Raw genomic sequence first — 54,548 nt, 5'->3', positions numbered from 1 at the left:
AAGGGCACCCCGGCTTCCCGGGCAGCGATCACATCCGCTGGGGTATCACCGACCATCAGAGCGGCACCGGCTTCAGTGCCGGTGGAGGCGAGGGCTCGGCGGACGGAATCGGGGTGCGGCTTCAGCAGCGCCGGCCGGGAGGTGCGACCGTGGATGTGCGGGCCCAGAAGGCCGTGGAGAGCGATACCGCCCCGGGACAGGTAGCGGGTCACCGCGCGTGACGAGTTGTTGGTGGCGATGGCCAACTGCCAGCCGCTGGAGGCAAGGCAGCGGATCAGCTCTGTGGCACCAGGTGATGGCGTGGCGCTGTCCGCGGCGATGACCTCCTCTGCAGTCTGGCGGGCCTCCAGCAGCTGCACCAGCGGACTGTCCGGCACGGCCTCGGCCAAGGCCTTGAGAAGAGCGAGAGGGTCTCCGGCTCCGAACACCTCCGCCGGGATCAGATCGGACGCACCATTCTCCTTCAGAATCCGCCGATGACCCTCGGCGACGTCTGAAGCGGGATGCCCGGCGAAGAGCGAGCACACCGGTCCGTCGAAGTCGAAGATGACGCACTCGACCGGCTGCAGAAGGAAGTACAAGTCGGCGGCCACAGCTCTCCATCCACCGGGAAGCATCGGCTCAAGATACAAGGCGGTTCAGACCGGCAGTCACCTACGCGCGGCATCGGCAAGGTGGCTCCACCGCCGAGCGTCGTCCACACTTACTGGATGCGCATGACCAGTCCCGTACTCGGCGGACCACAGGAACCGGACGCGCTGCTGCCACTGTTGGAGGACACCGAGGCGGTGCTCTTCGACTTCGACGGACCGATCTGCAGCCTGTTCGCGGGCTATTCGACGGCGCCCGTGGCGGCGGAGATCGCGGAGATGGTGGCCAAGGACTGGGGAGACGTCCACCCCGCTGTCGAGACCGCGAGAGACTCCCATGTCGCCCTCCGCGTGCTGCGCGCGCACATGTTCCCCGCGCCCGAACCGGACGAGCGTGAGCGGACGGTACTGGCGACCGCGGAAGGCATCGTCACCCGCCACGAGTACCACGCTCTGGACACGGCACAGCCCACTCCCGGGGCGGCGGAGCTGGTGTCCGAGCTCGTCAGGGCCGGCAAGCGCCTCGTCATCGTCAGCAACAACGCCGAAGGGCCGGTACGTGATTACCTCACGCGAACCCGCCTGGCCTCCTCCTTCGAGCGGGTCTTCGGGCGTGACCCGCATGAACTGCGCCATCTGAAGCCCCACCCGCACGGCGTCGAGCAAGCGCTGGAGCATCTTCGTCTGCCGGGCGAGATCTGCATCTTGCTGGGCGACCAGACCACTGACCTGCAAGCCGCGAAGTCCGCCGGAACACGCTTCCTTGGCTACAGCACACGCGCAGACCGGCTCCTCGCCATGGCCGAGAACGGCGCGGACGCGACCATGTCGTCGATGAAGAGCGCGCTGTCTGCGGCCCGGCGCTTGCCGCACGCCACGTGATCAGTGTTTCAAGGCAGCCCCACCCGCCGCACGATCTCCAGCACCGGCTCCAGCGACTCCAGGACCACCGTCGCGCCGGCGGCGCGCAGCCGGCCGGCGCGGTGGGCGCCGTGGGCGTAACCGAGGAAGCCGACGCCCGCGGCGCGAGCGGCGTGGAGGTCCGCGGGGCTGTCGCCGATCATCAGGGACGTGACCGGGTCGGCGTCGAGGGAGGCGAGCGCGCGCAGGACGCAGTCCGGGTCGGGCTTGAGGCGGCCGAGGTCAGTGGTGCGTCCGTGGATGTGGCGGACGAAGCACCCGTGCAGCCCGCGGCGTGTGAGGTATTCCTCCGCCGCCTTCGGCGAGTTGTTCGTGGCGATGGCCAGACCCACGCCGACCGCGCTCCAGGTGCGTATCAACGGGTCCGCGTAGGCGGTGGGCCACGCGCTCGCCGTGGCGTGAAGCTCCTCGAGAGTGAGCTTCTCCTCCAGCCGCTCGACCAGTTCGCTGCCGGGCTGCAGCCGGCTCACCGCGCGCAGGGCGGCGCGGGGGTCGGCGAAGGTCCGCTCCTCCTCCGTCAGCGGCACATGGCAGCCCCGTTCCTCCAGCCACTCGACCAGGCTCTCCGCGACCTCGTGGGCCCGGTGGCCGGCGTAGAGACGGCAGATGGGGCCGTCGAAATCGAAGAGGACGTGCTCGGCTCCGGCGATGAGGTCCTCGATGGTCTCGGCCACGCGCGCCGCCTCTTCCGTGTGCCGCATCAGAATTCACCAAGAGAGTGTCAGGTTCGTAGCGATGGTGTTCCAGAGTCCGTCGAACCACATCTGCGACTGCTCGACGAACGCGGCGTCGCGCGGTCCGTTCCCGGTGGCGAAGGGGAAGAGGAGCGACTGCGTGCCGAACGCGTCGAACATCTCCACGGTGGTCGAGTCGATCTCCTCCTCCCGCCGGGTGACGGTGTAGTACGCGAAGAGGGCCTCGGAGCCGTTCAGTACGTACAGCTTCACGGGCGGGGTGAGCGGCAGCGCGCGGAAGGTGACCTTGACGTCGATGCCGTGCGAGGCGTGCAGGGCGAGGAGGTTGTGGCGCAGGACCAGGCCCTGGGCATTGCGCTGCTCCAGCCATCGCTGATGGACCGGGTTGTCGTCCTCCGGGGCGGCGACGGGGGCCGGGAAGGCCAGGTCGATGCTGCGGTCGGGCAGCAGGAGGCGGGCCTCCACGCTGTCCGGCCTGATCCGCCCCTCATGGATCAGCCGTAGCGGTTCGCCCAGCGCCAGCATCAGGGTCTCGGCGGTGAGACCGACCGCGTCGATCCGGACGTCCGGGACGGAGAACGCCTCCACCATCCGCGGGGCGAGGGCCACCATCGCCGGCTGCGGCGGGGGAACCACGGCCCCGGACCCGCCGGCGAGATCGGCGACCCGGGCCGGCGCGCCCCTGGTCACATGGGTGAGCAGACCGTCGTCCTGAAGGATCCTCAGTGCCTGCCGCACGATGCCGCGCTCCACGCCGAACTCTTCGGCGAGCTGAGACTGCGTGGGCATGTGATCGCCGGCCCTGAGCGCACCGCTGCGGATGCGCCCGCGCAGAGTGTCAGCGATGTCATGATGCGTCGGTTTTCTACCGTTCATCGTGCAGCTCTCGTCGGTCACAGCTCGACGCTACAACTCACGCCCATTCACGTGGAGTTGTCGAACAGGACGGAACATGCCGAAAGGGCTCAGAAGATGTCCGGGCACCACGCCCGCCGCGGTGCCCGGAACACCGCGTCCGCCTGCGCCGCTGCGCCCGGGCGCTCCTCCGTGACACGACCCAGGGCCTGGAGCCGCAGGACCGATTCATCGCCCAGGTACAGAGTCCCCAGTTCCCGTACGTCCAGGGAGAGATCGGCCGGGAGGTCCGTCGGGGCGCACTCCGCGGCACCCTCGGCCGACACCTCCAGCCGGAACCGGCCACCGGCCAGGCCCGCCGGGTCGTGCAGATCCAGGACGAGAACGCCGGGAGTGGCGTACGTACGCGCCTCCAGGGCCCGTACGGCATCCAGCACCCGCACCCACAGGAAGTCCGCGTGCGTGACCGTCCTGACGGCGCGCGCGTCGGGGAAGAGGAGCGGGAGAAGGTCGTCGGGCGCGCGGCGGCCCGACTTCACCGTGGTGATCCAGTCGACCGAGCAGATGTAGTGCCACAGGGCGCGCTCGGCGGCGGGAGAGACGGCGATCAGTTTCTGGACGACCGCCGTGTTGTCGGGCTGTCCGGCGTCGGACCAGCTGATCTCGGCGGTGTAGACGACCAGGCCCTCCACCTCACCGGCCGCCGAGCGGTACAGCGCGTAGTACGGCTCCTTCCAGGGCTCGGACCCGGACTCCTCCAGCCCGGTGTTCATCCGCCACCAGCGCTCGTCGCGGTCGGTTGCCCCTGTCTGCCGGGCGCGGAAGCGGTCGTAGAGCCCGGGGCCGAGCGTACGCACCTCCTCGGCATCGGCCAGATCGATCCGGCCGCCGTCCTCGGGGCCCGACCAGCGCGGATCGAGACCGGTGCGCGCGACGTCGATGCTCCACTCGGTGTACCAGGCCGCGGGCCCGAAGCCGTACCGCCCGTAGATCGGGTACTCGGCGGCGATCAGCGTCGAGACGATCTCACCGCGCCCCTTCGCGGCCGCCAGGTCCGCGTTGATCATCCTGGTGAGCAGTCCGCGACGGCGGTGGGTCGGCGAGACGGTGACTGCGGAGACGGCGTTCGCCGGTACGACCGCACCGCCGGGGACCGTGAGCTCCTGCGCGAACGAACGGTACGTCGCGACACAGCGGCCGCGGTCGAAGGCGCCCTGCATGCGGGTCAGATCCGTATGCGCCAGCCGGCTCGCGACCTGCTCCTCGCTGACCAGCGGGTGCTGCAGAAAGCCGGTCTTGCAGGCACGCAGCCAGTCGGCGAAGTCGGATTCGGTGACGGTACGGACATCAGGACTCATGCCTGCACGCTATGCGCCGACGTCCCGCACGTCACAGACTTTTCCGGGCCGCGGGACCGGAGTGGAACGCCGCCCGGACCACCCCGACGAGCGGCGCTTTGAACGGGCAGCGCTTCAGATGAGCAGGTCGTCCACTTGCGCTTCCCCTTCGCGGTACCTGCGGGCGATCTCCGCGCTGCAGTCGTCGGCGGTCCGCTGCAGTTGCTGGCGCTGCCGCGAGACCTGCTGCTCGTAGCCGGCGAGCCGCCCCATCGCCTTGTGCAGTTCCTCGTCCGTACGGGCATCCAGGTCCGACAGCTCCACCTCGGCGAGCATCTCCGAGGCCAGCCGCCGGTACTGCTCGCCGCGCGGCGTGGACAACGTCACGTGCCGGGCCGAGCTGCCGCGCTGCGACGGCGGATCGGCGAGGATCTGCGAGAGTCGGTCGACGACCGCGGCGTCCGGGCTGGTCAGACCCACTGCGCCGATCGCCACCTGAGCCACGGGCATCGGGGGATCCGTCCGCCGGGACAACTCCGCGCGCAGGATGTCGATACGGCCCTGCAGCAGCCGCCGCACATAGCTGAGGTCCGCCTCGTCCCGCTGCGAGTCGCGGCGCAGCGCCCGCAGCTCCGGCAGCCGCAGGGCGGCGAGGTCGTGCGTACGGGGCTCGGGCAGAGTGCCCGCGGTGCGCTGCGCGGGCGGGCGCACGGCCCCTGCTCCGCTGCCTGTACCGGCCCCGGTGCGGGTGGTCATCGGTACGGGACCGGGCGGCTGCCCGATGCCAGGTGTGCTCATGCGTGAATCAGTCCCCTCGACCGGTGCATGGGGTCTTCCCGGGCCCGGAGGGCCGAGGGGACGCACCGCCTGCGTGCATCGTGCCATTACGAACGGTGCCGATGCAGGCGGTCTGCACCCGTTCAGCCCCCGATAGGTTGGTCTGTATGCGTGCAGTGGTGCAGAGGGTCGACGGCGCGAGCGTCGTGGTGGCCGGTGAGACCGTGGGCGAGATCGTCGGCGAAGGGCTGTGTGTGCTGGTGGGAGTCACCCACGGGGACACACCGGAGAAAGCGGCGCAGCTCGCCCGCAAGCTGTGGTCGGTAAGAATTCTCGACGGCGAGAAGTCCTGCTCGGACGTGAATGCGCCCTTGCTGGTGATTTCTCAGTTCACTCTCTATGGGGACGCCCGGAAGGGCCGCCGCCCCACCTGGAACGCGGCGGCGCCCGGCGAGATCGCCGAGCCGCTGGTCGACGAAGTGGTGGCGCAGCTGCGGGCGCTGGGGGCGCATGTGGAGACGGGCCGGTTCGGAGCGCAGATGCGGGTCTCGCTCACGAATCACGGCCCGTTCACGGTGCTGCTGGAGGTGTGAGGCCCGGAGATGACGAGCCCTGACTCACCGGACAGCTCTTAGGGCTCGACGACCGTCTCCTGGGCCGCGGCCGTGCCGCCCGCCAGCAGCGGCGCGTCCACCGGCACGTTCCGCTTCACCAGTGCGAGCGCGATCGGGCCCAGCTCGTGGTGGCGGGCCGAGGTGGTGATGAAGCCCAGCTGACGGCCGTCCTCCCCGTCCGCGGCCAGCCGGATCGGCGTCGCGTGCCCGGGCAGGTGCACCTCGCTGCCGTCCAGATGCAGAAACACCAGCCGGCGCGGCGGCTTCCCCAGGTTGTGGACGCGCGCCACGGTCTCCTGACCGCGGTAGCAGCCCTTCTGCAGATGCACGGCGGTGCCGATCAGCCCGATCTCGTGCGGAATCGTGCGGTGGTCGGTCTCGAAGCCGAGCCGCGGGCGGTGCGCCTCGACGCGCAGTGCCTCGTAGGCCAGGACCCCGATCGCGGGGCCGTTGGCCGCGGCGTACGACTCCAGGTCGGCGCGCGGCAGGAACAGGTCGCGGCCCTGCGGGGTCTCCCGTACGGCCACACCGTCCGGGACCTCGGCGATCGAGCCGGCGGGCAGATGCACGACCGCGAACTCGTCCGTACGGTCGGCGACTTCGACCTGGTAGAAGAACTTCATCGACTCCAGGTAGGCAAGGAGCGCCTCCTGGGTGCCGGGCTCGATGTGCGCCCACACCGTCTCGCCGTCGTCGACGAGATAGAGCGCGTGCTCGATGTGGCCGTGCGCGGACAGGATCAGCGCCTCGGTGGCCTGCCCGGCGGGCAGGTCGCTGACATGCTGGGTGAGCAGCAGATGCAGCCAGCTGAGCCGGTCACTGCCGGATACGGTGATGACGCCCCGGTGCGAGAGGTCGACGAGACCGGTGCCGTCGGCCAGCGCGCGCTGCTCGCGGAACAGATCGCCGTAGTGCGCGGCGACACCTTCGTCAGGTCCCTCGGCGGGGACGGCGCCGGGCAGGGACAGCAAAGGGCTGATCGTTGAATGTCGCTGCATACGCACAAGCCTACGACTGGTCAGCAGCGGCCTTGCGGGCGCACTTGCGGCACTGACCGAAGATCGCGAAGTGCTTCATGTCGGTCTCGAAACCGAACTTCTCGCGGAGCTCGGCGGTGAAGCCGGAGGCGACCTGGACGTCCGCCTCGATCACGTCCCCACAGTCCCGGCAGACCAGGTGCATGTGGTGGTGGCGGTCGGCCAGGTGATACGTGGGCGCGCCGTGGCCGAGGTGGGCGTGGGAGACGAGCCCCAGCTCCTCCAGCAGCTCCAGGGTCCGGTAGACCGTCGAGATGTTCACCCCGGACGCGGTCTTGCGCACCTCGACGAGGATGTCGTCGGGGGTCGCGTGCTCCAGGGTGTCGACGGCTTCGAGGACAAGCTGGCGCTGCGGAGTCAGGCGGTAGCCGCGCTGCCGCAGATCGCTCTTCCAGTCGGTGCTCACCACGCGTCCAGTGTAGGCAGCGCGATCCGGGCGGGCGGGGGGATCACGGATCGCCCCGCGGCCCCCGGGCGAGGCCGGGCCCAGCCCCGGCCGGGGCTCAGGCGTGGCCGGGGCTCAGGCGTGGCCGGGGCTCAGGCGTGGCCGGGGCTCAGGCGTGGCCGGGGCTCAGGCGTGGCCGGGGCTCAGGCGTGGCCGGGGCGTGGCGCGGGCCCGGGCGAAGGCCCGGGCCCGGAAAGAGCCGAAGGACTACCTGAAGAACGCGATGCCGTCGTCCGGCAGGTCACCGAGGTTCTTGGCCCAGGACTCGACCTGGTCCGGGGTGACGACCTTCTTCAGATGTGCCGACATGTACGGGCGCAGCGGCACCTCGGGGGTGGCCTTCTCGCCGACCCACATCAGGTCGCCCTTGACGTAGCCGTAGAGCCGCTTGCCACCGGTGTAGGGACCGGATGCGGCGGTCCGCGCGACCGCGTCCGTCACCAGGTCGATCTGCGGCTTCTGGTCGGCGAGATCGCCGTACCAGATCTCCACGATGCCCTGGTCGCGGACCATGACGACCTCGACCTTGCGGTCCTTGTCGATCCGCCAGTAGCCGGATTCGGACTCCAGCGGCTTGACCTTGCTGCCCTCGGAGTCCAGCACCCAGGTGTGAGACACGTACTCGATGAAGTCACGCCCGTCGTGGCTGAACGTCACGGACTGGCCGAAGTTGCACTTCTCGGCGCCGGGGAAGTCCGAGACGCCCGCGCCCTCCCAGGTGCCCAGAAGAAAGGCGAGGGGGACGAGGTCGGGGTTGAGGTCGGACGGGATCTCGATCATGAGTGGCTCAGGCGATCTGTGTCTGTGACGGCGACGGTGTCTGGGGCGGGGTTCAGCGCTGGCCCTGGTACAGCTTCTTCACGGTCAGACCGGCGAAGGCGAGGACGCCGACGCAGACCAGGACCAGCAGGGCGGAGAAGAATGCCTCAAGCACGGGGTGCTCCTCGGGGGCGCGGGTGGGCGGTAGGGCCGAGCCCCAGCCTAATGGGTGGGAGCCCGGCCCTCTCTGCGAGGTCAGCCCAGCAGCTGGTTCTGCAGGACGACGGTCTGGTGGAAGGGAACGGCCAGGGCCTCGCCCTTCCGCGAGTGGACGATCAGCGCGAGGGTGTCACCGGCGACGACGTAGGCCTGGCGGGTGTGCTCGGGGCCGGTCGGCTTCTCCTCCGTGTACAGGGACAACACGGACTGCCCGTCCGCCGCCGTTTCGGTCTCCCACTCCTCGTCGACCCCCACATCACCGGGTGCGGACTTCAGCGCGGCGTCCGGTGACAGCCCGCCCCCGATCTTGCGGTCCATGAAGCTCTCGGCCATGTCGGCGGAGCCGAACTGGAGGAGGTACACGCGGGACGTGGTCCCGTCGGGCATGGTCCAGCCGCGGGCCGCGATATGCCGTACGGCGTAGTCGTCCAGCGCCTGCCGGAGTTCGGCACGGTGGTCCTCGCCGTACTCGGACACGAACCGGGCACTGCTCACCCAGCCACCGCTCAGCTCCTTGTCGGCGGTGGCCCTGGCCGGCGCGGGCAGCAGTAGCCGCCGCAGGTCGGCGTGGTGGATCTCGTGCCGGTTGCCGAAGGTGAAGGGACGGGGGCTGCCCTCGGGGAGGGCGGGCAGCGCGAGGCGCGGGTACTCCCAGCGGCCGTCGCTCTCGGTGGCGAGGCCGGGCACCTCCGTGCGCTCCATGGACGTGATGCCGAACGCGGTGCCGGCGCCGAGCCCGCCGCAGACGAGCACGGCGGCGGTCCAGCGCGCGACGGCGCGCAGGACCCGCCGGTTCCGCGTCGGGCCGCTCGTCGCCACGGGCGTGTCGGCCGTGGCGGGACCCTCGACGGGGACGACGGGGCCGCCGTCGGGAGCGGGGGCCTCGGGGGCGGGGGCCTCGGGGGCGGTCGGGACGGCGGCGGGCCGTTCCGCGTCCGTGATCGGCTCCGCCGTGGCGGAACCGTGCGGCTCGGCCGGCGCCGTCGGGTCGGCGTGGTGATGGATCTGCTCGGTCATACGTACTCTCCCGGCGACGCGATGTGATCGAGCTGCTCCTGCACGATGTCGGCGACGGCATTCCTGTCGAGGGACGCCACGCCGGTCGCCTGAACGCTGACCAGCACCTCGGAGTCATAGGCGAAGCACTGCATCCCGCCGAGCATCTCGTCCTCGTCCCCGTCCTCGTCCCCGTCCCGGTCGCCCCTCGGCTCCGTGTTCATGAAGCAGGACGCGTTCTTGTGCCCGTTGATCTTCGGCCCCTTGGGCAGTTCCATCAGCTTGCCGAGCCCGCTCTGGAGCTCGTACGCGTCCCGGACCTTGGCTCTGTCCTTCATCCGGGTCAGCTCGATGATGATGACGATGTCGTCCTCGTAGACGCCGCCGCGCTCCGCGAACTCCGTGGCGTAGGACCGGATGGCGATGCCCTGGAGCCCCATCTTGTTCACGCGCTTGTCGTATTCACGGCGGTCCTTGCCGGACAGACCGCGGCCCCACTCCTTCATCACGGCCGTCGCCTGCCGGGCGCTCAGCTCGACGTCGTTGCCGTACTCGGCCACGTCGGGACCGAGGCGGTATCCGTCCGGGACCGGCAGCAGCAGCTTCCCGAGCGGGGTGGAGGCGCGTCCGCGCCATGCCTCGGCGGCCGGGTCCGTGGCCGGCTCCTTCACCGGCTTGGCCCACACGGTGGTGGGAACGGTACGGTCCGCGCCGTCGACAGTGACGGCGGTGTACGCGGCGGCACCGCCCACCGAGCCCAGGACGAGCACGGCGGGCAGCAAGACAGCGGTGAGTACGGATCTCAAGACAGACGCTCCAGCTGTCGCTCGGCCAGCGAGCGGATCTCGTTCTTGCCGATCCGCTTGGTGTCGTAGATGTGGATGTCGACCGTGATGTCCCCGTGCTGGAAGACGGCCCTGGCCCGGTACAGAGGCTCGTAGCCGGCTTCCTTCTCGACGGGGAAGAGGTAGTAGCGGCCGTTGCCGCTCCCCTTGATCGGGTCGCCCTCGTTGCCCGCGTGCTCGGGTTCGGGCAGGTAGTCCTGCTGACTGCCGGCATGCTCGATGGCGCCTTCGCCCGAACGGAACTGGACGAGGGTGACGTCCACATCCTTGTGCTCGCCCTGCGACCAGGCCACCCGGGCGACCCTGCGGAGGTCCCGTTCCGTCAGCTGGGAGAACATCCCGGAAGGGTCCTCGAAGCTCCGGGCGTACATCGCGGTGTCCACCCAGCCGTCCTGTGACCACGCCTCGGAGGCGCGTGCGCCCTTCGGCCTGGGCACCAGGAGCTTTCGCAGGTCGCCGTCCGTACGGACCTGGTGGTCCTGCGCGGCGCCGAGGGGCTCCGGGGCCTCGTCCGCGGGGAGCGGCTTCGCCGGGTACGCGAGGGCCGGCTGGTTCAGGGCGGGCAGCGGGGTCGGGGGCCGGTCGGCCTGGACCTTGTAGCCGACGGCCGTTCCCGCGCTGATGCCGATCACCGCGGCAACGGCGAGGAGCACCGCGGTACGGCCGCGCCGCCGCGGCGCCGGGGCCGAGGAGGAGGCGGGCGCGCCCTCAGGCGTGTGGGCCTCCTCGGGCGCGGGCAGCACCGCCGGCCCCTCCGCTTCCGTTTCCGTTACCGATTCCGCTTGCGCTTGCGCTTGCGCTTGCGGGGTCGTCGGCTCCGGCGGTGTTCTGTGCTGCAGTTCCAAAAGGGTCCCCCCACGAGACCTGCGGCGCAGATTCTGTTGTCTGCGCTCATACAACTGACCCGTGCTCCTGAACGGGGGTTGTAGCCGCGCCGATTACAGTTCGGCATATGGCGAAGAAGCTCGTGATCAAGGTGACCGCCGGGGCCGACGCCCCCGAACGCTGCTCGCAGGCCTTCACGGTCGCGGCCGTCGCCGTGGCCAGCGGCGTCGAGGTCTCCCTCTGGCTGACCGGCGAATCGTCATGGTTCGCGCTGCCGGGCAGGGCCGCGGAGTTCGAACTGCCGCATGCCGCGCCGCTGCCGGACCTGGTCGAGTCGATCCTGGCCGCCGGGCAGATCACGCTCTGCACCCAGTGCGCCGCCCGCCGCGAGATCACGGAGAAGGACGTGATCGAGGGCGTACGGATCGCGGGCGCGCAGGTCTTCGTCAGCGAGGCGATGGCCGACGACACCCAGGCGCTCGTCTACTGAGCTCGCCCACTGACGAGACCGGGCTCGTCCACCGGGCTCGTCCACTTGGCTCGTCCACCGGACTCGTCCACCGACGACAGGCCGACCGTCGCCTTACTGGCGCTGGTTGTCCGGGCCGGAGCCGGGTTTCCGCTTGCCGTCGAGCTCGTCCCACCACTCGTCGGACTGCGGATCGCCGGACGGATCGTCCCACCACCGGTCCTCGGGCCCCCGCCGGTTCGCCACCACCGCCGCGAGCGGCGGAATGACCATGGCGACCACACACATCCCGACGGCGAGCGGCACCGACCAGAGCCGCACGAAAGCCCAGGCGGACACGAAGAGGACCAGGCATACGCCCATGAGCAGGAAGTAGGCGTGACGGCGCCGCGCGTACATACCTCCAGCGTAGGCCGGGGCGCCGGGAACGGCGCGAAGGGCCGCATCCCGCAGCAAGGCGTCCAACCCCCTGGGATGCGGCCCTCCGGCCGGTCGAACTGCGCCGTCAGACGGCGATGGCCACCTCGGAGAGGCCACCGGTCTGGGCGACGACCGTACGGTCCGCCGTGGCGCCCGGGACGAGGGCGCGCACGGTCCACGTGCCCTCGGCCGCGTAGAAGCGGAACTGTCCGGTCGCCGAGGTCGGGACCTCGGCGGTGAACTCGCCGGTCGAGTCCAGCAGGCGCACGTAACCGGTGACGGGCTCGCCGTCGCGGGTCACCTGGCCCTGGATGGTGGTCTCACCGGGCTTGATCGTCGAGGCGTCGGGGCCGCCGGCCTTCGCTCCACACATTCTTTTCTTTCCTTACGGTCGGGGGGAGGCTGAGTGCCTGGGGCTTACTTGTTGGCGCCGAGCTCGATCGGCACGCCGACGAGGGAGCCGTACTCGGTCCAGGAACCGTCGTAGTTCTTGACGTTCTCGACACCGAGCAGCTCGTGCAGGACGAACCAGGTCAGCGCGGAGCGCTCACCGATACGGCAGTAGGCGATGGTGTCCTTCGCCAGATCGACCTGCTCATCGGCGTAGAGCGCCTTGAGCTCGTCGTCCGACTTGAAGGTGCCGTCGTCGTTGGCGTTCTTGGACCACGGGATGTTGCGCGCGGACGGGATGTGGCCCGGACGCTGCGACTGCTCCTGCGGGAGGTGCGCCGGGGCGAGCAGCTTGCCGCTGAACTCGTCGGGGGAGCGCACGTCGACCAGGTTCTGGTTGCCGATCGCGGCGACGGCGTCGTCGCGGAAGGCGCGGATCGAGGTGTCCTGGGCCTTGGCCTTGTACTCGGTGGCCGGGCGCTGCGGAACGTCGGCGCCGTCGACCAGGTCGCGGGAGTCGAGCTCCCACTTCTTGCGGCCGCCGTCGAGGAGCTTCACGTCCTGGTGGCCGTAGAGCTTGAAGTACCAGTAGGCGTAGGAGGCGAACCAGTTGTTGTTGCCGCCGTAGAGGACGACGGTGTCGTCGTTGCCGATGCCCTTCTCCGACAGGAGCTTCTCGAAGCCGGCCTGGTCGACGAAGTCACGGCGAACCGGGTCCTGGAGGTCCTTCTTCCAGTCGATCCGGACAGCGTTCTTGATGTGGTTCTTGTCGTACGCCGAGGTGTCCTCGTCGACCTCGACGATGACGACCTTCGAGTCGTCCAGGTGGGCCTCGACCCAGTCGGCGTCTACCAGGACGTCGCTGCGGCTCATGCTGTTTCTCCTCCGGGGCAGTGTGCGGCGGGTGGTGCGCGGAGATCGTGCGCGAGGGGTGTGCGGGTACGCCGCATTGGCGTCCGGCACGGGGGCCCTGGCCTGTCGGTACTCAGAGGGCCCGGGGAATGCGGAGGTCCAGGCTCCGCTCAGAAAGCGCGACAGAGCATGGCGGCGACGCGGCACAGGTCTACTGCCCGCCGCTTCGTGAGATCCGCCTGTCGCTTCATGCGTCCGATCGTAGGGACGAGTCGGCGGCCATGTCACCGGCGTGTCGCATTTTGAGACGCGATCGTCCGCAAGGTGGGACGGGTGTTCGATGCAGGGCTCGCCGCGCGGGCTCCGGGGGCTCGCCGCCTCTTCGGCATCTACGGACCGGACGCCACCGTCTCAGCATCCGGCCACCAGGCCGAAAAGCTCCCCTTACGTCCCTCTTCGTGCGCCCCCGGTTCGTACATCCCGCTTCACGCGCGCCGCTTCACGCGCGCGCTGTGCCTCACGGACGCCTGTGCGTCCCGTCGGGTCAGCCCGCCAGCGGGACGTTCGTGCCCGCGACCGTGATGACGATGCCGTCCGAGGCCGCCTCGACCTTCTCCAGCTTCAGGCCCTCCGGGAGCCCGCTGATCTGCCGGTCGAAGTCGGTCTTCTCGCGGACCAGCTCCTCGAGCCGGGGTATGCCCTCGCCCGGAACCTTGTCGGCACGCACCCGGATCGTGTCGCCGCCCACCAGGCTGACCGTGGACACCACGCTGCGCGAGAGCGAGCGGCCGAGGATGCTGACCGTGCCGGTGACCTTCACCTTGCCGCTCCCGCCGTAGGAGACGACGACGTCCTGCTCGGCCGCCTTGGTGAGGTCGTCGTACGCGATGCGGACCGTGCCGGTCGCGGTCGCCGCGGTGGCGCTGGAGTAGCCGTCCCCCAGGCGCACGTCGTGCAGGGCCGCCGACATCTCGCTGATGACGACCTTGCGGCCGTTCGCGGTCGTCTCGATGTCACGGACGTTGACGTCGACCCGGTCGAGCTCCTTGCCCGCGACCTGGGTCAGGAAGGGGAAGCCCTGGATCGACACCTCGGTCGCGCCGGACAGACCCTGGCGGGCCTTGATCCGGTCCGCCGCCTCCGACTCCGCGTAGTTCAGCAGGAGCCGGTCGGCGATGGCGAGGAGCCCGCCGATGATCACGACGGTGATCAGCAGTATTCGCAGTGCGCGCATGACTTCGGTGTTCCCCCACCCTGTACTGGCCGGCCCGGACAGGAACGGCCTGAATGATCGACGTTCGGCCGCACGCTATTGGTTCCCGACAGGTTCGGGCCAGGGGCTTCACTGCCGGCCGGACCGGCGCGCGACCACGCCGGAAGGCCGGTCAGACCAGCGCGCGGCCCAGCAGATACACGGCGGGCGCCGCGGCCGTGAGCGGCAGGGCGATACCGGCGGTCATGTGGACGAAGCGCGACGGGTAGTCGTAGCTGGCCACCCGCAGGCCCACGAGCGCGCACACCCCGGCTCCGAGGCCCAGCAGCGCGCCGTCCGCGCCCACGCCGGTGACCCCGCCCGCCGCGACACCGGCGCCCGCGGCGGCCAGCAGCGCCACCACGACGGACGCGGCACCCGGCAGCGGCAGCGCACGCGCGGCGGTCGCGGCCGCGACCGCCGTACCTCCGATGACCACCGCGTCCGGCACGGCCGCGAGATACCCGGCCGCGACGATCGTCAGCGCGGCCGACGCGACCGTCGCCATGAGGCCGGACATCCGCTCGTCCGGGGAGGCGTGGCTGCGCAGCTGCAGCACGAGCGTGAGCAGCACCCAGACGCCGAGGGTCCCGATGATCGCGGCCGGGGCGTGCTCCCGGCCCGCGGTGAGCAGCGCGATGTCCGCGGCGAAGCCGCCGGCGAAGGCGAGGGCGATGCCCTGGCGGGCGGGCCACATGCCGTTCAGCCGGAACCAGCCGGCGGCGGTGAGGGCCTGCAGCATGATCAGCGGAACGAGCAGCAGATACGGCGAGGCGCCGGCGGTCGCCGCGAGCAACAGGCCGATCGCGGCCGTCAGCCCGGCGGGCTGCATCCCCGGCGCGATGATCGGCGAACGCCCCTCGGCACGAGCCCGCTGCGCATCGGTGATCCGGGCGTTGCCCATGGTCGTGGGCGCGCTGTACGCGGGCTCCTCGCCGGCCGGAGACACGGCCTGCGGCTCATGGGCGGCACGCTGCGGCTCGTGTGCGACGGGTGCGGCCGGTGCGACCGGTGCCTCGGGAGGCAGCGGGTACGCCCCGGAAGGCGTCTGCGGAGGCACATATGCCGTCTCGGCGGCGGCCTGCCCGTACGGAACGGGCATACCGGGCTGGGGCTGCTGCGGGTGCTGCACGGGCTGGACCGTCGGCTGGTAATGCGTGTCCCAGGTCTGGCCCTCCCACGTCTGTGTGACGTTGGGGTCCTGGTGGTTCTGCCCGTACGGGTCGTGGTCGTACGAACCGTACGGATACTGCTGATCGCTGCTCATGATGTGCGGTTCACCCTCCTGCGAACGGCGGGAGCACCTCGACCGTGCCGCCCTCGGCAAGCCGTACGGTCTCATGGCCGCGGGTCCCGACAGGGTCACCGTCGACCAGGAACGAACACCGCTGGAGTACCCGGACGAGCTCGCCCGGGTGCCTCTCGCGGGCGGCGTCCAGCGCTTCGGCCAGGTTCTCTGCGGCGTACGGCTCCTCGGCCACGCCCGCGGCGGCCTTGGCCGCGGCCCAGTAGCGGATGGTCCCCGCTGCCATGGCGACACCCCTCTCAGCGGCTCGTCTCTTCGGCTCGTCGACTGTCCATGATGGGCTATGCCCGGACGAGCCAGTTCGCGAGGCGCCCCAGCAGCTCGTCGTCCGCCGCGTTCTCGGCGTGGCCCATGCCCGCCTCCAGCCAGAGCTCGGACGGCCCGGCGGCGGCGAGCATCCTCGGATGGTCCAGCGGAAAGTACGGGTCGCGGTCGCCGTGGACGATCAGCAACGGGGTCGGAGCGATGAAGGGGACCGCCTGGACCGGGGAGAGCGGGACCGGGTCCCTCCCCCTACGCCGCTGCGGGCGTGGGAGGACCCCCACCTCGTGGTGGATCCGGGTGCCGAGGCCGTACCGCCCCACCAGGCGTCCGACGGGCCGGGTGACCACCCAGTGCAGCCGCCGCATCGGGGCGGTACCGCGGTAGTACCAGCGGGCGGGCGCACTGACCGCGGCGACGGCGTCCGTGGCTGCGAGCGCGTCCGTGGCTGCGAGGGCATCCGTGGCTGCGGGGGCGTCGCGTGCTCCGGTGAGCCCCTCGTGCGCCCCCGGAGCCGCGCCGTCCGCCGTCCCGTACAGCGCCGCATGCCGAAGCACCACCGATCCGCCCATCGAGAAGCCCACCGTCACCACCCGCCGGTGTCCGAGGGAGCGGGCCCACGCCACCGCCGCGGCCAGATCCAGCACCTCGCGGTCGCCCACCGTGGAGCGGCCGCCGGACCTTCCGTGACCACGGAAGGAGAAGGTGACGACGGACGCGTGGGCCGCGAAGACCCGTGCCGCCCGCCGTACCGCCGGCCGGCCCACCGACCCGGTGAAACCGTGCGCGACGACGATCGCCGTGCCGTCGGCACCGGTCGTGCACGGCTCATGGACGGCCTCGATACGGACTCCGTCGGAGGTCCGCAAAGTTGCGCGCTGCGGACTCCGGGTGATCGAAGAAACATCCAGAGTGTGAAATCGCCCCACCGATACGGAACTCATGTGGGCTATTCTCTGGGAAGAGGATCCGGGCGACGCAGCCCCCGGGTCCTTTTGTGTTTCCTGTCCGTTGTTACAGGCAGGTGAACGAAACGATCGCGGAACCCCGGGGCGCGGGGGCCGCGGCCGGGAAAGAAGCAGTGCCGTAAACGTCCTCGCAGGGACCGAGGAGGAACCGACGTTATGGGCGAGCGAACCGTGCACGACCGAGAGACGACGACCCAGGCAGGAACGACGACCCAGGCAGGTGGGACGCGATGAGTTCTCTGCTGCTCCTCACCAACGCCCTCCAGCCGTCCACGGAGGTGCTTCCCGCGCTCGGCCTGCTGCTCCACAACGTGCGGGTGGCCCCCGCCGAGGGCCCGGCCCTCGTCGACACCCCCGGCGCCGACGTGATCCTGGTCGACGGCCGGCGCGATCTTCCCCAGGTGCGCAGCCTCTGCCAGCTGCTCCGCTCCACCGGGCCCGGCTGCCCGCTGCTCCTCGTCGTCACGGAGGGCGGTCTCGCGGCCGTCACCGCCGACTGGGGCATCGACGACGTACTGCTGGACACCGCGGGTCCCGCCGAGGTGGAGGCCCGTCTGCGGCTCGCCATGGGCCGGCAGCAGATCACCGCCGACGACTCCCCCATGGAGATCCGCAACGGCGATCTCTCGGTCGACGAGGCTACGTACAGCGCGAAGCTGAAGGGCCGGGTCCTGGACCTCACCTTCAAGGAGTTCGAGCTGCTGAAGTATCTGGCCCAGCACCCCGGCCGGGTCTTCACCCGGGCCCAGCTCCTGCAGGAGGTCTGGGGCTACGACTACTTCGGCGGTACGCGCACGGTCGACGTGCACGTACGGCGGCTGCGCGCCAAGCTCGGCCCCGAGCACGAGTCCCTGATCGGCACCGTACGGAACGTGGGATACCGCTTCGTCACTCCGGAGAAGGTGGAGCGGGCCGCGGAGGAGGCCGCCGCGAAGGCGAAGCAGGCCGCCGCGGATTCCGTCACCCGGCCGGCGGACCGGGTCGCGGACGATGTCGAGAACGCCGAAGCGGCCGTACGCCCTGCCCAGAGGTAGGTCACCACGCGTAGACTGCCGCGCGTGGCCAAGGTGACGCGAGACGACGTTGCGCGACTGGCGGGTACTTCGACCGCTGTCGTGAGTTACGTCATCAACAACGGACCCCGGCCGGTCGCCCCGGCCACGCGCGAGCGGGTACTCGCCGCGATCAAGGAGCTGGGCTACCGGCCCGACCGGGTCGCGCAAGCGATGGCCTCGCGGCGTACGGACCTCATAGGCATGATCGTTCCGGATGCCCGGCAGCCGTTCTTCGCGGAGATGGCGCACGCCGTGGAACGGGCCGCTGCCGACCGCGGAAAGATGGTGCTCGTCGGCAACTCGGACTACCGCGACGAGCGCGAGGTCCACTATCTGCGGGCCTTCCTCGGGATGCGGGTCGCCGGACTGATCCTGGTCAGCCAGGGACCGAGCGAGCGTGCGGCGGCCGAGATCGAGGCGTGGGACGCCCGGGTGGTGCTGCTGCACGAGCGGCCCGAGGCGATCGACGACGTCGCGGTCGTGACGGACGACATCGGCGGCGCGCAGCTCGCCACCCGGCATCTGCTGGAGCACGGCCATCCGTACGTCGCCTGTCTCGGCGGGGTCGAGTCGACCCCGGCGGTGGGCGACCCGGTGGCCGACCACGTCGAGGGCTGGCGGCGCGCGATGCTGGAGTCCGGGCGGTCGACGGAGGGCCGGCTCTTCCAGGCCCCGTACAACCGCTACGACGCGTATGTCGTCGCGCTGAAGCTCCTGTCCGGGCCCGACCGGCCGCCGGCGATCTTCTGCGCCACGGACGACCAGGCGATCGGTGTCCTGCGGGCGGCACGCGAGCTGCGGATCGACGTACCGGGGGAGCTGGCGGTGGCCGGCTTCGACGACGTCAAGGAAGCGGCGCTGACCGATCCGCCCCTGACCACGATCGCCTCCGACCGCCCGGCGATGGCCCGCGCGGCGGTGGATCTGGTCCTCGACGACGGACTGCGGGTGGTCGGCTCGCGCCGCGAGCGGGTGAAGCAGTTCCCCTCGGCCCTGATAGTCCGCCGCTCCTGCGGCTGCGAAGTCTGAACCCCGGGGGCTACGGGGCACCTCCGGGCCAGGCTCCGCGGCGCGCAAGCCACCGCATCCCGCCAGGGTGCAGGCCCCCGCCCCGGGCACGGCACTCCCCGGCGCCCACCCGCCGCGCGAAGCCGCCACGTCACCGGACGGACCCCCGCGGCGCGCAAGCCGGGCGCAAGGCCCCCGCCCCAGGAACGGCACCCCCGGGCCCGAGCCCCGCGGCGAGTGCCGGACGGTCCCCGCGGCGCGCGAGCTGCCGCACCCTGGGGGCTACGGGGGCTGTCGCCCCCGTGTCCCGTCAGGGTTTCGGGGAGGGGCGGGGTGGGGGGAATCCCGCTCGGGCCCGGCCCTTACATCGGGCATACACGCTTCTGTCGGGCTTCTCAGTCCGTCCTCAGAGCGTTCTCATGAACCCGCCCGAGAGTCGTCACCATGACGGACCACTACCGCAGCAGCGGCGACGAGGGCACGCACCCGCAGCAGTACCCGTACGCGGGGTTCGGGGACTCGGGGCACGGGGGCTACCCGCCGCCGCCCCCGCACGCACCCACGCCCCTGCAATCACCCGCACCCGCCGCCCCGGCCCACGCGGCGCCGGCCCACGCGGCGCCGTCACCCCGCGCCAAGCGGCCCGTCGCGCTGCTCGTCGCCGTCGCGATCGTCGCCGCGGCTGTGGGCGGCGGGGCGGCCACGCTGGTGGAGAGGTTCACCGGGGAGGGCGGCGGGGCCGGCGGGACCGGGGTCACCGGGACCAATGTGTCGCGGAGCAGCAAGGGCACCGTCGCGGGCGTCGCCCAGGCCGTCTCCCCCAGCATCGTGGAGATCAACGCGACGACCACCTCCGGCCGGTCCACCGGCTCCGGCGTGATCATCACCGCGGACGGCGAGATCATCACCAACAACCACGTGATCGCCGGCGCCGACTCGGTCAAGGTCCGGCTCAGCGACGGCAAGACGTACACCGCGGACATCGTCGGCACCGACCCGGACAAGGACCTCGCCCTGATCAAGCTCAAGGGCGCGACCGGGCTGAAGGCCGCCGCCCTCGGCGACTCCAGCAGCCTCAAGGTCGGCGACGAGGTCGTCGCGATCGGCTCCCCCGAGGGCCTCACCGGCACCGTGACCAGCGGCATCGTGTCGGCCCTCGACCGCGATGTGACCGTGGCCAAGGACGAGGGGAAGCAGCCCCAGCAGGACCCGCGGGAGGGCTGGCCCTTCGAGTTCGGCGGGCGGGAGTTCAACGGGGACACCGGCGACTCCAAGACCACTTACAAGGCAATCCAGACCGACGCCTCGCTCAACCCCGGCAACTCCGGCGGCGCCCTGATCAACATGAACGGCGAGATCATCGGCATCAACTCGGCCATGTACTCGCCGAGTTCGTCGAGCGGCTCGACCGCGGGCAGCGTCGGCCTCGGCTTCGCCATCCCGATCGACACGGTCAAGGCCGACCTGGACAACCTCCGCTCCGGTTCCTCCGACTGACCACGTGCGAGGCTGGCTCCATGACGACCACACCCGGTGAAGGCGAACGCATCCTCATCGTCGACGACGAACCCGCCGTACGCGAGGCGCTCCAGCGCAGCCTCGCGTTCGAGGGGTACGCCACCGAGGTCGCGGTCGACGGCATCGACGCCCTCGCCAAGGTGGAGTCGTACGCGCCCGACCTCGTCGTACTGGACATCCAGATGCCGCGCATGGACGGGCTGACCGCCGCCCGCCGCCTCCGCTCCGCAGGCTCCACCCTGCCGATCCTGATGCTCACCGCGCGCGACACCGTCGGCGACCGTGTCACCGGCCTCGACGCGGGTGCCGACGACTATCTGGTCAAGCCGTTCGAGCTCGACGAGCTGTTCGCGCGAATCAGGGCGCTGCTGCGACGCAGCTCGTACGCCGCCGCGGCGGGCGCGGGCCGGGAGGAGTCCGGTGACGTCCTCTCGTTCGCCGATCTGCGGATGAACCTGGCGACCCGCGAGGTCACCCGCGGCCCGCGCCGCGTCGACCTGACCCGTACCGAGTTCACCCTCCTCGAACTGTTCCTGGCGCATCCACGACAGGTGCTCACCCGGGAGCAGATCCTCAAGTCCGTCTGGGGCTTCGACTTCGAGCCGAGCTCCAATTCGCTGGATGTGTATGTGATGTATCTGCGCCGCAAGACAGAGGCGGGGGGCGAGCCGCGCCTGGTGCACACGGTGCGCGGGGTCGGCTACGCGCTGCGGGAGGGGTCGCCGGAGTGATCCGCAGATTCCGGGCGCTGCCGTTGCGGTCGCGGCTGGCACTGCTGACGGCGAGCGCGGTCGCGGCGGCGGTGGCGGCGGTCGCGGCGGCATGCTGGCTGCTGGCCGGCGCACAGCTGCAGCACGAGCTCGACACGTCACTGCGGAACACCGAAGCTCCCGCCGGCGATGTGCTCGCCACCTGGAGCGCCTGCCGCAGCCCGAGCCCCAAGCCTCCCGGGGTCGGGAAGAACTTCGCCTACGTCCAGATCGTCGGCCCTGACGGGTCCCGCTGCGTGTCGGCGTACTCGGAGCCCGTGAAGGTGCAACAGGAGGACATCGCCGTCGCCCGGGGCTTCACGGACAACGTGCTGCACGGCAGCACGACCGACGACGGCGACGACGTTCAGGTGCACACCAAACGGATGCAGGTGCCCGGCGGGATCGAACTCACCGTGTCCGTCGCCCGCCCCCTCAAGGAGATCGACACCGCACTCAACCGCCTCGCCCTCCTCCTCACCTTCCTCGCGGGCGCCGGTGTCGTCGCCGCCGGTGCCGCCGGCCTGTGGGTGGCCCGCACCGGGCTGAAGCCGGTCGACCGCCTCACCGAGGCCGTCGAGCACGTGGCCCGCACCGAGGACCTGACCGTACGCATCCCGGCCGAGGGCGACGACGAGATCGCCCGGCTGTCCCGCTCCTTCAACCAGATGACCGGCGCGCTCGCCACCTCCCGCGACCGGCAGGCGCAGCTGATCGCCGACGCGGGGCACGAGCTGCGGACCCCGCTGACGTCGCTCCGTACGAACATCGAGCTGCTGGCCCGCAGCGAGGAGACGGGCCGGGCGCTTCCGCCCGGGGACCGCGCGGCGCTGCTGGCTTCGGTGAAGGCGCAGATGACGGAGCTGGCCGCGCTGATCGGCGATCTGCAGGAGCTGTCGCGGCCGGACAGCGCGACGCCCGGTCCGGTCCAGGTCGTCGCGCTGCACGACATCGCGCGGACGGCGCTGGAGCGGGCCCGGCTGCGCGGCCCGGGGCTGACCGTCACCGCCGAGCTGCGGCCCTGGTACGTACGGGCCGAGCCGGCGGCGCTGGAGCGCGCCGTGGTGAACGTGCTGGACAACGCGGTGAAGTTCTCCCCGCCGCGCGGGTCGGTCGAGGTGCTGCTGGACCGCGGTGTGCTGACCGTCCGCGACCATGGGCCGGGGGTGCCGCCGGAGGATCTCCCGCATGTCTTCGAGCGGTTCTGGCGTTCCCCGTCGGCCCGTGCGCTGCCCGGTTCGGGCCTCGGTCTGTCGATCGTGGCCCGGACCGTGCAGCAGTCCGGCGGCGAGGTGGAGCTGCGGCCGGCGGAGGGCGGTGGCACGGTCGCGGTGATCACCCTGCCGGGGGCTCCGACGCCGCCGCCGTCAGTTGTGGCGGATCAGCGAGTCGACCAGCCCTGAGCGGGTGTTGGGGTAGTCCATCGGCACGATGCCGAGGCCCTTCCAGCCGCTCGCGGTGCCGTCCAGGAAGCCGTGGACGCGCGGGTTGAGGTTGTCGGAGTTCCAGCGCGGCGGCAGGGACGCGGACGTGCTGACGAAGTTGATGAAGAGCTTGCCGGGCTGCTCGGCGGCCTTGCGGAAGTGGGCCTCGATCTTCGGGTACTTGTTCCACGGCGGGGCGTTCCAGTCGTCCTGGATGTCGAAGACGCCGCCGTCCCACCATTTGACGCCGGGCAGCCCGCCGTTGTCGGCGATGAGGACGACCTTGCCGCGGGCTTGGCCGAGGGACGGGAGGGTGTCGCCGATACGGAAGAGGGGCCGCCAGCCCCGGTTGTCGAGGTAGTCGTCGAAGATGCCGCGGAAGGTGGCGTCGCTGTCCGTCGAGTACTCCTGCTTGACCCGCATGAGGACGGTCTCGGAGGGGTGGGCGTTCAGGAAGTCGCGGCAGGCGATGAGCACATCGCCGAACATCATGTTCTGGTAGGCGGCGCCGTGGTGGATGGCGAACGAGCCTCCGGTGACCCGGCACCGCACGTCGAGGAAGCGGATGCCGTAGTTCAGCTGCTCGAAGATGGTCGTGTTCTGGCACTCGGCCCAGAGCCCGCCGAAGCGGGCGCCCGAGTCGTGGGTGCCGGGGATCGTCAGTGTCCCCAGTGCCCTGCCGCTGTCGATGCCGCTCATCCAGTCCTGGGTGCCCAGTGCGCGCTGCGGGGCAGCACCGGCGGGTGCTGCCCCGATGAGGGCGGTGGCGGACGCGACCGCCGCGCCCGTGAGGAAACCACGTCTGGTCAGGGACATGTGCCGTCTCCTTCGTCGGCCTCCGCGATGTGGGGGGTCGCGGTCGGCAGACGGGATGATGACAGACATGCCCATGACACAAAACGGCTTGCGCGGAAAACGGAGAACATCCGAGGGGCGGCAGGCCGATGGCCCGCCGCCCCTCAGTGGCACTGCCCGTTACTTGACGACCGTGATCCGGCCGGTGGCCGGCGGCGCCAGCGGGGCGCCCGCGCTGGAGTGCGCGGCGAAGTAGGCGATGAGGACGTCCAGGTCGGACGCACCCACCAGCTTGTTCTTGTGCTCCTTCAGGACGGTGAAGCCGTCGCCGCCGCCCGCGAGGAACTCGTTCATCGCGACCCGGTAGGTCTTCGCCGGGTCGATCGCCTCGCCGTTCAGCTTCACCGAGCCGGCCACGATCCGGTCGGCGCCGGTCTTCGTCATGTCCAGGGTGTAGGTGAAGCCCTTCGACACCTGGAGGATCTTCGGGGCGGCCTGGTTCGGGCCGCTGACCTGCTGCTGGAGCGCGGTGATCAGCTGGGCACCGGTCAGGTCGACGGCCGTCATCATGTTGGTGAACGGCTGCACGGTGAACGCCTCGCCGTACGTCACCACACCGTCGCCCTCACTGCCGGACGCCTTGTGGACCAGGGGTGCGCGGACGCCGCCCGGGTTCATCAGCGCGAGCTGCGCGCCGCCCTTGTCGGCCGGTGCGAGGCCCTCCAGCTGCGCGTCCGCGATGAGATTGCCGAGCGGCTTCTCGGGCGCGTCGAAGGGGTTCTCGATGTCGGCGGAGATGTAGCCGACGGGCCGGCTCGCGATCGGCGCGGCCAGCGTGTTCCAGCGGTCGATCAGCCGGGTCATGTCGGCGGCCTTCGGCACGTCACGGGTGACGACGTGGTTCGCGGACGCCACGGACGTACGGACGATGTCCTTGGTGCGACGGTCGTACGTGAGCGTCGTGTCCGTGTACAGCTTGCCGAACGAGGCCGCCGAGGTGACGGTGCGCGGCTTGCCGGACGGGTCCGGGATGGTGCACGCGTACGCCTGGTGGGTGTGACCCGTGACCAGCGCGTCGACCTGCGGGCTGACCTTCTTGGCGATGTCGACGATCGGGCCGGAGATGCCGTCGCCGGGGCCGGGGCTGTCGCAGTTGTAGTTGTACGAGCCCGAGGCCGGCGCGCCGCCCTCGTGGAGGAGGGCGACGATCGACTTCACGCCCTTGCGCTCCAGCACCTTGGTGTACTTGTTGATCGTCTCGATCTCGTCGCCGAACTTGAGGCCCTTGATGCCCTCGGCGTTGACGATGCTCGGCGTGCCCTCCAGCGTGACGCCGATGAAGCCGATCTTGACCCCGTTCTTCTCCCAGATGAAGTACGGGTCGAGCATCGGCCGGCCGGTCTTCTCGTTCGTCACATTGGCGGCGAGGTACGGGAAGTCGGCGCCCCGGAACTTCTTGCCCTCCTCGAAGCAGCCCTCGGTGGCGTGGCAGCCGCCGTTCTGCATCCGGGCGAGCTCCTTGGCGCCCTCGTCGAACTCGTGGTTGCCGACGGAGGTCACATCGAGCTTCAGCTTGTTCAGCGCCTCGATGGTCGGCTCGTCGTGGAAGAGCCCGGAGAGCAGCGGCGAGGCGCCGATCATGTCACCGGCCGCGGCGGTGATGGAGTACTTGTTGCCCTCGCGGGCCGTGCGCAGGTGGGTGGCGAGGTACTCGACACCGCCCGCGTCGATGGTCTTGGTGGTGCCGTCCTCGTTGGTGTGGGTGACCCGTCCGGCCGAGCCGGCAGGCGGCTGCAGATTGCCGTGGAGGTCGTTGAAGGACAGCAGCTGTACGTCGACAGTGCGACCGTACCCGTGGCCGTGTCCCTTGCCGCGGTCCTGACCGGTACCGCGGTCGTGCGCCCCGGCGGGCATCGCGGCGACCAGTGCGCCCACGGTGGTCAGTCCGGCGACGGCCGCGAGTGCGCGGCGGCGCTTCTGGTGCGATGTCGCTGACATCTGTCCCCTTGTCAGTTCAGCGTGACAACTGTGCTCAGCCGGGCAGCCTAGAGTCAACGCGCGTAGCGCGACAGGGGGTATCGGGTTACGAGCTGGTTTCTGATCGGGTGCGTCCGGCGCCGTACCCTCGTCGTATGACCGACTCAGCCGCCCCCGCCCTAGAGCCCGGCCGACAGATCCAGACGCTCGACGAGCTCACCCCCGATCAGGCCGAAGCCGTACTCCACCTGCTGTCCGTCGCCGCCCGCGCCGACGGGATGCAGGCCGTCTCCGAGCAGGGCCGGCTCCAGCTGCGCCACGGGCGGCGCGAGGGCGTGCGCCACTTCCTGCTCACCGTCGCCGGGGATCTCCGCGGCTACGCCCAACTGGAGGACACCGACCCGGTGGAGGCCCCGGCGGCCGAGCTGGTCGTCCACCCCGGCCACCGTGGCCGCGGCCACGGCCGGGCGCTCGGCAATGCCCTGCTGGCGACGTCCGGCAAGCGGCTGCGCATGTGGGCGCACGGCGGCAAGTCCGCGGCCCGCCACCTCGCACAGGTCCTCGGGCTGACGCTCTTCCGCGAACTGCGCCAGCTGCGTCGCTCGTTGAGCCCGCTCGACATCCCGGATCCGGTCCTCCCCGAGGGGGTGACGATCCGTTCCTTCGTCCCCGGCCAGGACGACGCCGCCTGGCTCGCGGTCAACGCGGCGGCCTTCGCCCACCACCCCGAGCAGGGCGCACTGACCCAGCGCGACCTCGGCGACCGCAAGGAGGAGCCCTGGTTCGACCCCAAGGGCTTCTTCCTCGCCGAGCGCGAGGGCGAGCTCCTCGGCTTCCACTGGACGAAGGTCCACGCGGAGGAACAGCTCGGCGAGGTCTACGTCCTCGGCATCCGCCCGGACGCCCAGGGCACCGGCCTCGGCAAGGCCCTGACCGCGGTCGGCCTGCGCCACCTCGCGTCCCAGGGCCTGCCGACGGCGATGCTGTACGTCGACGCGGACAACACGGCGGGACTGCGGGTGTACGAGGGGCTGGGCTTCACCACGCACGAGGTGGATCTGATGTACCGCACGGAGACGTGAACCGGCCCTGAAGACACGACCCGGACAGGGCCTGGGAGCCGGTCGCAGGAGAACCACAGGGGGCGGTTGACACCGCCCCCTTTCTTCCACCACCCTTTCACTACTTGATTAGTGAAAGGGTGGTGAAACGTGATCGAGTACCGGATCGACCGGCGCAGTGGCATCGCCACCTACGTGCAGATCGTGCAGCAGACGAAACAGGCCCTGCGGCTTGGCCTGCTGGAGCCCGGCGACCGCCTGCCCACCGCCCGCGAGGTGGTGGAGGCCACCGCCATCAACCCGAACACCGTGCTCAAGGCCTACCGCGAGCTGGAGCGCGAAGGCCTCGTCGAGGCCCGCCGCGGCCTCGGCACCTTCGTACGGAAGTCACTGGGCGGCGGCCCCGCCGACTCGCCCCTGCGCGGCGAACTCACCGACTGGGCGGCTCGCGCCCGCGCGGCGGGCCTGGAGCGGGACGACGTGGCCGCGCTCTTCACCGCCGTACTCGACGAGCACTTCACGCAACACGACCAGGGGGACGACGCATGACCGGCACGGCACTCGAAGCCATGGGCCTCGGCAGGAGGTTCGGCCGAGGACTCGGCAAGGGACCCGGCAGGGGAGCCGGCAGGGGCGCCGGCCCGGGACTCCGGCACACCTGGGCGCTGCGGGACTGTTCCTTCCGGCTGCCCGCGGGCCGGATCTGCGCCCTCGTCGGCCCCAACGGGGCGGGAAAGTCCACCCTGCTGACGCTCGCGGCCGGCCTGCTGCGGCCCACCGAGGGCAGCGTCCGCGTCCTTGGCACCGACCCCGCCGCCGCCCGCGAACAGCTCGCGTACGTCGGCCAGGACAAGCCGCTCTTCCCTCAGCTCACGGTCGCCGACACCCTGCGCATGGGCCGCGAACTCAACCCCGGCCGCTGGGACGACACCGCCGCCCGGCGGATCGTCGACTCCGGAGACCTCGACCCGGCGGCTCGCGTCCGCACGCTCTCCGGGGGCCAGCGCACCCGCGTGGCCCTCGCCCTCGCCATCGGCAAGCGCCCCCGGCTGCTGCTGCTGGACGAACCGACCGCGGACCTCGACCCGCTCGGCCGCCACCAGCTCATGGGCACCCTGATGGCCGACGCCGCCGAGCACGGCACCACCGTGGTCATCTCGTCGCACATCCTCTCCGAGCTGGAGAACACCTGTGACTACGTCCTGCTCGTCGACCACGGCCGGATCCGTCTCGGCGGCGACACCGAGGACCTGCTGGCCGCGCACCGCCTGGTGACCGGACCGGTGCGCGACCTCGCGCCGCACACCGTCGTCGAATCCCGCACGACAGGACGTCAGCTGACCGCGCTGGTACGCCCCGAAGGCCCTCTCCACGGCGACTGGCAGTCCGCGGCCCCTTCGCTGGAAGACCTGCTGCTGGCCCATCTCCGCTCCCCGGACACACCGGCACTGCTCACCCCGTCCGCCGAGTGGGTCGCCGCATGAACGCCCTCACCACCGGATTGACGGGCCTGCGCTGGGTCGTCGTCCACCAGCACCGGCGCGCCCTGTGGACGGTGCTCGGCCTCCTGGCCCTGGGCTGCGGCACCCTGGCCGTCCTGCGCCTCATGTTCGCCTCCGGGCTCGCCGCGTCGGACCCGCACGCCGGTCCGTACGACGAGCTCCTGATCGCCCTCGACTACGGCAGCACGGCCGTCATGCTGGCGCCGCTGCTCATCGCGGTGTACGTGGCCGGGCCGCTCATCGCCCGCGAGATGGAGACCGGCGCCTACCGGGTGGCCTGGACCCAGTCCGTGACGCCGCAGCGCTGGCTGACCACGAAACTGACCCTCACCACCGCGGTCGTGCTGGCCGGGGTCACCGTGTTCGTGGCCGTCTTCCGGTGGAGCCGGACCCCGGTCAGCGAAAGTGCCTTCCTGCCGCTGTGGTCCAAGCAGATCTACGCGGCATACGGCACGACCGCCGTGGCGTACGCACTGCTGGCCGTCGCCGTCGGCACGCTCACCGGGCTTCTTGTGCACCGCGCTCTCGCCGCGATGAGCATCGCCGGCCTCGTGACCGGCACGGTCATGCTGACCCTCGGCACTCTCCGATACAGCCTCTGGCCGACAGAGATCATCACCGGACGGCCCCTGGAACACCCCCGCGACGCCTGGTGGGTGGCGACCGGCAATCTCGACACAGCGGGCGAGCGTGTCTCCGCGGTCCACTGCACCGGCTACCGGGACCCCTGCTGGACCTGGGAGGGCGGCGTCACCGACTTCGCCGAGATCCACCCGTCCACCCACTTCTGGCCGATCCAGCTGGTCGAGACCGGCATCGTGCTGGCGCTCACCGCCGCGGCGGCGTTCGCCGCCCTCCGGGTCCTGCGCCGGCTGCACGCCTGAGGAGCACACCGATGACCAGAACCACCCAGCACACTCCGCCGACCGGACCGGTCCGCAGGCCGCTCGGCCCCCCGGCCGCCGAACCGCCCACGACGAACCGCCGACCGACCGTGGAGGCAACAGCATGAGCACCCTCGCCGCCAGGGGACTGGCCCGGACCGTGCTCCGGCTGCACCGCAGCGCCCTGCTGCTGTTCGGGGTCTTCCTCGCGCTGTCCGCCGCCGGGCTGGCCTTCCTGCGGTTCGCCGGGCCGAAGACCGAGCGCATGCTGTCGGCCTGCGCCGGCGACGGGGGACCATGCCCGCCGTCCCTCCTGCGGGACTGGCTCGATGTCGGCGCCAACATGAGCTCCGCCGCCACCGTGATCGCCTGGCTGCCCCTCGCCGTGGCCTTCTTCGCGGGTGCGGTGCTCATCGGCGCGGAACTGGAGCGCGGCACGGCCGGCCTCGCCTGGACACAGACCGTCACCCCGGCCCGGTGGCTCGCCGCCAAACTCGCCGTCCCCGCCGTGATGATCACCGGAGGCGTCACGGCCCTCTGCCTGCTCTACCGCTGGGCCCGTGGCGCCCTCGGGAACTCCCTGGGCGACGAGTGGTACTACACCGATGTCTTCCTGGCGCTGGGCCCGGCGTTGCTCGCCTATCACCTGCTCGCCCTCGCCACCGGCGCGCTCGCGGGCCTGCTGATCCGGCGCGCCCTGCCGGCCGGGGGACTCGCCCTCGCCGTCACCGGGCTCGTGATGATGGCCGCCGACGTCTGGCGGGACCGGCTCTGGCCGACGGCCGAAGTGGTGTGGAGGGATTCACGGGGCGGGCTCCCGGGCAGCGCCTGGCAGATGGAGAACGGCCTGGTCACCGCCACCGGACAACGGGTCGAGCAGTGCTGGGAGCCGCATGTGGCGATGCCGCCGGGCTGCCACCCCGGAACCGGCATCCGCGAGTGGTACGCCGTCTTCCACCCCGCGTCCCACTTCTGGCCGATCCAGCTGGTCGAGACCGGCATCGTGCTGGCGCTCACCGCCGCAGCGGCGTTCGCGGCCTTCCGGGTCCTGCGCCGACTGCACGCCTGACGGGCGTGCCCGCGCGGGCGTGGTGGACGGGGGTCTTCACATCCGCGCGGGCGGTCGCCGGACGCCCCGGAGCGGGGCGGTCGCCGGACGCCCCGGAGCGGAATCCGCCCCGCGGAGGACAGGGCACCGCCCCCGCAACTCCTGGGCGCCACGCCCCCGCTTGCCCAGGTGTCATGTTCTCGTTACCAGGCATTCAGGGATCCTTGCGACCCTCACTGAATGCAGCCCGCCGTGCCCCCAGCCCCGCGAAATGGGCATCCTCCCTCCACGACGGCCCGCTCCGGCGCGCCCAACCACCCATTTGCGCGGAAGAATGGGGCCATGAGTCAGCAGCCCGCCGAGGTACCGGTCCAGCACGTCCAGCCGTCCGTGGGCTCCATTGCCGCGCACCGCCCCCACACGGTGTCCGCCGCGGTGTCCGACCTGGAGCCCGACATCGATGCCGACCTCGACATCTACGAGGAGGACGGCGAGGGGGCCGAGCTGCCCCAGGGCCGCTTCCTGGACCGTGAGCGCAGCTGGCTCGGGTTCAACGAACGGGTGCTGGAGCTTGCCGAGGACCCCGCGACACCCCTCCTCGAACGAGCGAATTTCCTCGCGATCTTCGCCTCGAACCTCGACGAGTTCTTCATGGTCCGGGTCGCCGGACTGAAGCGCCGCATCGCGACCGGCGTCGCCACCCGATCGGCCTCCGGTCTGCAGCCCCGCGAGGTCCTGGAACTGATCTGGAACCGCTCCCGGGAGCTCATGGCCCGGCACGCCGCGTGCTACCAGCAGGACGTCGCGCCGGCTCTCGCCGACGAGGGCATCCACCTCATCCGCTGGCCCGAGCTCACCGAGAAGGAGCAGGCCCGGCTCTTCACCCTGTTCCGGCAGCAGATCTTCCCGGTCCTCACGCCGCTGGCCGTGGACCCCGCGCACCCGTTCCCGTACATCTCGGGGCTCTCGCTCAACCTCGCCGTCGTCGTACGCAACCCGGTCAGCGGCCACCGCCACTTCGCCCGGGTCAAGGTCCCGCCGCTGCTGTCCCGCTTCCTGGAGGCGTCGCCGCAGCGGTACGTCCCGCTCGAGGACGTCATCGCGGCGCACCTGGAGGAGCTCTTCCCCGGCATGGAGGTGCTCGCGCACCACATGTTCCGGGTGACCAGGAACGAGGACCTGGAGGTCGAGGAGGACGACGCCGAGAACCTGCTCCAGGCCCTGGAGAAGGAGCTGCTGCGCCGCCGCTTCGGCCCGCCGGTGCGCCTGGAGGTCGAGGAGTCCATCGACCCGTACGTCCTGGACCTGCTGGTACGCGAACTGAAGATCTCCGAGTCCGAGGTCTATCCGCTGCCCGGGCCGCTGGATCTGACCGGCCTGTTCGGAATCGTCTCGCAGGACCGGCCCGAGCTGAAGTACCCGAAGTTCGTCGCCGGCACCCACCGCGACCTCGCCGAGGTCGAGTCCGCGTCCGCGCCCGACATCTTCGCGGCGCTGCGCGAGCGCGACGTGCTGCTGCACCACCCGTACGACTCGTTCTCGACCTCCGTCCAGGCCTTCCTGGAGCAGGCCGCCGCCGACCCGGACGTCCTCGCGATCAAGCAGACGCTGTACCGGACCTCCGGCAAGTCCCCGATCGTCGACGCACTGATCGACGCCGCCGAGTCGGGCAAGCAGGTCCTCGTCCTCGTCGAGATCAAGGCGCGCTTCGACGAGCAGGCCAACATCAAGTGGGCGCGGAAGCTGGAGGAGGCCGGCTGCCACGTCGTCTACGGGCTCGTCGGCCTGAAGACGCACTGCAAGCTGTCGCTGGTCGTCCGCCAGGAGGGCGAGACGCTGCGCCGCTACTCGCACGTCGGCACCGGCAACTACCACCCGAAGACCGCGCGGCTGTACGAGGACCTCGGCCTGCTCACCGCGGACCCGCAGGTCGGAGCCGACCTGTCCGACCTGTTCAACCGGCTCTCCGGCTACTCGCGCCGCGAGACGTACCGCCGGCTGCTGGTCGCCCCGAAGTCGCTGCGCGACGGGCTGATAGCCCGGATCAACAAGGAGGCCGCCCACCACCGGTCGGGCCGCCCCGCGTACGTCCGTATCAAGGTCAACTCGATGGTCGACGAAGCGATCATCGACGCGCTGTACCGGGCGTCCCAGGCCGGTGTACCGGTGGACATCTGGGTACGCGGCATCTGCGCGATCCGTCCCGAGGTCACGGGCCTCTCCGAGAACATACGGGTCCGCTCGATCCTCGGCCGCTTCCTGGAGCACTCGCGGATCTTCGCCTTCGGCAACGGGGGCGAACCCGAGGTCTGGTTCGGCAGTGCCGACATGATGCACCGCAACCTCGATCGCCGTATCGAGGCCCTCGTCCGGGTCACCGACCCGGCGCACCGCGCGGCCCTGACCCGGCTGCTGGAGACCGGCATGTCCGACTCCACCTCGTCCTGGCATCTCGGCCCGGACGGCGAGTGGACCCGGCATGCCACGGATCCGGACGGCCAGCCGCTGCGGCACGTACAGGAAATGCTCATAGACGCCCGGAGGCGCCGGCGTGCACAGCCCTGACCTTCCCCTGGTGCCGCGGGGGGCCGGCGCCGACCAGGTCCTGGCCCGGTATCTGCACACTCAGGCCGGCGACTTCCTCCGCAGCCTGCGGCTGCACGGCGAGAGCGGTGCGGACACGGCCGGCGCGGAGATGGCCGCCCGGTCCCTGCGCCGTGCCGCCCGCCGTATCGGCGGCACCCTCCACACCTTCCGCCCGCTGCTGGATCACGCCTGGGCGGACCAGCTCCGTACCGAGCTCGCCTGGCTCTCCGGCGTCCTCGCCTCCGAGCACGCCTGCACGGCCCGGCTGGCCCGCCTCCTCGATGCCCTCGCCCGCCTCTCGGGCACGGCTCCGGTCCCGGCGGCCCGGGTCCCGGACGGCGACAGCGACAGCGACAGCGACGGCGACACGGAAGCTCCGGCCGCGCCGGCCGCAGCCACCGGCGGAGCGGCCGAGGCCGGACGCGGCACGCTCACCGTCGGGGCCGCGCGTGCCGGCGCCCTGCTGGAGCGGCAGCTGACGCTCGGGCGGACCCGGGCGCACTCCGCCGCGCTGCAGGCGCTCGGCTCCTCGCGGTTCCACGCGGTCGCCGACGCGGTCGCGCTGCTCGCCTCCGAGGTGCCGCTGGCAGGGACCGCGGCCGCGCCCGGTGCCGCCCTGGCCGGGCAGGCCGACGTCGCCGAGCGCAGGCTCCTGGAGGCGGTCACGGTGCTGCCGCTGGCCCGCGCGGCACACCCGTACAACGCGGAGGCACTGGTCCACGGCCTGGCCGCCGCCTCCGCGGGCGAGGCCCAGGACGCCCCGTGGCACCAGGTGCGACAGCTGCTGCGGCTGCACCGGTACGCGCGCGAGGTACTGTCCTCCGTCGACGGCGGGCCCGCCCCGGACCCGCACCTCGCCGTCGCGGGCCGGACCCTGGACCGGCACCGGGACGCCGCGGAAGCCGCCGCGGCCGCCGCGGCGGCGGCGCGCACTCCCCGTATCGCCCCGGCCACGGCATACGCTCTCGGTGTGCTCCACGCCGACCAGCGGCACGAGGTCGAGGCCGCCCGCTTCGCCTTCCAGCAGATCTGGCAGGAGGCAGCTCCCGGACCGGACGGGCCCCTGGGAAAGCAGGCGGTGGCCGCGCCATGAACGGCGGCATGGAAGGCGAAGTGGTGATCCTCGCGGCAGGCTGCGTGTTGTGGCGCCGCCCGCCTTCTGGTCACGGGATTGAGATCGCCCTGGTTCATCGCCCCAAGTGGGATGACTGGTCCCTCCCGAAGGGCAAGTTGAAACGGCAGGAGGACGCACGTGACGGTGCGGTGCGCGAGGTACTGGAAGAAACCGGAATGACCTGCGCTCTGGGACCGGAACTGCCCACCGTCCGGTACGTGGTCGGCGACCGCCCCAAGGAGGTCCGCTACTGGGCGGCAGAGGCCATCGACGGCTCGTTCGTGCCGAACCGCGAGGTGGACCGCCTGCTGTGGCTGCCTCCTGCTGCCGCACAGAGCCACCTGACGCAGGACAGGGACAAAGAGCTGGTCACCGTCCTTCTCAGCACCCTTCACTTCCCTCACGCCACGAGACCTTGAGCAGAGCGGGATCGAACGGGGCGACTCCCTTGCAGTTGGCATCTCCGCACCGGTAGTAGTCGCCGCTCATGGACTCCGACGGCGGAGCCCCCCTCCCCCCTCCTCGAGGTCACGCGCAGATAAAGACAGAACCCCATCGACCGACAGGGTTCACCTCCCGTTCACCACCACCCGTCGACGGCTTCACCTGTTCTGCCTAATTTCGGGCTTACACGGTGACCGGCTCCCTGCCGCACCGAACACCCCGACGCACGCCGTCGTACAACGTCGAGGACAAGCAGAAGTCCCCGGCGGAGTCCAGGCGGCTCCTTGGAAGGAACACCCGAAAGTGAAGCTTCAGCGCAAGAACGGGCTTCGCGCCGCAGCGCTCGGTGCCCTCGCCGTTTCCGGCGCCCTGGTTCTCACGGCGTGCGGCTCGGACGACAACGCCGGTGGCACTGGTGGCACCAGCGGCGGCAAGACCAACGCCGCGTCGAACATCAAGTGCGGCGACGCCAAGGGCCAGCTGCTGGCCTCCGGTTCCAGCGCGCAGAAGAACGCCATGGACCTGTGGGTCAAGAACTACATGGCCGCCTGCACCGGCGTCGAGGTCAACTACAAGTCGTCCTCCTCCGGTGAGGGCATCGTGGCCTTCAACCAGGGCACGGTCGGCTTCGCCGGCTCGGACTCGGCGCTCAAGCCCGAAGAGGTCGAGGACTCCAAGAAGATCTGCAAGACCGGCCAGGGCATCAACCTGCCGATGGTCGGCGGCCCGATCGCGATCGGCTACAACCTCCCGGGCGTGGAGAAGCTCGTCCTGGACGCCCCGACGATCGCCAAGATCTTCAACACCGACATCAAGAAGTGGAACGACCCGGCGATCGCCAAGCTGAACCCGGGCGCCAAGCTCCCGGACAAGGCGATCCAGCCCTTCCACCGCTCCGAGGACTCCGGCACCACCCAGAACCTCGGCAAGTACCTGGGCAAGGCCGCCAAGGACGCGTGGAAGTACGAGCCCGAGAAGAAGTGGCCCGCTCCCGGTGGCCAGGCCGCCCAGGGCTCCTCCGGTGTCGCGGCCCAGGTCAAGCAGGTCGAGGGTGCCATCGGCTACTTCGAGCTCTCCTACGCCACGTCGCAGAACATCCCGGCGGTCACCATCGCCACCGGCGCCTCCGCCCCGGTCGAGGCGACCTCCGAGAACGCGTCCAAGGCCATCGCCGCCGCCAAGATCAAGGGCACCGGCAAGGACCTGGCGCTCGACCTCGACTACACCACCAAGGCCGAGGGTGCCTACCCGATCGTCCTGGTGACCTACGAGGTCGTCTGCGACAAGGGCAACAAGGCCGACACGCTGAACACGGTCAAGTCCTTCCTGACCTACACCGCCTCCGACGAGGGCCAGAAGGTCCTGTCCGAGGCCGGCTACGCCCCCATCCCGACCGAGATCAACGCCAAGGTCCGCGAGACGGTCAACGGCCTCTCGTAACCCGGCGTCATAAGGCGACGGCCGGTCCGGAGCACCACTCCGGGCCGGCCTCCCGCCACATCCGGTGCACCGCCGCCAGGGAAGCCGCGAATCCGCGGGCACTTCCCCCACCCAGACCGGAAAGATCATGGCTTCCACTACACCCATAGAGACACCACCGGCCAAGCCGGCAGCCTCGCGCCGAGCCACGTCCACCGGCCGCGCGGGCGACAAGGTCTTCCTGGGCCTCTCCCGCGGCTCGGGCATTCTGCTGCTCGTGATCATGGCGTCCATCGCCGTGTTCCTCAGCTACCGCGCAGCGCTCGCGATCTCCAAGGACGAAGGCAACTTCTTCACGACCTTCGACTGGAACCCGGCGGGCGACCCGCCGGTCTTCGGCATCGCCGTCCTGCTCTTCGGCACGGTCGTCAGCTCGATCATCGCGATGATCATCGCGGTTCCGATCGCTGTCGGTATCGCGCTGTTCATCTCCCACTACGCACCGCGCAGGGTCGCCGGGCCGCTCGCGTACATCGTCGACCTGCTCGCCGCCGTGCCGTCGATCATCTACGGCATCTGGGGCGCCCTCTTCCTGGTCCCGTACCTGGAGGGGCTGAACCTCTGGCTCGACGAGTACCTCGGCTGGACGTACATCTTCGAAAAGACCGAGGTCGGCGTCGCCCGCTCGCTCTTCACCGTGGGCATCCTGCTGGCGATCATGATCCTGCCGATCGTGACCAGCGTCAGCCGCGAGGTCTTCCTGCAGGTCCCGCGGATGAACGAGGAGGCCGCGCTCGCGCTCGGCGCCACCCGCTGGGAAGTCATCCGGATGTCGGTGCTCCCCTTCGGCCGCTCCGGCGTCATCTCCGCCTCGATGCTCGGCCTCGGCCGCGCGCTCGGCGAGACCATGGCCGTAGCGGCGGTACTCTCCCCGAGCTTCCTCATCTCGCTGCACATCCTGAACCCGGGCGGCGGCACGTTCGCCCAGAACATCGCCGCGAAGTTCGACGAGGCCAACGAGTTCGGCCGCGACGCCCTGATCGCCTCCGGTCTGGTCCTCTTCATCCTCACGCTGCTGGTCAACGGCGCCGCTCGACTGATCATCGCGCGCCGCAAGGAGTACTCGGGGGCGAACGCCTGATGAGCCACGCAACCATCGCCGACGCCCGCCCCTCCGGGCCCGCTCCGCACCGCAGGAACTCCCTGAGCCACCGCCGTCTCCCCCGCTGGGCCCAGCCCGTCTTCGCGGTCGTGTCCGTCGCACTCGGCATCGGCATCGGCACCGCCGCCGGCTGGGAGAGCCGCGTCCAGTGGGGTCTGATCGCGGCCCTGCTCTTCGTCGTCATCTCGTACGTGACCACGTCGGTCGTCGAGAACCAGCGCCAGGCCAGGGACCGCCTCGCCACCAGCATCGTCTGGGTGTGCTTCGTCCTCGCCGTCGTCCCGCTGCTCTCGCTGATCTGGGTCACCATCAGCCGCGGTGTGAAGGCCCTCGACGGATACTTCCTCACCCACTCGATGGCCGGCGTCCCCGGCTTCGAGCCCGGCGGCGGCGTCTACCACGCACTGATCGGCACGCTGGAGCAGATCGGTATCGCGACCGTGATCTCCGTGCCGATCGGTCTGCTGACCGCCGTCTACCTCGTCGAGTACGGCAAGGGCGCGCTCGCCAAGGCCGTGACCTTCTTCGTCGACGTCATGACGGGCATCCCGTCCATCGTCGCGGGTCTGTTCATCCTCTCGATCATGCTGATGGCCGGCCTTCAGCCGTCCGGATTCATGGGCTCGCTCGCCCTGACGATCCTGATGATCCCGGTCGTGGTCCGCTCCACCGAGGAAATGCTCAAGCTCGTTCCGAACGAGCTCCGCGAGGCCTCCCTCGCCCTCGGTGTCCCGAAGTACCGGACGATCCTGAAGGTGGTCATCCCCACCGCGGTCGGCGGAATCTCCACCGGCGTGATGCTCGCTGTCGCGCGTATCGCCGGTGAGACCGCCCCGATCTTCCTGCTTGTCTTCGGCAGCCAGCTGATCAACACCAACCCGTTCGAAGGCGCCCAGTCCTCGCTCCCCTTCTACATCTGGGAGCAGTACCGGGTCGGCAGCGAGGCGTCGTACGACCGCGCCTGGGCAGCCGCCCTCGTACTGATCGCCTTCGTCATGATCCTCAACCTGGTGGCCCGCGGCATCGCCCGCTGGAAGGCCCCGAAGACCGGCCGCTGACCGCGGCGATTTGGAAGTGATTTCAATGGCCAAGCGAATCGACGTCAGCGGCCTGTCCGCCTTCTACGGCTCCCACAAGGCCATCGAGGACATCTCGATGACCGTGGAGCCCCGCTCGGTGACGGCCTTCATCGGCCCCTCCGGCTGCGGAAAGTCCACGTTCCTGCGCACCCTGAACCGGATGCACGAGGTCACCCCCGGTGGCCGCGTCGAGGGCAAGGTGCTCCTGGACGACGAGAACCTGTACGGCTCGAACGTCGACCCGGTGGCGGTGCGCCGCACGGTGGGCATGGTGTTCCAGCGCCCGAACCCGTTCCCGACCATGTCGATCTTCGACAACGTCGCGGCGGGCCTGCGGCTGAACGGCTCCTACAAGAAGCGCCAGCTCGAGGAAGTCGTCGAGAAGTCCCTCAAGGGCGCGAACCTCTGGAACGAGGTCAAGGACCGTCTGAACAAGCCCGGCTCGGGCCTGTCCGGCGGCCAGCAGCAGCGTCTGTGCATCGCCCGCGCGATCGCGGTCGAGCCGGACGTCCTGCTGATGGACGAGCCCTGCTCCGCCCTCGACCCGATCTCGACCCTCGCGATCGAGGACCTGATCGGCGAGCTGAAGGAGCGCTTCACGATCGTCATCGTGACGCACAACATGCAGCAGGCGGCGCGCGTCTCCGACCGCACGGCGTTCTTCAACCTCTCGGCGGTCGGCCAGCCCGGTCGGCTCATCGAGATCGACGAGACCGAGCGGATCTTCTCCAACCCGTCCGTCCAGGCGACCGAGGACTACATCTCGGGCCGCTTCGGATAGGACACCCCGACTGCCCTGCGGTGCTGCATGGCGGTGCCACCGCAAGGCAAAGGGCCGGCCCCCTCTCGACAGAGAGGGGGCCGGCCCATTTCTCGTACGGGGCACATCTCCCGGGGGACGACCCCCGGCCAAGCCCCGACCAGCCTCAGCCGAACGCCAGATTCACGATCCAGAAACTGAACGCCGCCACCAGCGCCGCCGCCGGCATGGTGATGAACCAGCCCATGACGATGTTCTTGGCGACACCCCACCGCACGGCGTTCACCCGCTTCGTCGCCCCGACACCCATGATCGCCGACGTGATCACATGCGTCGTCGAGATCGGCGCGTGGAACAGGAACGCCGAGCCGAACATGATGGACGCCCCGGTCGTCTCCGCCGCGAAACCCTGCGGCGGGTCGAGCTCGATGATCTTCCGGCCCAGCGTCCGCATGATGCGCCAGCCACCCGCGTACGTTCCGAGCGACAGCATCACCGCGCAGACGATCTTCACCCACACCGGGATCGGGTCGCCGTAGTCCTCGACATCGGCGATGACCAGGGCCATCACCACGATGCCCATGGTCTTCTGCGCGTCCTGAAGACCATGGCCGAGCGCCATCCCCGCCGCCGACACGGTCTGCGCTATACGGAAGCCGCGCTTCGCCTTGGCCGGATTGGACTTCCGGAACATCCACATGATCCCGCACATCACCAGATAGCCGACCCCCAGGCCGACGATCGGCGAGACGAACATCGGGATGACGACCTTGTCGAGCACCCCGCCCCAGATGACCTCGGTCCCGCCCGCCAGCGCCGCGCCCACCATGCCGCCGAACAGCGCATGCGAGGACGACGACGGCAGACCGAAGTACCAGGTGACCAGGTTCCAGATGATCGCGCCGACGAGCGCCGCGAAGAGAATGCCCATGCCGCGATCGCCCTTGGGCGTCTCGATCAGGCCCTCACTCACGGTCTTGGCGACCCCGCTGCCCATGAAGGCACCGGCGAGGTTCATCACCGCGGCCATCGCCAGGGCGGCCCGCGGGGTCAGCGCCCGGGTGGACACCGAGGTGGCGATCGCGTTGGCGGAGTCGTGGAAGCCGTTGGTGTACGTGAAGAAGAGCGCGACCCCGATGGTCACGACCAGCGCAAAGGTGTCCACGAAGCCTCAGGACTCCTTGACCGCGATGGTCTCCACGGTATTGGCCACGTGCTCGAACGCGTCGGCGGCTTCCTCCAGCACATCCACGATCTGCTTGAGCTTGAGCACCTCGATGGCGTCGTACTTGCCGTTGAAGAGGTGCGCGAGGAGCTTGCGGTGGATCTGGTCCGCCTGGTTCTCCAAACGGTTGACCTCGATCCAGTACTCGGTGAGGTTGTCCATCGTCCGCAGATGCGGCATGGCCTCCGCGGTCAGCTCCGCCGCCCGCGCCAGCACCTCGATCTGCTGCTCGACGCCCTTGGGCAGTTCCTCGATGTTGTAGAGGACGACCAGGTCGACGGCCTCCTCCATGAAGTCCATGATGTCGTCGAGGGACGACGCGAGGGAGTAGATGTCCTCGCGGTCGAAGGGCGTGATGAACGAGGAGTTCAACTGGTGGAAGATCGCGTGGGTAGCGTCGTCCCCGGCGTGCTCCGCAGCCCGCATCCGTTCGGCGATCTCGGCCCGGGCAGGACCGTCCGCCCCGAGCAGTTCCATCAGGAGTTTCGAGCCCGTGACGATGTTGTCCGCGGACGCGGCAAACATGTCGTAGAAGCTCGTCTCCCTGGGGGTCAGACGAAATCGCACGTGGGGTCCTCGGGGTGCTGGGTTTCGGTCAGGCTGATGCTAGGCGCATCATCCGGCCACGGCTAACCGGCGTCCATTCAGTGTCGCCCATCGAACACAGTGATCAGCACGGGGCCCTGCCCGAACCGTCAGGGATCGGTACCATATACCCACGAGGGGTATATCGGGTACAGGCGTACAACGGGAGGACGCGATGACGACCACGGACACGGCCGGCCTTCCGGTCACGGACGACAGCCCCGGCCACGACCAGGGGGTGCACGGCTACCACAAGCAGAAGGACGAGCACCTCAAGCGGCTGCGCCGGATCGAGGGCCAGATCCGCGGTCTGCAGCGCATGGTCGACGAGGACACGTACTGCATCGACATACTCACGCAGGTCTCCGCCTCCACCAAGGCACTGCAGTCCTTCGCACTGCAGCTGCTGGAGGAGCATTTGCGCCACTGCGTCGCCGACGCCGCGGTCAAGGGTGGTGACGAGATCGACGCCAAGGTCGAGGAGGCGACGAAGGCGATCGCGCGCATGCTGCGCACGTGAGGGCCGATGCGACGCCCGTAAGCGTCAATGGGTGTCGGGCGTGGTCACAGCATTCACGTTGAGCACCTCGTCGATACGGTCCGGGCTGAGCCGCTCTCCGTCCGCGGCCGACGCCGCGATCATCAACTCACCGCACAGCTCGATCTCGGCGAGTGCCACGTGGTCCTCGACTGTCGCTGTACTGGGCGGAGCCACGTGCTTTCACCTCTTCCGGCCGGTGTCGGCTTCCTAGCGTAGGGAGCGGGACACACACCGCGCATGGCACGTCCGGACCATTTACCGACAGTGCGTTGCCTATACGTGGGGCCCTGAGCCCATGGCCCCGGGCGAACGGTCTCGACCCCTACACGCGGACCTTGCCCGCGTAGATGTCGCCGCGGTCCGGGAGCCGTACGACGACGGGGGCGCCGAACTCGTACAGCAGCGTCGTGGACGAGACCGCGACCGTACGGCCCCGGTTCTCGAAGCTGAACTGATGGCGCACCTTGCGCAGCCGGCCCTCGTCGTCGAGATACGCGTCGAACGGAACGGTGTCCTCGGTGAACCCTTTCGCCGCGGCGACGAGCGCTCCGCGGGCCAGCGGTGACGCGGCCCTCGCGGCGTGCGCGATATCGGTGGTGCCGCGGTAGTGGGCGACCCGTACCCCGGCGAGCTCCTCATGGCCGACGAATGTCGCGCTCCGCACCCCGCGGAGCAGCTCGGCCGCGGCCGCGGGATCGGTCGCGCCGCCGGTGACCAGATTGCCGTCCTCCAGGGTCGTCGTATCGACCCTGACCCACTTGTCGGGGGGTACGCCGGCGCCGCGGTCCTTCATGTACAGAGCGCCGGGGGCCAGCAGTTCGGTGATCGGCCGGTGCCCGCTGGTGCCCGCGGGGTCCTTCGGCAGGACGACGCGCAGCCGGCCCATGGCCCGGCGGAAGTCGTATCCGCCCTCACCGCGGATGGTGACGCGGGTGCCGCCCGCTGCCATCTCCATCGCGGTGCGCGCCTTCGACGTACCGGCTCCGGCCAGCACGTCCGCGGCCTTCCGTACGGCGGCGACGGGATTCGCGGCGGGCCGCGCGTCGGCCACTGCGTCCCCGCCCCCGGAACACCCCGCGGTCGCGGCCACGCCCGCCACGGCGGCGACGGCACACACGCCGCGCCTGAGCCTGTGCTGTTGCACCACCATCGCCTGCGAACCCCCAACACGTCTCGCCGCTGCATCGCATAACGACCGGTACCGTTGAAGGGTGCGCTTCTCCGCTCACCACACGACGACCATCGAACGCGGGTCCTTCGCCCTGGCGCACTGCACCTGCGGTTGGGCGGGCCCGGCACGCCGTTCCCGGGACCGCGCTCGCGCGGACGCCGAATCCCATGAGTGCTACGAGGGCCGCGAGTCGACGACGCACGGCGAGGACTGAGCCGGGGTGGCCCGGGCGTCGGCCCAGGGCCGCCAGGCCGGGGCGGAACGCGTCTGAAGGGCAGGCCGAGGCTGACGGACAGTCCAGGCCGGGCTCGGGGACCCCTAGGCCGCGAGGTCCTTCTGCCCGGGCGCCATGCCCGGCCGCGGCTCCGGAATGTCCAGCGTCTCGTGCTGCCGCTCCCGCGCCACCGCCCGGCGCGACCGCACGAGCCACCCCGCCCGCCCGGAGCGGGCGACCGCCGACATCAGCGGGGTGAGCAACGCCAGCGCGAGCGGCGCGAGGAGCAGTGCCACGGCCGTACCGAGCGCGAAACCGCCGAGGACGTCGGTCGGGTAGTGCACGCCCATGTAGACCCGGCAGAAACCCTCCGCCAGCGCGAGCCCGATCGCGGCGAGCCCGAAACCGCGGTGGGCGACGAAGAGGCCGACCCCGATGGCCATCGCCATCGTCGCGTGGTCGCTGACGAAGGAGAAGTCGGTCTTCCCGGCGACCAGGACTTCGAGCGTCTGGTGATCCACGAACGGCCGCGGCCGCTCCACGAACCCGCGGATCGGGATGTTGACGAGCAGTGCGAGACCGGCGGCCAGCGGCGCCCAGACCAGCGCGGCGACCGCCCCGACCGAGTCCTCCACCGTGCCGCGCCGGCGCACACTCCACCAGCACCAGAGCACGACGAGGACGAGCGCGAGCAGGATTCCGTACTCGCCGACGAACTCCATGACACGGTCGAACCACGTCGGTGCCGACCGGGCCAGCCCGTTGATGTCGTAGAGCAGGCTGACATCGGGATTCGCCCCGTCCAGTGCGAGTCCAGCCATCCGGTGCGGCCCCTTGCCTCGTGTCGCCTGCGTCGTTCTGTGTGCCGCGGCACACACTCCCGTGTGTGTGCCGCTCCCGAACCCCCGTGGTCGGTGCCGTGTGTACGTACTGCTCCGTGTACGTACTGCTCCGGTCCAGGGAACGACCCGCTTCGCGCGTCCGTTCCTCTCTCCACGAAACGATCACCATGACGTTATCGAAGAGTGACACATCGTCGCAGCTCAGGGCCGTGGCTTAACGGAGAGTTCCGGCCAAGGCCGACACTTCGTCAGCCCCGCGTCAGGCTGAGGGCGGAGGCGTCGGCAGTGCCGCGGCGCCGTCCTTGGTGACCCGCGTCGCCCCGAAGTAGTCGGGAGTGTCGATCTTGTCGAAGCGGATGACGGCCCCGGTGTAGGGCGCGTTGATCATGTATCCGCCGCCGACGTACAGCCCCACGTGCCGGATCGCCCGCGAATTGGTCAGGTCGTCCGAGAAGAAGACCAGATCGCCCGGCAGCAGTTCGTCGCGCGAGGGATGCGGCCCGGCGTTGTACTGGTCGTTCGCCACCCGCGGCAGCTCGATCCCGACGGTTCGGTACGCCGCCTGCGTCAGCCCCGAGCAGTCGAACCGCCCGCCCTGCTCCGGCGTCCCGTTCCCGCCCCACAGATACTCCGTACCGAGCCTCTGCTGCGCGAAGTAGATCGCCCCGGCCGCCTGCCGCGACGGCGCCACCCGCCCGACCGGCCGGGCGAAGCTCTTCTCCAGCGTCCGGATCACCTTCACGTAGTTCCGCGTCTCCTTGTACGGCGGCACACCGCCGTACTTGATGACCGCGTACGCGCCCGCGTTGTACGCCGCGAGCATGTTGTCCGTCGCGTCGCCGGGCGCCTTCTTCACGTACCCGGCCAGCTCGCAGTCGTACGAAGCGGCCGACGGGATCGCATCGGCCGGGTCCCACACATCACGGTCCCCGTCACCGTCCCCGTCGACCCCGTGCGTGGCCCACGTCCCCGGGATGAACTGCGCGATCCCCTGCGCCGCGGCCGGGCTCTGCGCCCGCGGATTCCAGCCACTCTCCTGATACAGCTGCGCGGCGAGCAGCGCGGGGTTGATGGCCGGGCAGAGATTGCCCCACTTCTGCACCAGCGGCTGGTACAACGCCGGCACGGCCCCCTTGGCCAGCGCGACAGCCCCCTTGCCGGCCCCGCCGCCGAGCCCCGCGGCTGCGGAGTACGTCCCGACGACAAGCAGACCGACGAAGCTCAGACACAGCCCGATCGAGGCACCCGCGACCAGCCACGCCTTACGCACCGTCAACCACCCTCCGCCGTACGGCAGTCCACCGTGCGTAAGTGTAGGTGGGAGGGCCGGGGATCAGGGGGCGGTCGAAGGGGGCGGTATGGGATCGTTCGCAGAAACCTGAGCTCCTTCGGCCGTCAACTCGCCATGGCCGGGGACCCGTAGACGGTGAGGGACGCCGAGGGACGGCGAGGCCCTTCCCGGACCGGGGGACGACCTCGACGGCCGGTGCGGCATCCCGGGGTTCGGCGAGCCGGTCGTCCGGGCAGCTCGCCGGCCGGTCACCGTACGTCACGGCACAGAAACTCGGAATTCCCTCGACCCAGCCCCTGGCCCGGCTCAGTTACCCATGGGTAGCGTGTGCCGTACACCTATCGGAAGCGGAGAGGCGGCCGTCGTGGCAGAACCCGAGGCGTTCTTCGAGCGGATCTCCGAGAACCGCTTCGCGTCGACCGAGCACACCCGTGGCCCCTGGGACGCGGCCTCCCAGCACGCCGGGCCGCCCGCCGCGCTGCTGGGGCGGGCGCTGGAGGAGCGGCCGGGGGCGCGGGACGACATGCGGATCGCGCGGGTCACGTACGAGATCGTCCGCCCGGTGCCCATACGGCCGCTCGAAGTGACCACGACCGTGCTGCGGGCCGGGCGGAGCGTGGAGCTCGTCGAGGCCACCCTTGCGCCCGAGGGCGAGGCGCCGGTGATGCTCGCCAGGGCACTTCGTATCCGTACGCTCGAGGAGCCCGGACCGGCCGTCGCGGCCGGCCCGCAGGTGCCCTCGCCGGGGGAGACCGCCAAGACCCCGTTCTTCGCGGTGCCGTGGGAAGTGGGCTATCACACCTCCATGGACACCCGGTTCACCGAAGGGGCCTTCCAGGAGCAGGGGCCCGGCACGTGCTGGATGCGGATGAGGATGCCGCTCGTCGCCGGCGAGGAGACACGGCCCCTGGACCGCGTCCTGGTCGCCGCCGACTCCGGCAACGGCATCAGCAACGTCCTCGACTTCAGGCGGCACGTCTTCATCAACGCGGACCTGACGGTCCATCTGCACCGCCACCCGGTCGGCGAATGGGTGTGCGTCGAGGCCCGTACGAGCGTGGACACGGCCGGTATCGGTCTGGCGGACTCACAGCTCCACGACGAGAAGGGCCCGATCGGGCGCAGCGCGCAGAGCCTCTTCATCGCGCCTCGCTGAACCCTGCCCGGCCAAGCGTGCGGTGACCCACTGCGCGGCAGGCGCCATCGGCAGCGCGGTGGCGAGGTGGCGAGGGGTAGGGGCGAGGTGGCGCGGTGGCGCGGTGGCGCGGTGGCGCGGACGCCGAGCGGGCAGGACGCATCGGCGTCAGCTTCAACGCCGTCGGGATCGACCACGTTCAGGGGACACCGCTCACGGAGCGGTCGCCCGAGGACTTCAGCGCGGCGCGCGGGCATGACGCCGGAACAGGTCCTGGACCGCCGGGGCCGGAGTTCCCGGGGCCTTCTCGGACGCAGTCCGTCGCTGAACGAAGTCGCGGACGTGGCCGCCCTGATGGCCTCGGCGGGCCCACCGACGAGCCAACTGATGCGCCACCAGCTGAGCCAACTGCTGAGGCGACGGCCCCGCGTAAGTGGTATGGACCAGCTGCCGCTACTCTGTGTCACGCAGCCAGGAAGGCTGAGGTCAACCCCACCGATGACCACGGTGGGGCGAACAGCTCAGGAGCATCAAGTGGAGAACGTGCAGAACGTGGGGAACAGGGCGGCGTCGCGCCGCGGCGGCGATGCCGGGGGAACGGTCGCCGCGGTGACGGTCATTGCGCTCATCGCCGTGGCCGTGGCCCTGCTCGGCTATATGGTCACCAACCGCTGACCATGTGACCAACCCTCATGCAGGGCGGCGCCGGACTCCGGCGCCGCCCTGCGCGCATGTGAGCTCGCGTCACAGCTCCCGTCGCGGCGCCGTACCCGCTCCCGCCCCGTCGCCCGCTCCGTCCCGGCGCCCGCTCCCGCGGCCCTTCCTGCTCCTGTTTCAGCCCCTGGGTGCCACAACGACAGTCATTGCCCGGAGTCACGCCCCGTGATACACAGAGTGACGATACGCGTCCTCACGCAAGAATCCGGCCACGCCGCCCCAGGTCAGCGCGGCCGGATCGGTCATACGTGCGGGGATCGGGTAAAGAGAGCCGCCAAGTCGGCGCACTCGGACGGTTTCATCAGCGAAGATAGAGCGATGGCCTGTGCCGTGGGGCAGGGGCAGACAACTACCCAACAGGGGCGGTGAGTTATATGTACCTGGCGGCCGAGAAGGGCGACATCACCACCATCATCGGCGGAATCGCCCCGAACTGGGGGCCTTTCGGGAGCCTCGGGAACGAGGCCCGCGTGATGATCGAGGTCGTGATGGCCGTTGCCATCCTGCTCTGCCTGGGCATCGCGATCTGGGGAGCGGCGAAACAGCGCATCGGCGCGACGGCCCTCCGGGACACCTTCAGCGCGGAACAGGGCAAGGGCCTGATCGTCGCCGGGCTGACCGGCGTCTTCATCATCGGATCGCTGGGGACCCTGTTCACCATCGTGTACGGGATGGCTGTCTGACCGGCCGTCACCCCACTGCGCCCGTTTCCAACCGTCTCTCCACCCAGCTCTCCACCCGCCTCCGACACCATCCGTCCGTCGCGCCCTAGGCAGAGGTTGCGTCTCCCTGATGTCGAGTCATCACACCCCACCCGCGCGGAAACCAGCACGGCTACCGTCGTACTCGGATGCGACATCGCACACGGCTGAGGGGGCGTACACGGCATGAGCCACGACGACGAGACCGACGGCTTCGGCAGCGGCGTCGGCGGTACGGGCCAGACCCGCACCCGCCTCCCCGACGCCGGTGTCGGCGACATCTACGGCGGCGCCCGCCGCCCGGCCCGCAACAACTCACGCTCCCTCGTCACGGTGGTGGGCGTGGTGGTCCTCCTCATCGCGGCCATCGCCTTCGCGAACCGCGGCGACGGAGCGGACTCCCCGAAGACCACCGAGCAGGCGAAGCGCACGGCCCCGACGGCGGCGACGGGGGTACGGCCGGTGACGGGGAAGGACGGGGAGATTCCGGTGGGGTATGCGCGGGATGAGCAGGGGGCGCAGAGTGCGGCGGCGAACTTTGCGGTGCCGCTCGGCTCCGCCGACATGTTCAACAAGGCTCGTCGCCACGAGATCGTGAACGCGGTGTACGCCCCAAACGTGGCGGCCGCGCGTCAGGGTGACCTCGACAAGGTCTACTCCGACAAGGGATTCCTCACCCGCATTGGGCTGCGCGAGGACGGCACCGCCCCGAACGGCCTCACGTTCATCTCGCGAGTCATCCCCGTGGGCTCGAAGGTCGAGAAGTTCAGCGGTGATACGGCGAGCGTGGCCGTCTGGTTCTCGTCCCTCTTTGGCCTGGCCGGCCAGGGCTCCGAGAACCCCGTGTCCTCGAGCTGGTACACGACCACGTACGAGCTGAAGTGGATCAGCGGGGACTGGAAGATCACCAACTTCGCTCAGAAGGACGGCCCCGTACCCGTCGGGCGCGATCAGGCAGCCTCCGGCGCCAAGGATATGGCCGACGCCGTGGAGCAGTTCGGAGGATTCACGTATGCCCGGTAAGCGTCCTGGCCGCGTACTTGCAATCTCCGCCGCCCTTGCCGGACTCCAGACCACAGTCGTGCTCACGGCGACGCGAGCCGCGGCCGCACCGACGCCAACCCCGACTCCCGGCGTGAGCAACAACCCCTGCGACCTCATTCGTGGCCCCGCACGCGACTACTGCGAAAACGGCGACGGCGCCGCCCGCCGCGCCCCCTCCCTCGACGACCCCGCCACCACCCTCGACCCCCTCTCCTCCCTCGCCCGCGGCTGCGCCGACGCCGCCGCCTGGGTCGTCGACACCCTCTCCAAGGCCGTGAAGTCCACCGCCGAGGTGGACTTCACGAACACCACTTTCCTCGGCCAGTACGCCGTCGTCTTCGCCGCCGCCACCTTCCTCACCCTCCTCCTCTGGCTCCTCGCCGTCGCCAAGCGCGCCATCCGCGGCGTCCCGCTCGCCACCGCCATCTCCGAGGCGATCGGGTTCCTCTGGCTGACCGTCCTGGCGTCCGCCTTCACGCCGCTGATCCTCTACACCCTCGTCTCCGCAACCGACGCGATCACCGATGTGATCGCGCAGAGCACCGGCGGCCAGACGGACGTCTTCTTCGGCAGCTTCAGAGAGGCGCTCAAGAAGGGCGACGACATCGGCGGCGGGCCGATCATGCTGATCGTCGTGTCGCTCGTGACGGTCCTCGCCGCCGGCATCCTCTACCTGGAGCTGTTCATCCGGGCCGTTCTGCTCTATGTGGGCGCGCTGCTCGGTGTCGTCGTGTACTCGGGGCTCGTCGACAAGAACATGTGGGGGCACGTACGCCGCTGGGCCGGGATCATGATCGCGGTGATCCTGGTCAAGCCGGTCATCGTCATCGTGCTCGGCCTGGCCGGGGCACTGTCCGCGGACGACGGGCCGGACTCGTTCTCCGCGGTCGTCACCGGACTCGCCATCATCCTGCTCGCGATCTTCGCCTCCGCCATGATCTACCGTTTCGTTCCCGGCTTCGGCGACGAGATCGCCGCATCCCGCAACAACCGCATCCAGAACAGCGCAGAGAACAAGGCCGCCGCCGTCATCAGTTCGCCCGCCGCCCTCGTCTCACAGGGCATCAAGACCCACAGCGGCCGCAGCGACCAGCAGGGTGGGTCCGGAGGCGGCGGCCACTCCGCCAATCCCGTCTCCGGCGGCGTCGCCGCACACAGCTCACGTGGAGGCGGAGGCGGAGGCGGCACGACCGCAGGCGGAACCGTCCCCGCCGCCGCACCTCCGCCCCGTAGCAGCAGCCCCAGTACCCCGCACAGCCACCGCAAGAACTCCGGCAGCAGCGCCGGCACAGGCACAGGAAGCACAGGAGGTGGAGGGCGTTGACGACGCAGTCCCAACCCATCACGCCCCGCCGTACGTACCTCATCGGCCGCGCCCGGCCGAACGCGATCGTCGGCAAGAACCGCGAGACCGGCGAGATCGCCCTGATCATCGCCGGCGCGTTCCTCGGCATGATGAGCGGACTGCTGGTCCCCGTCCTGTCCCTGCGGATCGTGCTGCTCATGGGCTTCCCACTGCTCGCCCTCGCGGCCGTGTACGTCCCGTACAAGCACCGCACCTTCTACCGCTGGTTCGAGATCAACCGCAGCTACAAGCGCACCCTCCGCCGCGGCACCGTCTACCGCTCAGCCGCCATGGAGGCCGGCACCCGCGTCGACGGGCGCGAGGTCGAGGTCGGCCCGCCGCCCGGCATCGGCCGGATCAGCTGGCTCGCCGCCCCCTTCGGGCCCGACGAGATCGCCGTACTGCTGCACGCGGACCGCCGTACCGTCACCGCCGCCATCGAGATCGAGGGCCCCGGCGTCGGCCTCCGCGACAGCGAGGACCAGGAAGCCCTGGTGGACCGTTTCGGCACACTGCTCAAGCATGTCGCCAACGGAGACGGCTTTGTGACCCGCATTCAGATGCTGGCACGCACCCTCCCCGCCGACCCCGACGCGCACGCGAAGGACGTCGCCCAGCGCGGGGACACCCAGGCCCCCAGCTGGCTCCAGCAGTCGTACGACCAGCTCCAGTCGATGGTGTCCACCTCCAGTGAGCAGCACCGCGCCTATCTCGTCGCCTGCATGCACTACACCCGCGAACTGGCCGCCGAGGCCCACGCCATGGCCCGTGCGGCCGGCCAGGCGAGCGGCACGAAGAAGCTCGACAAGGACGCCGGCCTCGCCGTCGTCATGGCCCGCGAGCTCACCGACATCTGCGCCCGCCTCGCCGAGGCGGACATCCGCGTACGCCAGCCCCTCGGCCAGGGCCGCCTCGCCTCCCTCGTGCACTCCATGTACGACCCCGACCACCCCATCGACCACATCCAGGCGATGACGAAACGAAACGCTTGGCCCGCCGAACTGGACGCCATGGAGCCGACGTACCTCCAGGCCAAGACCCGCGAGTCGTCCACCCGCGCCCCCTGGTGCCACGCGACCGCCTGGGTGAAGGAGTGGCCGATGACCCCCGTCGGGGTCAACTTCCTCGCCCCGCTGCTCGTCCACACCCCGGACGTGATCCGTACGGTCGCGGTCTGCATGGACCTGGAGCCCACCGAGGTCGCCATCGAGCGGATGCTGACCGAGAAGACGAACGACGAGGCGGAGGCGAGCCGCGCCGCCAAGATGAACCGTACGGTCGACCCGCGCGACATCGCCGCCCACGGGCGGCTCGACCAGCGGGGTGAAGATCTCGCAAGTGGCGCGGCAGGCGTCAATCTTGTCGGGTACATCACTGTGTCGTCGCGTACGCCCGAGGCCCTGGCCAGGGACAAGCGCACGATCAGAGCCTCGGCGGGCAAGTCGTATCTGAAGCTGGAGTGGTGCGACCGCGAGCACCACCGGGCCTTTGTGAACACGCTGCCGTTCGCGACCGGCATCCGCCGCTAGCGCGCTGATACGCGCTGATACGCGCTGATAGGGGCCTTGATCCGATGCGAGATCCGCTGTCCGTCCTCACCGAGTCCTTCACGTCCTTCCTCTTCGGCAAGGTCGAGACGACCCGCCTGCCCGTGCGTACGTCCACGGGCCAGGCCCAGGCCGTCTATCTGCCGACCGCCGCGCCAGGGCTCGGCGACTCGGGCGTGATCATCGGCCGCGAGGTCTACAGCGGAAAGGGCTATATCTACGACCCCTTCCAGCTGTACGGGCAACAGCTGCCGGCCCCGCACTGGCTGGTCCTCGGCGAGTCCGGCAACGGCAAGTCGGCGTTGGAGAAGACGTACGTACTGCGGCAGCTGCGCTTCCGCGACCGGCAGGTCGTCGTCCTCGACGCCCAGGGCGAGGACGGGGTCGGCGAGTGGAACCTCATCGCCGAGGAGCTGGGAATAACACCCATCCGACTCGACCCGATGGCCGCTCTCGACGGCGGTATCCGGCTCAACCCGCTCGACCCGGCCATCACCACCACGGGCCAGCTCGCGCTGCTCCGCACCATCATCGAGGTCGCGATGGGGCACGGGCTCGACGAGCGCTCGGGCTTCGCCCTCAAGGTCGCGCACGCCTACGTCAACGAGACCGTCACCGACCGGCAGCCCGTCCTGACGGACATCGTCGAACAACTCCGCCACCCCGAGGCCGAGTCGGCGGAAGCGATGAACGTCGCCATAGACGACGTACGGGCCTGGGGTCTGGACGTCGCCCTGGTCCTGGACCGGCTGGTCGACGGTGACCTGCGAGGCATGTTCGACGGCCCGACGACCGTCGGCATCGACCTCGACGCGCCGCTGATCGTCTTCGACCTGTCGCACATCGACCGGAACTCGATCGCCATGCCCATCCTGATGGCCATCGTGGGTGTGTGGCTGGAGCACACCTGGATCCGGCCGGACAGGAAGAAGCGCATCTTCCTCGTCGAGGAGGCCTGGCACATCATCAACAGCCCGTTCGTGGCGCAGCTCTTCCAGCGTCTGCTGAAGTTCGGCCGCCGGCTCGGTCTGTCCTTCGTGGCGGTCGTCCACCACCTGAGCGATGTGGTCGACGGGGCGGCGGCGCGGGAAGCCGCCGCGATCCTCAAGATGGCGTCCACACGGACCATCTACGCCCAGAAGGCGGACGAGGCACGGGCGACGGGCCGGGTACTGGGCCTGCCCCGGTGGGCCGTCGAGATCATCCCGACACTGACTCCCGGCATCGCGGTGTGGGACGTCAACGGCAACGTCCAGGTCGTCAAACACCTGGTGACGGAGGCGGAACGGCCCCTGGTCTACACGGACCGGGCGATGACGGAGTCCTCCGCGCTGCCCGACGACGTACGGGCCGCGGAACGGGAGGCGGAGCAGCGCGCGGCCCTCATCGAGCAGCAACAGCTGAACCCCCGGTCCTCCGAGTCGACGGTGGCCTGACATGCCGCACGACGCACGCGAGAAACGGGGCGCCGAGGAGCGGGGCATCCCGGACGGCCTGCTGGTGGGTGTCCTGGGCTTCCTCCTCGGCCTGACCGTCCTGGTCTGGACGGCCACGGGTCTGGCAGGCCTCTTCGCCCGGGGCTCCTGGCCCGACGGAGTGACCTTCACGAACACACCGCTCGCGATGCGCAGCCTCGTCTCCGAGCCGCACGACCTCCCCACCGCCTGGCCCGGCACACCGGCGGCCCAGCTCTCCGGCTACGGCCTCTTCTGGGGCCTCCTCATCGGCCAGTTGATGATCCTGGTCGTCCTGACGGTCTTCGCCCTCGGCACCCTGGCCCGCTGGCGCGCGGTCCGGGCCTCACGGGGAGCCTCGGGCGAGTCGCCGGCCAGGGCCCGCCCGGGGTCGAGACACTCCACCGGTTTGCCGTCGACCACGACAGCGGCGGGCGCGGGCCTCGACCCGGGTACGCCGTCGAGTACACCCTCTTCCATCGCGGCGGGCGCGGCATCGGACACGAGCCACAGCACGGGTACGTCCGTGCTCTCCGCGCCGGCCGTCGGGACGGCGGCACCGGCGGCCGACGCCGTGCACACCGCCCCCGGGATGTCCGGGGTGCCCGGGGTGCCCGCATCGCACCACCCCGTGGAGCACACCGTCCCCGCGCCCCGCCGCCCCCGCCTTCTCTACGGAGACCCGTCCGCCCGCCGGCCCTCCACCCTTCAGGCGATCCGGGACGCCGAGGGCCCCGCGCTCGTCGTCACGTCCGACCCCACCGTGTGGGCGGAGACCAAGGACGCCCGGGCCAAGCTCGGCCCGGTCCTCGTCTACGACCCGGGCCACCTCTGCGAGACCCCCGCCCGCCTCCACTGGTCGCCCACCACCGGCTGCGAAGACCCCGCCACCGCCGCGGCCCGCGCCACCGCACTCTTCGCCCCCGTACGCCCGCACTCCCGCCTCGACGCTGCCGTCGCCGACACCGCCGAAACGCTCCTGCGCTGCTGGCTGCACGCCGCCGCCGTGGACGGGCGCCCGTTCAAACAAGTCCACCGCTGGGCCGTCGGGAACGGCGCCCACGAGCCCGTACGAATCCTCCGCACTCACCCCAAGGCCGCCTCCGGCCTCGCGGGACTCCTCGAGTCCGCTCTCACCGCCCACGTCGAACGCCGCGAGATCGCACAGGAACTGACGGCCCGTACGCTCACCTCCCTCTCCTCGATCCACATCCGCGAAGCCTGCACTCCCAACCGAGCAGATTCGCTCGCCTTGGAATCATTCGTGGACGAGGGGGGCACCCTTTATGTGGTGGGTGAACCGATCGAGGAGCCCCGCACCCGCCCCGGTGCGATGCCTCTGCTGACCGCCCTCACCTCAAGCGTGGTCGAGCACGGCCGCCGCATGGCCGCACGGTCATCCGACGGTCGGCTCGACCCACCACTGACCCTCGTGCTCGACGACGTCGCGGCGGTGGCTCCGCTTCCCCGGCTTCCGGAGCTGCTGGCAACCGGTCAGGACCAGGGCCTGCCGCCCCTGGTCCTGCTCCGCTCCCAGGAGCAGGCCCGCGCCCGCTGGCCGGAAGGGACTCTCACTCCGTGACGGGCCTCACCAGCTCGTACTCCAGCTCCCGCGCCGGCTCTTCCCCCGACGCCGCGCCGGACTCGCCGCCGGACTCCCCGCCCGGCACCGCGATCGTCTTCCCCGTCGGCACGAACCCGAAGCGCCGGTAGAACGCGGCAGCTCGCGGGTTCCGTTCGTCTACGTACAAACGCACCCGCTGGATCGGTGGCCCGCTCAGTCCCCACGACCACGCCACACCCGCCCGGAACAGCGCGTCCGCAAGGCCGGCTCCGCGTGCCTCGGGGCGTACGTACACCCCCACCACATGCGTCTGGTCCACCCGCGCGGGCTCCCCGAACCGGATGATTCCGTCCGGCCGCTCCACCAGGACGGTGATCGTCCCCGACCAGGTCCCGTCCGGCGCCTCGGCGACGAACTGGTGCACCTCGTCCCCGGTGGCCCGGGCCGTACGCTCCTGATAGAAGGAGTCGGGCTGGGCGGCCGCGTGCTCGTACGTCTCCAGGAAGGCGACGGGCGCGGCGGGGTCCTGCAGGGCCGCGAGCCTGATCTCGCGGCACTTCTCCCACTCGTCGGCCCGTACGGGTCGCATCACGTGTTCCATGTCCCGATCCTGGCGACCGCCCCGCCGCATGGCAACGCGATATCGCCCGCGTCCGGCTGAACGCAAAAATGCCTCAACCCCCGGACGATGTCCGGGGGTTGAGGCTAAAGATTGTTCGGCGGCGTCCTACTCTCCCACAGGGTCCCCCCTGCA

General features: G+C 70.4%; 58 protein-coding genes (1 of these 58 running past the window's edge). 30 read left to right on the top strand and 28 right to left on the bottom strand.

All coding sequences use genetic code 11. The features are described 5' to 3' along the window. Positions 1-593, bottom strand: partial view of an HAD family hydrolase gene (locus ACZ6ZQ_RS03420; RefSeq protein ID WP_469766874.1) — the 5' portion only. It extends 121 nt beyond the left edge of the window; the window shows 593 of its 714 coding nt (coding positions 1-593); the start codon lies at positions 591-593; the stop codon falls past the left edge of the window. Between the two features lie 117 nt (positions 594-710). Here ACZ6ZQ_RS03420 and ACZ6ZQ_RS03415 point away from each other — a divergent pair, with 117 nt between their 5' ends. Next, a complete protein-coding gene (locus ACZ6ZQ_RS03415) occupies positions 711-1,472 on the top strand; it encodes an HAD family hydrolase (RefSeq protein WP_469766873.1) in 762 nt (253 codons plus the stop codon). Positions 1,473-1,480: 8 nt separating this feature from the next. On the opposite strand, the gene ACZ6ZQ_RS03410 is transcribed toward ACZ6ZQ_RS03415, so the two are convergent. From ACZ6ZQ_RS03410 to ACZ6ZQ_RS03395, 4 genes are all read right to left on the bottom strand, one after another. Then, a complete protein-coding gene (locus ACZ6ZQ_RS03410; protein ID WP_469766872.1) occupies positions 1,481-2,212 on the bottom strand; it encodes an HAD family hydrolase in 732 nt (243 codons plus the stop codon). A 6-nt stretch (positions 2,213-2,218) separates the two neighbouring features. Then, positions 2,219-3,082 carry a winged helix-turn-helix domain-containing protein gene (locus ACZ6ZQ_RS03405; RefSeq protein ID WP_469766871.1) on the bottom strand — a complete coding sequence of 288 codons (864 nt, stop codon included), beginning with the start codon at positions 3,080-3,082 and terminating at the stop codon, positions 2,219-2,221. An 89-nt stretch (positions 3,083-3,171) separates the two neighbouring features. Beyond that, positions 3,172-4,419 (bottom strand): GNAT family N-acetyltransferase, encoded by a 1,248-nt coding sequence (locus ACZ6ZQ_RS03400; protein ID WP_469766870.1) that lies wholly within the window; start codon positions 4,417-4,419, stop codon positions 3,172-3,174. Positions 4,420-4,533: 114 nt separating this feature from the next. Then, positions 4,534-5,196, bottom strand: a complete 663-nt coding sequence (locus ACZ6ZQ_RS03395; RefSeq protein ID WP_469766869.1) for an RsiG family protein — start codon at positions 5,194-5,196, stop codon at positions 4,534-4,536. Positions 5,197-5,342: 146 nt separating this feature from the next. Here ACZ6ZQ_RS03395 and dtd point away from each other — a divergent pair, with 146 nt between their 5' ends. After that, positions 5,343-5,768, top strand: coding sequence for a D-aminoacyl-tRNA deacylase (gene dtd / locus ACZ6ZQ_RS03390; protein WP_469766868.1), 426 nt, complete (start codon positions 5,343-5,345; stop codon positions 5,766-5,768). Between the two features lie 38 nt (positions 5,769-5,806). On the opposite strand, the gene ygfZ is transcribed toward dtd, so the two are convergent. The 6 genes from ygfZ to ACZ6ZQ_RS03360 all read right to left on the bottom strand — a co-directional run bounded on the left by ygfZ (position 5,807) and on the right by ACZ6ZQ_RS03360 (position 10,833). Continuing rightward, the gene (gene ygfZ, locus ACZ6ZQ_RS03385) at positions 5,807-6,787 is read right to left on the bottom strand and encodes a CAF17-like 4Fe-4S cluster assembly/insertion protein YgfZ (RefSeq protein WP_469766867.1); all 981 of its coding nucleotides are present in this window, start codon (positions 6,785-6,787) and stop codon (positions 5,807-5,809) included. Between the two features lie 10 nt (positions 6,788-6,797). Continuing rightward, positions 6,798-7,235 (bottom strand): Fur family transcriptional regulator, encoded by a 438-nt coding sequence (locus ACZ6ZQ_RS03380; protein ID WP_453658484.1) that lies wholly within the window; start codon positions 7,233-7,235, stop codon positions 6,798-6,800. Between the two features lie 243 nt (positions 7,236-7,478). Then, on the bottom strand, positions 7,479-8,051 hold the full coding sequence (locus tag ACZ6ZQ_RS03375) for a heme-binding beta-barrel domain-containing protein (RefSeq protein WP_469766866.1): 573 nt from the start codon (positions 8,049-8,051) through the stop codon (positions 7,479-7,481). Positions 8,052-8,285: 234 nt separating this feature from the next. Next, entirely contained in the window at positions 8,286-9,266 is a 981-nt protein-coding gene (locus ACZ6ZQ_RS03370) for a hypothetical protein (RefSeq protein ID WP_469766865.1), read from the bottom strand. After that, positions 9,263-10,051: a hypothetical protein gene (locus ACZ6ZQ_RS03365; protein ID WP_469766864.1), complete on the bottom strand. Its 789-nt coding sequence runs from the start codon at positions 10,049-10,051 to the stop codon at positions 9,263-9,265. Before ACZ6ZQ_RS03365 ends, ACZ6ZQ_RS03370 begins: the two co-directional genes overlap by 4 nt. Then, positions 10,048-10,833: a hypothetical protein gene (locus ACZ6ZQ_RS03360; RefSeq protein WP_469766863.1), complete on the bottom strand. Its 786-nt coding sequence runs from the start codon at positions 10,831-10,833 to the stop codon at positions 10,048-10,050. Before ACZ6ZQ_RS03360 ends, ACZ6ZQ_RS03365 begins: the two co-directional genes overlap by 4 nt. A gap of 209 nt (positions 10,834-11,042) precedes the next feature. On the opposite strand from ACZ6ZQ_RS03360, the gene ACZ6ZQ_RS03355 reads away from it, so the two are divergent. After that, positions 11,043-11,405, top strand: a complete 363-nt coding sequence (locus ACZ6ZQ_RS03355; RefSeq protein WP_469766862.1) for a DsrE family protein — start codon at positions 11,043-11,045, stop codon at positions 11,403-11,405. 93 nt (positions 11,406-11,498) lie between these two features. Here ACZ6ZQ_RS03355 and ACZ6ZQ_RS03350 read toward each other — a convergent pair whose 3' ends face one another. From ACZ6ZQ_RS03350 to ACZ6ZQ_RS03315, 8 genes are all read right to left on the bottom strand, one after another. Beyond that, complete coding sequence (locus ACZ6ZQ_RS03350) at positions 11,499-11,783, bottom strand: DUF3099 domain-containing protein (RefSeq protein WP_469766861.1); 285 nt, start codon at positions 11,781-11,783, stop codon at positions 11,499-11,501. 106 nt (positions 11,784-11,889) lie between these two features. Then, complete coding sequence (locus ACZ6ZQ_RS03345; protein ID WP_017945923.1) at positions 11,890-12,177, bottom strand: DUF1416 domain-containing protein; 288 nt, start codon at positions 12,175-12,177, stop codon at positions 11,890-11,892. A gap of 44 nt (positions 12,178-12,221) precedes the next feature. Beyond that, positions 12,222-13,067, bottom strand: coding sequence for a sulfurtransferase (locus ACZ6ZQ_RS03340; protein ID WP_469766860.1), 846 nt, complete (start codon positions 13,065-13,067; stop codon positions 12,222-12,224). A 149-nt stretch (positions 13,068-13,216) separates the two neighbouring features. After that, positions 13,217-13,297 carry a putative leader peptide gene (locus tag ACZ6ZQ_RS03335; protein ID WP_355172694.1) on the bottom strand — a complete coding sequence of 27 codons (81 nt, stop codon included), beginning with the start codon at positions 13,295-13,297 and terminating at the stop codon, positions 13,217-13,219. Positions 13,298-13,590: 293 nt separating this feature from the next. Next, positions 13,591-14,280 (bottom strand): LmeA family phospholipid-binding protein, encoded by a 690-nt coding sequence (locus tag ACZ6ZQ_RS03330; protein ID WP_469766859.1) that lies wholly within the window; start codon positions 14,278-14,280, stop codon positions 13,591-13,593. Between the two features lie 151 nt (positions 14,281-14,431). Then, the gene (locus tag ACZ6ZQ_RS03325) at positions 14,432-15,565 is read right to left on the bottom strand and encodes a hypothetical protein (RefSeq protein WP_469766858.1); all 1,134 of its coding nucleotides are present in this window, start codon (positions 15,563-15,565) and stop codon (positions 14,432-14,434) included. 10 nt (positions 15,566-15,575) lie between these two features. Beyond that, positions 15,576-15,830 carry a MoaD/ThiS family protein gene (locus ACZ6ZQ_RS03320; RefSeq protein WP_450718855.1) on the bottom strand — a complete coding sequence of 85 codons (255 nt, stop codon included), beginning with the start codon at positions 15,828-15,830 and terminating at the stop codon, positions 15,576-15,578. A gap of 55 nt (positions 15,831-15,885) precedes the next feature. Then, the gene (locus ACZ6ZQ_RS03315; RefSeq protein ID WP_469766857.1) at positions 15,886-16,809 is read right to left on the bottom strand and encodes an alpha/beta hydrolase; all 924 of its coding nucleotides are present in this window, start codon (positions 16,807-16,809) and stop codon (positions 15,886-15,888) included. Positions 16,810-17,063: 254 nt separating this feature from the next. On the opposite strand from ACZ6ZQ_RS03315, the gene ACZ6ZQ_RS03310 reads away from it, so the two are divergent. The 5 genes from ACZ6ZQ_RS03310 (at position 17,064) to ACZ6ZQ_RS03290 (ending at position 22,566) form a co-directional block, all read left to right on the top strand. After that, positions 17,064-17,867 (top strand): winged helix-turn-helix transcriptional regulator, encoded by an 804-nt coding sequence (locus ACZ6ZQ_RS03310; protein ID WP_469766856.1) that lies wholly within the window; start codon positions 17,064-17,066, stop codon positions 17,865-17,867. A 24-nt stretch (positions 17,868-17,891) separates the two neighbouring features. Continuing rightward, positions 17,892-18,917 carry a LacI family DNA-binding transcriptional regulator gene (locus ACZ6ZQ_RS03305; RefSeq protein ID WP_469766855.1) on the top strand — a complete coding sequence of 342 codons (1,026 nt, stop codon included), beginning with the start codon at positions 17,892-17,894 and terminating at the stop codon, positions 18,915-18,917. A 423-nt stretch (positions 18,918-19,340) separates the two neighbouring features. After that, entirely contained in the window at positions 19,341-20,393 is a 1,053-nt protein-coding gene (locus tag ACZ6ZQ_RS03300; RefSeq protein ID WP_469766854.1) for a S1C family serine protease, read from the top strand. A 20-nt stretch (positions 20,394-20,413) separates the two neighbouring features. After that, positions 20,414-21,145: a response regulator transcription factor gene (locus ACZ6ZQ_RS03295; RefSeq protein WP_469766853.1), complete on the top strand. Its 732-nt coding sequence runs from the start codon at positions 20,414-20,416 to the stop codon at positions 21,143-21,145. Continuing rightward, positions 21,142-22,566 (top strand): sensor histidine kinase, encoded by a 1,425-nt coding sequence (locus ACZ6ZQ_RS03290; RefSeq protein WP_469766852.1) that lies wholly within the window; start codon positions 21,142-21,144, stop codon positions 22,564-22,566. The genes ACZ6ZQ_RS03295 and ACZ6ZQ_RS03290 overlap by 4 nt, the downstream gene beginning before the upstream one ends. Here the strand turns inward: ACZ6ZQ_RS03290 and ACZ6ZQ_RS03285 are convergent. Together ACZ6ZQ_RS03285 and ACZ6ZQ_RS03280 are read right to left on the bottom strand one after the other, a co-directional pair. Next, positions 22,531-23,403 (bottom strand): phosphatidylinositol-specific phospholipase C, encoded by an 873-nt coding sequence (locus tag ACZ6ZQ_RS03285; RefSeq protein WP_469766851.1) that lies wholly within the window; start codon positions 23,401-23,403, stop codon positions 22,531-22,533. The genes ACZ6ZQ_RS03290 and ACZ6ZQ_RS03285 overlap by 36 nt on opposite strands. 159 nt (positions 23,404-23,562) lie before the next feature. Next, positions 23,563-25,380, bottom strand: coding sequence for a bifunctional metallophosphatase/5'-nucleotidase (locus ACZ6ZQ_RS03280; RefSeq protein WP_469766850.1), 1,818 nt, complete (start codon positions 25,378-25,380; stop codon positions 23,563-23,565). Between the two features lie 134 nt (positions 25,381-25,514). Here ACZ6ZQ_RS03280 and mshD point away from each other — a divergent pair, with 134 nt between their 5' ends. The 12 genes from mshD (at position 25,515) to pstB (ending at position 38,439) form a co-directional block, all read left to right on the top strand. Further along, positions 25,515-26,441, top strand: coding sequence for a mycothiol synthase (gene mshD, locus ACZ6ZQ_RS03275; protein WP_469766849.1), 927 nt, complete (start codon positions 25,515-25,517; stop codon positions 26,439-26,441). 129 nt (positions 26,442-26,570) lie between these two features. Continuing rightward, positions 26,571-26,969 carry a GntR family transcriptional regulator gene (locus ACZ6ZQ_RS03270; protein WP_469766848.1) on the top strand — a complete coding sequence of 133 codons (399 nt, stop codon included), beginning with the start codon at positions 26,571-26,573 and terminating at the stop codon, positions 26,967-26,969. Continuing rightward, positions 26,966-27,904 (top strand): ABC transporter ATP-binding protein, encoded by a 939-nt coding sequence (locus ACZ6ZQ_RS03265; RefSeq protein WP_469766847.1) that lies wholly within the window; start codon positions 26,966-26,968, stop codon positions 27,902-27,904. The genes ACZ6ZQ_RS03270 and ACZ6ZQ_RS03265 overlap by 4 nt, the downstream gene beginning before the upstream one ends. Next, positions 27,901-28,806: an ABC transporter permease gene (locus tag ACZ6ZQ_RS03260; RefSeq protein WP_469766846.1), complete on the top strand. Its 906-nt coding sequence runs from the start codon at positions 27,901-27,903 to the stop codon at positions 28,804-28,806. The genes ACZ6ZQ_RS03265 and ACZ6ZQ_RS03260 overlap by 4 nt, the downstream gene beginning before the upstream one ends. 124 nt (positions 28,807-28,930) lie before the next feature. Continuing rightward, a complete protein-coding gene (locus ACZ6ZQ_RS03255) occupies positions 28,931-29,875 on the top strand; it encodes an ABC transporter permease (protein ID WP_469766845.1) in 945 nt (314 codons plus the stop codon). Between the two features lie 321 nt (positions 29,876-30,196). After that, a complete protein-coding gene (locus tag ACZ6ZQ_RS03250; RefSeq protein WP_469766844.1) occupies positions 30,197-32,419 on the top strand; it encodes an RNA degradosome polyphosphate kinase in 2,223 nt (740 codons plus the stop codon). Continuing rightward, complete coding sequence (locus tag ACZ6ZQ_RS03245; protein WP_469766843.1) at positions 32,406-33,533, top strand: CHAD domain-containing protein; 1,128 nt, start codon at positions 32,406-32,408, stop codon at positions 33,531-33,533. The genes ACZ6ZQ_RS03250 and ACZ6ZQ_RS03245 overlap by 14 nt, the downstream gene beginning before the upstream one ends. Next, complete coding sequence (locus tag ACZ6ZQ_RS03240; protein ID WP_469766842.1) at positions 33,530-33,973, top strand: NUDIX hydrolase; 444 nt, start codon at positions 33,530-33,532, stop codon at positions 33,971-33,973. Before ACZ6ZQ_RS03245 ends, ACZ6ZQ_RS03240 begins: the two co-directional genes overlap by 4 nt. A 328-nt stretch (positions 33,974-34,301) precedes the next feature. After that, entirely contained in the window at positions 34,302-35,438 is a 1,137-nt protein-coding gene (pstS, locus tag ACZ6ZQ_RS03235; protein ID WP_469766841.1) for a phosphate ABC transporter substrate-binding protein PstS, read from the top strand. Positions 35,439-35,565: 127 nt separating this feature from the next. Continuing rightward, a complete protein-coding gene (pstC, locus tag ACZ6ZQ_RS03230; RefSeq protein ID WP_469766840.1) occupies positions 35,566-36,558 on the top strand; it encodes a phosphate ABC transporter permease subunit PstC in 993 nt (330 codons plus the stop codon). After that, positions 36,558-37,637, top strand: coding sequence for a phosphate ABC transporter permease PstA (gene pstA / locus ACZ6ZQ_RS03225; RefSeq protein WP_469766839.1), 1,080 nt, complete (start codon positions 36,558-36,560; stop codon positions 37,635-37,637). The genes pstC and pstA overlap by 1 nt, the downstream gene beginning before the upstream one ends. Before the next feature lie 25 nt (positions 37,638-37,662). After that, positions 37,663-38,439 carry a phosphate ABC transporter ATP-binding protein PstB gene (gene pstB, locus ACZ6ZQ_RS03220; protein ID WP_469766838.1) on the top strand — a complete coding sequence of 259 codons (777 nt, stop codon included), beginning with the start codon at positions 37,663-37,665 and terminating at the stop codon, positions 38,437-38,439. 145 nt (positions 38,440-38,584) lie between these two features. Here the strand turns inward: pstB and ACZ6ZQ_RS03215 are convergent, their stop codons facing one another. Both ACZ6ZQ_RS03215 and ACZ6ZQ_RS03210 read right to left on the bottom strand, forming a co-directional pair. Continuing rightward, positions 38,585-39,583, bottom strand: coding sequence for an inorganic phosphate transporter (locus ACZ6ZQ_RS03215; protein WP_453663611.1), 999 nt, complete (start codon positions 39,581-39,583; stop codon positions 38,585-38,587). A gap of 6 nt (positions 39,584-39,589) precedes the next feature. Then, the gene (locus ACZ6ZQ_RS03210; protein ID WP_027731940.1) at positions 39,590-40,210 is read right to left on the bottom strand and encodes a DUF47 domain-containing protein; all 621 of its coding nucleotides are present in this window, start codon (positions 40,208-40,210) and stop codon (positions 39,590-39,592) included. Between the two features lie 193 nt (positions 40,211-40,403). On the opposite strand from ACZ6ZQ_RS03210, the gene ACZ6ZQ_RS03205 reads away from it, so the two are divergent. Continuing rightward, positions 40,404-40,748: a metal-sensitive transcriptional regulator gene (locus ACZ6ZQ_RS03205; protein ID WP_469766837.1), complete on the top strand. Its 345-nt coding sequence runs from the start codon at positions 40,404-40,406 to the stop codon at positions 40,746-40,748. 24 nt (positions 40,749-40,772) lie between these two features. On the opposite strand, the gene ACZ6ZQ_RS03200 is transcribed toward ACZ6ZQ_RS03205, so the two are convergent. Continuing rightward, positions 40,773-40,943: a hypothetical protein gene (locus tag ACZ6ZQ_RS03200; protein WP_469766836.1), complete on the bottom strand. Its 171-nt coding sequence runs from the start codon at positions 40,941-40,943 to the stop codon at positions 40,773-40,775. A gap of 148 nt (positions 40,944-41,091) precedes the next feature. Then, positions 41,092-41,919, bottom strand: a complete 828-nt coding sequence (locus ACZ6ZQ_RS03195; RefSeq protein ID WP_469766835.1) for an SCO4651 family lipoprotein — start codon at positions 41,917-41,919, stop codon at positions 41,092-41,094. 61 nt (positions 41,920-41,980) lie between these two features. On the opposite strand from ACZ6ZQ_RS03195, the gene ACZ6ZQ_RS03190 reads away from it, so the two are divergent. Next, positions 41,981-42,154, top strand: coding sequence for a hypothetical protein (locus tag ACZ6ZQ_RS03190; protein ID WP_469766834.1), 174 nt, complete (start codon positions 41,981-41,983; stop codon positions 42,152-42,154). A 104-nt stretch (positions 42,155-42,258) separates the two neighbouring features. Here ACZ6ZQ_RS03190 and ACZ6ZQ_RS03185 read toward each other — a convergent pair whose 3' ends face one another. Together ACZ6ZQ_RS03185 and ACZ6ZQ_RS03180 are read right to left on the bottom strand one after the other, a co-directional pair. Further along, positions 42,259-42,975: a phosphatase PAP2 family protein gene (locus ACZ6ZQ_RS03185; protein WP_469766833.1), complete on the bottom strand. Its 717-nt coding sequence runs from the start codon at positions 42,973-42,975 to the stop codon at positions 42,259-42,261. Positions 42,976-43,255: 280 nt separating this feature from the next. Beyond that, positions 43,256-44,266: a C40 family peptidase gene (locus ACZ6ZQ_RS03180; protein WP_469767300.1), complete on the bottom strand. Its 1,011-nt coding sequence runs from the start codon at positions 44,264-44,266 to the stop codon at positions 43,256-43,258. Between the two features lie 385 nt (positions 44,267-44,651). Here ACZ6ZQ_RS03180 and ACZ6ZQ_RS03175 point away from each other — a divergent pair, with 385 nt between their 5' ends. The 8 genes from ACZ6ZQ_RS03175 (at position 44,652) to ACZ6ZQ_RS03140 (ending at position 53,812) form a co-directional block, all read left to right on the top strand. Further along, positions 44,652-45,443 carry a thioesterase family protein gene (locus ACZ6ZQ_RS03175; protein WP_469766832.1) on the top strand — a complete coding sequence of 264 codons (792 nt, stop codon included), beginning with the start codon at positions 44,652-44,654 and terminating at the stop codon, positions 45,441-45,443. Positions 45,444-45,956: 513 nt separating this feature from the next. Then, positions 45,957-46,097: a hypothetical protein gene (locus tag ACZ6ZQ_RS03170; RefSeq protein ID WP_469766831.1), complete on the top strand. Its 141-nt coding sequence runs from the start codon at positions 45,957-45,959 to the stop codon at positions 46,095-46,097. A gap of 416 nt (positions 46,098-46,513) precedes the next feature. Continuing rightward, entirely contained in the window at positions 46,514-46,822 is a 309-nt protein-coding gene (locus tag ACZ6ZQ_RS03165) for a hypothetical protein (protein ID WP_017945892.1), read from the top strand. Between the two features lie 204 nt (positions 46,823-47,026). Beyond that, positions 47,027-47,863 (top strand): hypothetical protein, encoded by an 837-nt coding sequence (locus ACZ6ZQ_RS03160; protein ID WP_469766830.1) that lies wholly within the window; start codon positions 47,027-47,029, stop codon positions 47,861-47,863. Then, the gene (locus ACZ6ZQ_RS03155) at positions 47,853-49,208 is read left to right on the top strand and encodes a hypothetical protein (protein ID WP_469766829.1); all 1,356 of its coding nucleotides are present in this window, start codon (positions 47,853-47,855) and stop codon (positions 49,206-49,208) included. The genes ACZ6ZQ_RS03160 and ACZ6ZQ_RS03155 overlap by 11 nt, the downstream gene beginning before the upstream one ends. After that, entirely contained in the window at positions 49,205-50,758 is a 1,554-nt protein-coding gene (locus tag ACZ6ZQ_RS03150) for an SCO6880 family protein (protein ID WP_469766828.1), read from the top strand. Before ACZ6ZQ_RS03155 ends, ACZ6ZQ_RS03150 begins: the two co-directional genes overlap by 4 nt. 44 nt (positions 50,759-50,802) lie before the next feature. Then, on the top strand, positions 50,803-52,212 hold the full coding sequence (locus ACZ6ZQ_RS03145) for an ATP-binding protein (protein WP_469766827.1): 1,410 nt from the start codon (positions 50,803-50,805) through the stop codon (positions 52,210-52,212). Between the two features lies 1 nt (position 52,213). Continuing rightward, the gene (locus tag ACZ6ZQ_RS03140) at positions 52,214-53,812 is read left to right on the top strand and encodes a type VI secretion protein (protein ID WP_469766826.1); all 1,599 of its coding nucleotides are present in this window, start codon (positions 52,214-52,216) and stop codon (positions 53,810-53,812) included. Here the strand turns inward: ACZ6ZQ_RS03140 and ACZ6ZQ_RS03135 are convergent. After that, positions 53,802-54,395, bottom strand: coding sequence for a GNAT family N-acetyltransferase (locus ACZ6ZQ_RS03135; RefSeq protein WP_469766825.1), 594 nt, complete (start codon positions 54,393-54,395; stop codon positions 53,802-53,804). The genes ACZ6ZQ_RS03140 and ACZ6ZQ_RS03135 overlap by 11 nt on opposite strands. Positions 54,396-54,548 lie beyond the last annotated feature (153 nt).

It is taken from the genome of Streptomyces sp. NPDC053673, assembly GCF_055585225.1.
The sequence above is the reverse complement of the archived record's forward strand: the minus strand, read 5'-3'. Positions and strand labels throughout refer to the sequence as shown.

Excerpts from the sequence above, each read along its gene's own strand:
- pstA (WP_469766839.1), top strand. The coding sequence starts at position 36,558 with ATGAGCCACGCAACCATCGCCGACGCCCGCCCCTCCGGGCCCGCTCCG.
- ACZ6ZQ_RS03165 (WP_017945892.1), top strand. The coding sequence starts at position 46,514 with ATGTACCTGGCGGCCGAGAAGGGCGACATCACCACCATCATCGGCGGA.
- ACZ6ZQ_RS03295 (WP_469766853.1), top strand. The coding sequence starts at position 20,414 with ATGACGACCACACCCGGTGAAGGCGAACGCATCCTCATCGTCGACGAC.
- ACZ6ZQ_RS03155 (WP_469766829.1), top strand. The coding sequence starts at position 47,853 with ATGCCCGGTAAGCGTCCTGGCCGCGTACTTGCAATCTCCGCCGCCCTT.
- ACZ6ZQ_RS03330 (WP_469766859.1), bottom strand. The coding sequence starts at position 14,280 with ATGCGCGCACTGCGAATACTGCTGATCACCGTCGTGATCATCGGCGGG.
- ygfZ (WP_469766867.1), bottom strand. The coding sequence starts at position 6,787 with ATGCAGCGACATTCAACGATCAGCCCTTTGCTGTCCCTGCCCGGCGCC.
- ACZ6ZQ_RS03415 (WP_469766873.1), top strand. The coding sequence starts at position 711 with ATGCGCATGACCAGTCCCGTACTCGGCGGACCACAGGAACCGGACGCG.
- ACZ6ZQ_RS03265 (WP_469766847.1), top strand. The coding sequence starts at position 26,966 with ATGACCGGCACGGCACTCGAAGCCATGGGCCTCGGCAGGAGGTTCGGC.
- ACZ6ZQ_RS03400 (WP_469766870.1), bottom strand. The coding sequence starts at position 4,419 with ATGAGTCCTGATGTCCGTACCGTCACCGAATCCGACTTCGCCGACTGG.
- dtd (WP_469766868.1), top strand. The coding sequence starts at position 5,343 with ATGCGTGCAGTGGTGCAGAGGGTCGACGGCGCGAGCGTCGTGGTGGCC.
- ACZ6ZQ_RS03260 (WP_469766846.1), top strand. The coding sequence starts at position 27,901 with ATGAACGCCCTCACCACCGGATTGACGGGCCTGCGCTGGGTCGTCGTC.
- ACZ6ZQ_RS03370 (WP_469766865.1), bottom strand. The coding sequence starts at position 9,266 with ATGACCGAGCAGATCCATCACCACGCCGACCCGACGGCGCCGGCCGAG.
- ACZ6ZQ_RS03325 (WP_469766858.1), bottom strand. The coding sequence starts at position 15,565 with ATGAGCAGCGATCAGCAGTATCCGTACGGTTCGTACGACCACGACCCG.
- ACZ6ZQ_RS03335 (WP_355172694.1), bottom strand. The coding sequence starts at position 13,297 with ATGAAGCGACAGGCGGATCTCACGAAGCGGCGGGCAGTAGACCTGTGC.
- ACZ6ZQ_RS03340 (WP_469766860.1), bottom strand. The coding sequence starts at position 13,067 with ATGAGCCGCAGCGACGTCCTGGTAGACGCCGACTGGGTCGAGGCCCAC.
- ACZ6ZQ_RS03310 (WP_469766856.1), top strand. The coding sequence starts at position 17,064 with ATGAGTTCTCTGCTGCTCCTCACCAACGCCCTCCAGCCGTCCACGGAG.
- ACZ6ZQ_RS03250 (WP_469766844.1), top strand. The coding sequence starts at position 30,197 with ATGAGTCAGCAGCCCGCCGAGGTACCGGTCCAGCACGTCCAGCCGTCC.
- ACZ6ZQ_RS03255 (WP_469766845.1), top strand. The coding sequence starts at position 28,931 with ATGAGCACCCTCGCCGCCAGGGGACTGGCCCGGACCGTGCTCCGGCTG.
- ACZ6ZQ_RS03375 (WP_469766866.1), bottom strand. The coding sequence starts at position 8,051 with ATGATCGAGATCCCGTCCGACCTCAACCCCGACCTCGTCCCCCTCGCC.
- ACZ6ZQ_RS03350 (WP_469766861.1), bottom strand. The coding sequence starts at position 11,783 with ATGTACGCGCGGCGCCGTCACGCCTACTTCCTGCTCATGGGCGTATGC.
- ACZ6ZQ_RS03145 (WP_469766827.1), top strand. The coding sequence starts at position 50,803 with ATGCGAGATCCGCTGTCCGTCCTCACCGAGTCCTTCACGTCCTTCCTC.
- ACZ6ZQ_RS03160 (WP_469766830.1), top strand. The coding sequence starts at position 47,027 with ATGAGCCACGACGACGAGACCGACGGCTTCGGCAGCGGCGTCGGCGGT.
- ACZ6ZQ_RS03315 (WP_469766857.1), bottom strand. The coding sequence starts at position 16,809 with ATGAGTTCCGTATCGGTGGGGCGATTTCACACTCTGGATGTTTCTTCG.
- ACZ6ZQ_RS03280 (WP_469766850.1), bottom strand. The coding sequence starts at position 25,380 with ATGTCAGCGACATCGCACCAGAAGCGCCGCCGCGCACTCGCGGCCGTC.
- ACZ6ZQ_RS03410 (WP_469766872.1), bottom strand. The coding sequence starts at position 2,212 with ATGCGGCACACGGAAGAGGCGGCGCGCGTGGCCGAGACCATCGAGGAC.
- ACZ6ZQ_RS03285 (WP_469766851.1), bottom strand. The coding sequence starts at position 23,403 with ATGTCCCTGACCAGACGTGGTTTCCTCACGGGCGCGGCGGTCGCGTCC.
- ACZ6ZQ_RS03185 (WP_469766833.1), bottom strand. The coding sequence starts at position 42,975 with ATGGCTGGACTCGCACTGGACGGGGCGAATCCCGATGTCAGCCTGCTC.
- pstB (WP_469766838.1), top strand. The coding sequence starts at position 37,663 with ATGGCCAAGCGAATCGACGTCAGCGGCCTGTCCGCCTTCTACGGCTCC.
- ACZ6ZQ_RS03240 (WP_469766842.1), top strand. The coding sequence starts at position 33,530 with ATGAACGGCGGCATGGAAGGCGAAGTGGTGATCCTCGCGGCAGGCTGC.
- pstC (WP_469766840.1), top strand. The coding sequence starts at position 35,566 with ATGGCTTCCACTACACCCATAGAGACACCACCGGCCAAGCCGGCAGCC.
- ACZ6ZQ_RS03395 (WP_469766869.1), bottom strand. The coding sequence starts at position 5,196 with ATGAGCACACCTGGCATCGGGCAGCCGCCCGGTCCCGTACCGATGACC.
- ACZ6ZQ_RS03195 (WP_469766835.1), bottom strand. The coding sequence starts at position 41,919 with ATGGTGGTGCAACAGCACAGGCTCAGGCGCGGCGTGTGTGCCGTCGCC.
- ACZ6ZQ_RS03300 (WP_469766854.1), top strand. The coding sequence starts at position 19,341 with ATGACGGACCACTACCGCAGCAGCGGCGACGAGGGCACGCACCCGCAG.
- ACZ6ZQ_RS03345 (WP_017945923.1), bottom strand. The coding sequence starts at position 12,177 with ATGTGTGGAGCGAAGGCCGGCGGCCCCGACGCCTCGACGATCAAGCCC.
- ACZ6ZQ_RS03135 (WP_469766825.1), bottom strand. The coding sequence starts at position 54,395 with ATGGAACACGTGATGCGACCCGTACGGGCCGACGAGTGGGAGAAGTGC.
- ACZ6ZQ_RS03405 (WP_469766871.1), bottom strand. The coding sequence starts at position 3,082 with ATGAACGGTAGAAAACCGACGCATCATGACATCGCTGACACTCTGCGC.
- mshD (WP_469766849.1), top strand. The coding sequence starts at position 25,515 with ATGACCGACTCAGCCGCCCCCGCCCTAGAGCCCGGCCGACAGATCCAG.
- ACZ6ZQ_RS03355 (WP_469766862.1), top strand. The coding sequence starts at position 11,043 with ATGGCGAAGAAGCTCGTGATCAAGGTGACCGCCGGGGCCGACGCCCCC.
- ACZ6ZQ_RS03320 (WP_450718855.1), bottom strand. The coding sequence starts at position 15,830 with ATGGCAGCGGGGACCATCCGCTACTGGGCCGCGGCCAAGGCCGCCGCG.
- ACZ6ZQ_RS03205 (WP_469766837.1), top strand. The coding sequence starts at position 40,404 with ATGACGACCACGGACACGGCCGGCCTTCCGGTCACGGACGACAGCCCC.
- ACZ6ZQ_RS03140 (WP_469766826.1), top strand. The coding sequence starts at position 52,214 with ATGCCGCACGACGCACGCGAGAAACGGGGCGCCGAGGAGCGGGGCATC.